This is a genomic window from Rhizobium sp. CCGE 510, from assembly GCF_000292525.1.
Classification (GTDB): domain Bacteria; phylum Pseudomonadota; class Alphaproteobacteria; order Rhizobiales; family Rhizobiaceae; genus Rhizobium.
The window spans coordinates 1-53,893 of sequence record NZ_AEYF01000015.1; the positions used below are offsets into that span (position 1 = coordinate 1).

The window sequence follows — 53,893 nt, forward strand, 5'->3', positions numbered from 1 at the left end:
ATTGCCGGCCTCCACACCAGCAATGACCTTGAATCACAAAATCAAAGGCAAGGGAATCTCCGCACGATTCCGATTAGCGCTGACAGACTCTAGCCCCGGTCGATATGGACCCGCATGCGTCCGGCCAGATCCTGGATATACTGCCAGGCGACACGGCCGGAGCGGGCGCCCCGCGTCGTAGCCCATTCCAGCGCTTCGGCATGCATCTTGTCGCGTTCGAGCCGGAGCTTGAAGTGATCGGCATAGCCGTCGATCATGCCGAGATAGTCTTCCTGGCTGCATTTGTGGAAGCCGAGCCACAGGCCGAAGCGGTCGGACAGCGAAACCTTTTCCTCGACCGCCTCCGACGGATTGATCGCCGTCGACTGCTCGTTTTCCATCATGTGGCGCGGCAGCAGATGGCGCCGGTTCGATGTGGCATAGAAGAGCACATTGTCCGGCCGTCCTTCGACGCCGCCGTCGAGTGCTGCCTTCAGCGATTTGTAGGCGGTGTCGTCATGATCGAAGGACAGATCGTCGCAGAAGACGATCACGCGGTACGGCGTGTCCTTCAACAGGTCGAGCAGATTGGGAAGGCTTGCGATATCCTCGCGATGGACTTCGACCAGTTTCAGCGAAACACCGCTTTCGCGGCTGACATCCTCGTGCACGGCTTTGACCAGCGAGGATTTTCCCATGCCGCGTGCGCCCCATAGCAGCACATTGTTGGCGGCATAACCTTCGGCGAAACGCACCGTATTCTCATGCAGAATGTCGCGCACGTGATCGACGCCACGGATCAGCTTCAACGCCACCCGGTTCGGCCTCTTTACAGGCTGCAGATGCTGGCGCGAAGGCGCCCAGACGAAACAGTCGGCAGCATCCCAGTCATTGACGGCAGGTGGCGGCCCGGCAAGACGCTGGAGGGCATCGGCGAGCCGTTTCACTTCGGCAAGCAGGGCATTGTTGATTTCCTCGGTCATCGCAGGCCTCCTGTTTTTCGCTGCGGCAATCCGCTTTGATCTTTCGCTGCGGGGTAGCATGGCGTTTTGACGCCGGAAAGGTTATGAGGCAGCGGAATCGGTACTGTTTCCGGCTGTTTCTGTTGCATTCACCGAAGCCGTAACTATAGTCCGGCAACCTGAAAAAAGAGGCGGTGTTCCGCCGTGAAGCCTGAGGAGTTTAGCATGTTCATCACCCCGGCATTCGCCCAGAGTGCGACCGATACCGCAACCGGTTTCGGTGGCTCCGGTTTCGAAATGATCATCCTGTTCGTGCCGCTGATGGTGGTCTGGTACTTCCTGCTGATCCGGCCGCAGCGCGCGCAGGCAAAAAAGCGTGACGAAACCCTGAAGGCGATCCGTCGCGGCGACCAGGTCGTCACCGGTGGCGGTCTCGTCGGCAAGGTCACCAAAGTCGTCGACGACAAGGAAGTCGAAGTCGAGATTGCCGACGGTGTTCGCGTACGCATCGTCCGCAGCGGCATCTCCGAAGTGCGGGTCAAGGGTGAACCCGTCAAGGCCGACGCAGCGTAACGAGCGATAACTCAGCCGCCGGATCGGAAGATCGTCGAGAGAATGTTGCATTTTTCCCGCTGGAAAACACTTCTGATTTGGCTGGCCGCGTTCGCGGCCATCGTCATCGCTGCGCCCAATTTGCTGAGCGAGGCGCAGCGTTCCTCTCTGCCGGGCTGGTTGCGGCATGACCGCGTGACGCTCGGTCTCGATCTGCAGGGCGGCTCGCATATCGTTCTGAAGGTCGAGCGTTCGGATGTCGTCAAGGACCGCCTGGAAGAGGTGGTGGCCAATGTGCGCAATGCGCTGCGTGGCGCCGGCATCCGCTATACCGGGCTGACCGGCAATGACCAGACCGTCACTGTCCGCATCACCGATCCGGCTGAGGCGCAGAAGGCGGTTGATCTCCTGAAGCCTTTGACGGCCGCCGCCGGCCGTTTAGGACCTGAAGTCGCGCTGCAGCAGGGCGAGGAGGGGCAGCTCTCGCTGCAGATTCCCGACGCCGGCATCACCGCTGACGTCGCCTCCGCCCGGACTCGGTCGCTCGATATCGTAGCCCGTCGTATCGCGGGATTCGGCCATGCAAATTTCCTCGTTCACCCCGATGGCGCGGACCGGATCGTCGTGCAGGTGCTGGGATCCGTCGATGCGGAACGGCTGAAAAACCTGCTTAACCAGCCGGCCAAGCTTTCCTTTCATCTGATCGATGCAAGCATGTCGGGGCAGGAGGCGCTGAACGGCCGTTGGCCGGCGACATCGCAAGTGCTCTATTCGCTTGATGACCCGCCGATCCCATATCTCGTCGACCGCACGGCTTTCGTCTCCGGCAGCGATATGGTCGATATTGAGCCGGTCGTCGATCCGCAGACGCAGGATACCTCGATTACCTACCGCCTCGATGCAGAAGGCACGCAGCGGCTGGCTGAGGTAACGGGGCAGAATATCGGCAAACACCTTGCCATCGTTTTCGACGACCAGGTGATGTCGTCACCGGTCATCGATGCGGCGATCACCGGCGGTGAAGGCGCGATTTCGGCGAACTTCTCCGAGGATGGCGTCCGCGACCTTGCGATCATGCTGCGCGCCGGCGCCCTGCCGGCGACGCTGACGAGCGTCGAGGAACGCAGCGTCAGCCCGAGATTCGGCGCTGATTCGATCTTCAGCGGCCTTGTTGCCGGCCTCGTCGCCGTCGTGCTGGTCGCAGCACTGATGATCGCGCTTTACCGCATTCTCGGGGTCATCGCCGTTGTCTCGCTCTTTTTCAACCTGATTCTTATCGTCGCGGTGCTCAGCCTTGCCGGCGCGACGCTCACCTTGCCCGGGATTGCCGGCATCGTGCTCATCGTCGGCATGGCGGTCGACTCGAACGTTCTGATCTACGAGCGCATCCGCGAAGAGGAGAAAACCACCCATTCGTTTGCAGAGGCAGTGGGTCGCGGTTTCGCCCGCGCATTCGCAACGATCGTCGACGCAAATGTCACGATCTTCATCGCCGCCATCATCCTCTTTTTCCTCGGCAGCGAATCCATTCGCGGTTTCGCGGTGACGCTGGCGGTCGGCATCCTGACGACCGTCTTCACAGCCTTCACGCTGACGCGCTCGATCGTCGCCGGCTGGCTGAAAGGCCGCCATCTCCGGCATCTGCCGAAGAGCGTTCTGACCGATCTTTTCGAACACGCCAATATCCGTTTCATGGGCATCCGCCGCTATGTCTTTACGGCGTCAGCGGTCATCTCGCTGATTGCCATGGCCGCCTTTGCCACCGCCGGCCTGCGTCTCGGCATCGATTTTAGCGGTGGCTCGCTCATCGAAGTGACGGCGAAGCAGGGCAATGCCGACCTCGCCGATCTTCAATCACGCCTCAACGATCTCAATCTAGGCGAGGTGCGTGTGGAGCGTACCGGCGGGCCGTCGAATGCGCGGATCAGCATCGCATCCCAAGGCGGCGGCGAAAATGCCGAACAATCTGCAGCGACGCTGGTGCGCGGCGAGCTCCAGGAAGATTATGACTTTCGCCGCGTCGAGGTTGTCGGCCCCGCCATTTCCGGCGAATTGACGATGATGGCGACGCTCGGCGTGCTGGCAGCGCTTGCGGCGATCCTCATCTATATCTGGATCCGCTTCGAATGGCAGTTCGCGGTCGGCGCCATCGTCGCAACGCTGCACGACGTCATCATCATGCTCGGGCTCTTCGTCCTTACCGGCATAGAATTCAACCTGACCAGTATCGCAGCGGTGCTGACCATCGTCGGTTACTCCCTGAACGACACGGTCGTGGTCTATGACCGAATGCGCGAGAATCTGAAGCGGTACAGGAAGATGCCGCTGCCGATCCTGATCGATGCCTCGATCAATCAAACGCTGTCGCGCACCATTCTGACCGCCGCGACGACGCTGCTCGCCTTGCTCGCGCTCTATCTTTTCGGGGGCGATGTCATCCGCTCCTTCACCTTTATGATGCTCTTCGGGGTCGCTCTCGGCACCTTCTCTTCGATCTATATCGCGGCTCCCGTGTTGATCGTCTTTCGGCTCCGGCCGGAGGCTCCTGACGGGGAAGAGAGCAACAAGACGGATGTTGGTGTAAAATCCGGCACGGTGGTTTGAAAACATGGCAAAAGGCATAGAAATCCGCGCCGCGCATTTCCCTGGACGCGCGGCGATCGATGCATACGGCAATGGCGGCTTCCGCTTTGCCGATATGTCGCATCGCGGCTCGATCCTTTGCCTTCCCTCCGGCATTCACGGCTGGGACATGGACATGTCGAAATCGCTGTCACCTGAAAATTTCCGGCGTGTGCTTGATGAGGCGGATGATATCGAGGTTCTGCTTGTTGGCACCGGAACCGAGCTTCGCCGTCTGCCCGAGGAATTAAAACTGGCGCTGAAAGCGCGTGGCATCTCCTCCGATCCGATGAGCACGGGTGCAGCGGTACGCACCTTCAATATCATGCTCGCCGAGCAGCGCGCCGTCGCTGCGGCATTGATCGCGGTCTGACGATGGCTGAAGCCAACAATGCGACGAACCAGGAGATCTGCCTGGCGATGTTGCGTGACAGCGACCGCGACCGTTATCTTGCCTGTCTGCTGTCGCCGGAGGAAAAACGCGGCGCGCTTGCAGCGCTTTATGCCTTCAATGCCGAGCTTGCCCGCATCCGTGATCTCGTGCACGAGCCTTTGCCCGGCGAGGTGCGGCTGCAATATTGGCGGGATCTGCTGGAAGGCAGCGCACACGGGTCGACCGCAGCCAATCCCGTCGCTTCAGCACTAATGACGACGATCGAAACCCATCGTCTGCCGCGCAAGACGCTGATCGACATGATCGAGGCCCGCACCTTCGATCTCTATGACGATCCGATGGAAACGCGTCTCTCGCTCGAAGGTTATGCCGGCGAGACGGCATCAGCGCTAATTCAGCTTGCGAGCCTGGTGCTTTCGCCTGAGGAGGCCGCACCATCGGCGAATGCCGCCGGCCACGCCGGCGTCGCCCAGGCCGTCGCTGGCCTGTTGCTGCTGATGCCGCTGCATCGCCGCCGTGGCCAGGTCTATATTCCGCTGCAGATCCTATCGGCCACCGGGCTCGACCGCGATGCTTTCCTTGCCGGCGAAGACAAGCCGCGCATTTCGGCCGCCATCGAGGCCTTTGCCGGCCTCGGCCGCGAACATCTGGAGAAGGCGAGGGCCGCAGGGCCGATTGCGCCGGCGGTTTTTCCGGCCTTTCTGCCGGCGACGCTTGCCGAACCGGTCCTCGTCAATGTGCAGAAACGCGGCGCTTTGATATTTGACCGGCCGCTGCAGTCGCCGCAATGGCGACGTCAGTTGCGGATGGGGCTGGCCGCGGTGCGGCGCAAAATCTGACATCGGTCAAATTCGCGCAAGTCTCGCACGTTATAAGGCCTGAACCGCTACCCATTGAACGGAGACTCGGCGTGGGCATTATCGTCTGGTGCGTTCTTTTCGCCATCGTCATCTTCTTTGCTTTTGTCGCAACGCGGATGGCTGCGCAGAACAAGGAAGATGGCCTGCACGATACAGGCCTTGCCATTATCGAATTCGGCCGCGCTTTTCCGACCGAGGCGATCCGCCAGTTGCAGGCAACGGAAAACGGCCAGGCCATCTTCGTGCGCCTGCACGACAACAAAGCGGGCTTCATGCGCAACATGTCACGCCACTTCGCCTGCCACCTGATCCAGCCCGGCCGCGTGCGCGTCATCAGCTCACAAACGGGCAGGGGCCTGGTGATCGATTTCCTCGATGCACCCCATCACAACGGCGACTTCGAATTCGCGTCCGCTAAGGAGTCCGCGGAGGTGGCGCTCTGGCTGCTCGGCAATTATATCGCCGAGCCGGATAAGGGCCTGCCGTCAGGCGTTATTTCGGTGGCGAACAAGCAATAGAACTGCTGCTACAGCGCCGCGCGTCTGAAAAGACGCGCAAAGGACGCTGTAACACTCTGCTGCATAACTTTGCCCGTCAATCGAATCCGATTTAAGGGATTATGCAGGGGCGCTTTCGGCAAATGGCGAAGTCTGGCCGAGCCAGTCGGCGCAGTCTGCAAGGGCGCGCCGTGCGATCAGCTGCCGTTTCATGATCGTCTTGTCCTTGCCGCGGAAACGCTTGACGCCCTCGGGTTTGACGATCGAACCCGGCTGGAGTTCCGGAAACAGCCCGAAATTGATGTTCATCGGCTGGAACGAGCGTTTGCCCGGTTCCTCGTCGGTGACGATATGCCCACCGGTGATATGACCGAGCAGCGAGCCGAGCGCCGTCGTTGCCGGCGGCAGTGAGATCGCCTCACCCTTGCGTTCGGCGGCGGCGAAACGGCCGGCCATCAGCCCGACGCTGGCGCTTTCCACATAACCTTCGCAGCCGGTGATCTGGCCGGCGAAACGCAGGCCGGGCCGTGATTTCAGCGTCAGTGACGGGTCGAGCAGGGTGGGGGAATTGATATAGGTATTCCGGTGAAGACCGCCGAGACGGGCAAATTCCGCATTTTCCAGGCCGGGAATCATTCGGAAAATTTCCGCCTGCGCGCCATATTTCAGCTTCGTCTGGAAGCCGACCATGTTGTAAAGCGTGCCGAGCGCATTGTCTTGCCGTAGCTGAACGACGGCATAGGCCTTGACCGTCGGGTTATGCGCGTTCGTCAGCCCCATCGGCTTCATCGGCCCGTGGCGCAGCGTCTCGCGGCCGCGTTCGGCCATCACTTCGATCGGCAGGCAGCCGTCGAAATAAGGCGTGCCTTCCCATTCTTTGAAACCGACCGTGTCGCCTGATATCAGCGCGTCGACGAAGGCATGGTACTGCGCCTCGTCCATCGGGCAGTTGATGTAATCCTTGCCGGTGCCGCCGGGGCCGACCTTATCGTAGCGCGACTGATACCAGCAGATATCCATGTCGATGCTCTCGCGGTACATGATCGGCGCGATGGCGTCGAAGAAGGCGAGCGAATCCTTACCGGTTTCCGCCTGGATGGCGCTTCCGAGCGACGGTGCCGTCAGCGGTCCGGTGGCGACGATGGCAAGATCCCAATCTCGTGGCGGCAGGCCGGTGACCTCTTCCCGCACGACCGTGATGAGCGGGTGGTCATGGATCGCCCTGGTCACCGCCTCGGAGAAGCCATCGCGATCGACGGCGAGCGCGCCACCGGCCGGAACCTGGTGCCGATCGGCAGTGGCCATGATCAGTGAGCCCGCCATGCGCATCTCCGCATGGATGACGCCGACGGCATTGCTGGTCGCATCGTCGGAGCGGAAGGAATTGGAGCAGACGAGTTCGGCAAGGCCGTCGGTTTTATGAGCATCGGTGCCGCGCACGCCGCGCATTTCATGCAGGATGACGGGAACGCCGGAGCTGGCGATCTGCCAGGCGGCTTCCGAACCGGCAAGCCCGCCGCCGACGACGTGGATGGGGGAATAGGAGGAGATCGTGTTCATTCCGGGCTGATATCATGTCGGCAGGTGCGATCCAACACCCCGGAATCAAAAACGGCGCCCTGCGGCGCCGTCTTGGGAGCATCACGCTCGCTATGAGCCGCCGTTATAAACGGCCGGCTATTAGCGGAACGAGCGGGACGCGATATTGCGGATGTCGTAGCGGCTGACGCCGATGTCGGACAGGGTCTGGTTCGAAAGGCCGCCGAGTTCGTTGAGCGTACGACGATAGCTGAGCCAGCTTCTTGCAATGCGGATCGGGTTCATTGTCTTTATCCTCAAACATATGTCCGCTGGACGGCGGGATCGCCTGTCTCTCTGCGGTTGATATTTATATAGGCGAGAACCGTCCTATTGTGCAGTGCAAATAAAAGGCGTCTGCCATGCAATTGTGCAATGTAATGCTCGTCAATTAGGCGGTGAATATTTTTTGAGCGGGCTTACGACAGCGGTGAAACATGCAACCGGGGGGCAGCCGCATGCAGACAAACGAAAACGCCCGCTGTGGGTACAGCGGGCGTTTCAATCGGGACGATCCTGCTTGGGAGGAGCAGCGGATCGCCTGGATTAGCGGGAAGAAGCCTCACGGGCAACGCGATTGATGTCTGAACGGTCGATGCCGAGATCATGCAATTCGCGGTTGGTCATGCGGCCAAGTTCCGTGATCGTCTGACGATACTTGCGCCAGTTATTGAAAGAGCGAGAGAAGTTCATGTTAAGCCCCTTTCTGAGGGTTTCATCTGCCAGCAGCCACCGATCGGCGCTGACCTCTATTTGATGACCGGAATATATGTTGCGGCGCGAAAGACTTAAACAGCCAAGTTTTCAGATCACCTATGCGATCTATGCAATGCTCCCCGGGTGTTTGACGCACGCTTGCCGCTTTTTGGTCAACGAATAGGCAGAATGGCCGTCGGGAAAGCGATCCGGTTTGGAGGATCGAACGGGTGCTATCGCTCAAAAACGCTGTTGCTTCCGGCGGTTCCGTCCATTTATCCGCTACAAAAAGGCGTTCCGCTCCGGATCGAAAGCTGCCCATCTGTCCGCGGCGTTGGCGGTTCGGTGTGACGACAGTGCGGCAGGACGGTGCTAAACGACGGAAATCGTCGGACCGCCAATGCCTTGATCCAGTTTTTGCTGAACAAAAACGCCCGCCGGGGGAGGATCCGGCGGGCGCGTTATGGTGACCGGCAACTGGGAGGAGGAGTGTTGCCAGCCTATCGCAGCGCGCTGGGAGGAGGAGTGCGCGGCTACGAATATCGTCACGGACAAAACAATCCGCGGGCGTCCGGCTAAGACCGGGCCGGGGTGCCATCCCCGTACTTGTATGGTTCGATAAATAGTATGACTAATGATTATTTTGCAGTGCAATAAACTCATGAGTGATGTGCGATTATCGCATACCTCTCCGTCCATATACCTATATTAGCGCTTCTGAGGTTAGCGGCCGGTTAATGCTCCGTACAAGTTAGACCAGTGAGGAAGTTGTATATTTGCGCAAGAGCGTTTGCGAACACCCGTGCTGCGTCTATAACGGCGTGAGCCGTAGCGCCGTAGCCGGCGTTGCGGAAATGAGGGGTGGAGCATGTATCGCGGCAGATTGGAGCGGGATCTCTCGCTCTGGGTAGGTAAGGGCCTGCTCGGGCAGGAGACGGCGGGCGCGCTTCTCGCCGAATATGACAGCCGCCCGGCAAGCTTCAGCCTCGGGCGGGTGCTGATGGCGCTGGCGGCGGTGCTGCTTGCATCAGCCATCCTGCTGGTGGTCGCGTCCAACTGGGAGGCCATTCCGCGCCTCGTTCGCGTCGGCGTCATCCTTGCCCTGATCTGGGTGGTGCACATCGCCGCCGCTCGGATGCTTGCCCGCGGTGCGACAGCGGCGGCAAGCGGTTTGCTGATCATCGGCGCGATGAGTTTCGGCGGCGCCATCTCGCTGGTCGGACAGATGTATCATCTCTCCGGCGACGAGCAGACGGTGATGTATATCTGGTTCGCGATTGCGACGATCTCGGCAATCTTGTTCCGTTCGGGCGCAGTGGTCGTCGTCGCCGGCTTCCTTTCCTGGGCGTCTTTCGCCGTCTATCTCGAGAATCACGACACACATTGGATAGGGCTCGATCCCTGGATGGCGCCCGTCATGGCGGTGATCGTCATCGGGCTGGTGCGGTATACCGGCGCCGAGCGGGCCCGCCATCTCGCCTATCTGCTTTTGATCGGTTGGCTCGCCTGGCTCTATACGCTCTATGAGGAGATCGCCGTGGCGCTCGCCTTCGCGATCGGCGGCATGGCGGCGTTCGTCCTGACGGCATTGCCGCTCCCGCGGATTACCTCCCTGGTCAGGAGCGCCGGTGCGGCCCCGGCCTTCTACAGCTTCCTTGTCGCCGTGATCGGCTTGCTGCTGCTGCACTTCGAAATCGAGGACGGCTGGCGGCTGGTGGTGCTCGGCGTGGCGACGCTTGCCGCTTCGGTGCTGGCGATTGCCCTGCATGGCAGGGACAACGGCGCGGTGCGTTATCTCGCCTACTCCACGTTTGCTGCCGAAATGCTTTATCTCGCTTCCGTCACGGTCGGCTCGATCCTCGGCACGTCGAGCCTCTTCCTGTTCTCCGGTCTCGTGGTCGCGCTGGTTGCCTGGATCGTCATCCGCCTCGAGCGGCGTTTTTCGGCGAATGCACAGGGGGAGCGCGCATGAGCTCGTTCATGGCAAGGCTGCAATCCGGCAAGGGCTATCTGCTTTCGGCGATCATCGTCGCCGGCCTGCAGACCCTTATCCTTGGCACGATCATCCAGAGCCGGGCGTCGATCCTCGCCGATGGCGCCGAGGTGCTGCTGAAAACGGCGCCGGTCGATCCGCGCGATTTCCTGCGCGGCGACTATGTCGTCTTGAACTACGATATTTCCTCGGTGTCGGTGCAGACGGTTTCCGGTGGTATTCCGGCCGAGCCCGGCGAGCGGACTTTATGGGTCCGGTTGAAGAAGCAGGAGGATGGTTTCTGGACGGTGACCGAATCGTCCTTTCACGAACTGCCACCGGCACCGGAGACGGTGATCCTGCGCAGCCAGCCATTCTACAGTGGCGGACTGGCTGCAGGCGACAACATCCGCGTCGAATATGGCATCGAGCGTTACTACGTTCCCGAAGGCGAGGGCAAGCCGATCGAGGAGGCTCGCAACGACGGCAATGTCGCGATCGCGGTGCGCGTCTCGCCAGCGGGGGATGCACAAATCCGCAGTCTTCGCGTTGACGGCAAGCCGGTTTACGACGAGCCGCTCTATTGATCCGGGCGCAGTTCGGAAGAGGGCGGCTTCCGGGCCGCAAATCCCTGTCATTTGCCGTTCATTTTTCCTTTGCCTCGACCAAATCGGGTGATATAGAGACGCCGCGCTCCGGAAGGCCTCATGCGCAGGCATAGGCATGCGGTTTTGTGAACGCGGGTATGGTGAAATTGGTAGACACGCCAGATTTAGGTTCTGGTGCCGCAAGGCGTGGGAGTTCAAGTCTCTCTACCCGCACCAAGCTGTTTGCAGGCGGGAGACTGACATCGGTTGCCTCAGGGCAGCCGAGAGTTGTCCCGAATACCCCGCGAGTGCCGTTCCCCTTTGGGCGGAATGATACAGGAATTGGGAAAAGTCACGCGCGGCACGCTGCCGGCGTCGTGCTCATTGAAACGAACGGCGTCTGGGCACGGCCGCCACGAAATGAAGGTAGGAAGACATGCAGGTTATCGAAACGCTCGCTGAAGGGCTGAAGCGCGAAATCAAGGTCGTTATCCCGGCCAAGGACATGCAAGACAAGATGAATGAGCGTCTTGCCGATGTGAAGGACAAGGTTCGCATTAACGGCTTCCGTCCGGGCAAGGTACCCGCTGCTCACCTGAAGAAGGTCTACGGCAAGTCGATCATGGCCGACCTCGTCAACGAGATCGTCCGCGAGCAGCCGTCCGCCATCCTGTCCAGCCGCGGCGAAAAATCGGCCACGCAGCCGGAAATCGCCATGACTGAGGACAAGGACGAAGCCGACAAGATTCTCGCCGCCGAGCAGGATTTCGAATTCACGCTCTCCTATGAAGTGCTGCCGCCGATCGAGCTGAAGTCGGTCAAGGGCATCAAGGTCACGCGCGAAGTCATCGACATCTCGGACGACGAAGTCAACGAGCAGGTCCTGAAGGTTGCCGAAAGCGCTCGCGCCTACGAGACCAAGACCGGCAAGGCCGCAAACGGCGACCGCATCACCATGGATTACGTCGGCAAGGTTGATGGCGAAGCCTTCGAAGGCGGCACCGACCAGGGCGCCGAACTGGTGCTCGGCTCCGGCCGCTTCATTCCTGGCTTTGAAGACCAGCTCGCCGGCACCAAGGCTGGCGACGAGAAGACCATCATCGTGACCTTCCCGGCCGACTACCCGGCCAAGAACCTCGCCGGCAAGGAAGCGACCTTCGACGTATCGGTCAAGGATGTCGCAGCACCTGCCGCTGTCGAGATCAACGACGAACTCGCCTCCAAGCTCGGCATCGAATCCGCCGATCGCCTGAAGGAAATCGTCCGCGGCCAGATCGAATCGCAGTACGGCTCGCTGACCCGCCAGAAGCTGAAGCGCCAGATCCTCGATCAGCTCGACGAGATGTACAAGTTCGAGACCCCGAACTCGCTCGTCGACGCTGAATACAACGGCATCTGGAGCCAGGTGAACAACGACCTCGCCCAGTCCGGCAAGACCTTCGAGGACGAAGACACCACCGAAGAGAAGGCACGTGAGGAATACAAGACGCTCGCCGAGCGTCGTGTCCGCCTCGGCCTCGTTCTCTCCGAAATCGGCGAAAAGGCCGGCGTCGAAGTCAGCGAAGACGAAATGCAGCGTGCGATCTACGAACAGCTGCGCCAGTATCCGGGCCAGGAAAAGCAGATCCTCGAATTCTTCCGCAGCCAGCCGGGTGCCGCCGCGTCGATCCGCGCGCCGATCTTCGAAGAGAAGGTCATCGATCACCTGCTGACCGAAATCGACGTCACCGACAAGAAGGTGACCAAGGAAGAGCTGCTCGCCGAGGAAGAGGGCGAGGCTAAGGCCGAAACCAAGAAGGCCGCCCCGAAGAAGAAGGCTGCCGCCAAGACCGAAGCTGCCGACGCCGGCGAAGGCGAGGAAGCTGCTCCGAAGAAGAAGGCTGCTCCGAAGAAGAAGGCCGCTGACGAAAGCGCCGAATAATCGCTTTTCAGTTCTGAAGTTCGAAAGGCCTCGCCATCGTGCGGGGCCTTTTTCTATTATCCCGGGCCGTTCACCGCCTCGTCGATTATTGAGTTTTATTCACTGCAACAACAAATAGTTGCAATGAAGTATAATTGGATGCAGATTTCGCTGATGGTGGGAGGACCGGAAAATGACCGCAAAACATGACATGAAGCAACGCGTGGAAGAAATCTACGCTGTGCGTGACCGCGGCGATATCGAGGCCACGCTGGCGCTGATCGGCGAGGATTGCACCTTCCGGATGGCCGGCAATACACGGTTGGCGCCTTTTTCAATTGAATCCGGCGGGCATGCTTTTCGCCAAGTGATAGAGCAACTCATCACTGTGTGGGATCTATCCAATGTAAAGACAGCCGGCATCTATGTGGACGAGGACGAGCAGATGGTCTTCGCTCATCGCGAAGGTGAGGTCAGGCACATCCCGTCGGGTGTGAGCTTCTATACGGAATTCGTCGACAAGATCCATTTCAGGGATGGGAAACCGGTCAAGATCGTCGAATTCGTCGATACGCTGCAAGTTGCTGAGACAAGCCAGATGATCCAAGTCGCATAGAGTCACTCCCACGCAAAGCGCGGAGCGGTTTTGTCTGCAATTGCGTAAAAACAAAAGGATAGAGCGGTTCGGCGCTTCTGTTAAAGCTGAGCCGCTATAAAGCGCGGCGCGTCCAAAAAGACGCGCCCGGAGCCGCCAAGCGTCGGCCGTCAGCCGCCGTTGCAAGAATTGCCGTTCAATGCGCCGTCAGTTGCGCGACTTTCCTGACATGGCTGACGGCTGCAGCGCCGCCGGCGGTCTGTGTGAAGAGGTGGAGCGTTTCCTCTTCGTCGTCGGCGACAGGCGTCAGGGCCTGATCCATATAGGTCTTGGACTTGGCATCCCTTGCAATCAGGAACGCCGAAATCGTCAGGCCGATGATCGTGCCGGCGAGCGAAGCGTGTTTTCTGAAGGTTTCCCAGGCAAAGCGCGGCCAGAAGACCAGCGGATTTTCGCGTGGCAGTTCCGGGCGCCGCTCGGCCGGCGTCTTCAGCCGCAGCAGGCCGCTCTGCAACGGATGCACATTTTCCAGCGGCACGGTGGTTGCGAAGGAGACGAGAACCTTGACGAGTCTTGCGAGCGGCACCCCGGTCGCCACCGCGCGGCGCAGCAGGGTCTTCATGTGCTTCGGCGAATAATAGAGCGCCCAGGCCTCATGATAGATGTCTTCCCACTCCTGCTTGCTCATCTTCGGATGCGCGGTGCAGACGTGCTCGACATCGTAGATGTTAAGGTCGCCATCCATCTCGATGCCCTTCTTCCACAGGACCTGATGGTCCTCGGAGCCGGGCAGCGGCGTCAGGATGAAGAATTCGATGACGTCGAGCGGCAGTTCGTCCTGGATGATCGCGATGTCGCGGCGGATCGATTCCGGCGTGTCGGCGGGGAAGCCGAGGATATAACCGGCCAGCGTCATGATGCCCTGCGCCTTCCAGGCGAGCAGCATTTTGCGATATTCGGTGATCTTGTTCTGGTTCTTCTTGGCGGCGGTCAGATTGTCCGGATTGACATTTTCGAGGCCGATGAAAACGCGGGTGACGCCGGCGCGCCGGGATTTTTCGATGAAATTGGGGATCTTGTGGCAGAGCGTGTCGACCTGGATCATCAGGCCCAGCGGAATGCCGTCCCGCTCCTTGAGCTCGATCAACCGGTCAAAGATCGCTTCCCAATCCTTGTTGCGGGCGAAATTGTCATCGGTGATGAAGAATTTGTGGATGCCCTGCGCCCAGTTCATCCGCACCAGCTTTTCGACATCGTCGGCAGAGCGGAAACGCGACTTGCGTCCCTGCACGTTGATGATGGTGCAGAACGAGCACTGGTAGGGACAACCGCGTCCGGCATCGAAGCTGGTGCTCAGCCCGAGCGTGCGTTGGATATTGTCCTTCGGCAGGAAGGGAACCGGGGTGCCACCGATGCCGGGAAGGTCGTTCATGAAATTGTAGAGCGGCTTCAACTCGCCGTCAGCGGCATCGCGCAGCACCATCTCCAGCCGACCTTCGGCCTCGCCGGCAAACATCGAGATGCCCATTTCACGGCAGGCGTCGAGCCCGACCGCCTTCCCATCCAGCATCGACAGGCAGCCGGAAACATGGAAACCACCGATGGAAACCGGCAGGCCGGCCTCGCGGAACGGCCGGGCGATATCGAGCGCGCGCGGATACTGATTGGTCTGAACGCCGACCAGCGAGATCATGCCGAAATTGTCGTGACGCTTGAACTGGGCGAGCAACTTGGCGACATCGATCCGCGTATTGGTCTCATCGATCACGGTAATGTCGATCGCGGTATCCGGCCCGAGCACCTGGCGCTCGGCGCATTCGGCGGCGATGCCGTAGAGAGCTGCGAGCGAATTAGAGGGGATCATCGCTCGCCACCAGCGGATGACATAACCGTCATCGTCATAATGCGACGGCTTGATCAGGATCAGCTGAAAACGTCGGCGTGCAGCTTCCAAGACATGGGACAAGAGTATCTATCTTTCTTCAGAAGCTTTTGCCGGAGCAAAATAGTGTTGAAGGCATATATCAGGCATGACGTATCAACGCGATTCAGGAGGTCAAACTAAGGCGTAAAAAACGCGCGCTGCACGCAAAATGCCTCGCACAGTGAACTCTTCAATATACTACCCGATATCGAGCAGCAATGCGCGGTGGTCGGAGACCTCGGGCGCCTCGACCACTTCGAATTTGACAATCTTAACCCCCGGTGTAACCAGCATGTAATCGGCAAAGCGGCCCTGCTTCAGATAGTAGGAGGTCCGCGTATCTGCAAGGCCGTTTCCGGTGACGAGATCCGAAAGCCCCAATCTGCCGAGAATGGCAAAGGTCGCGCTGTCCGGTAATACGTTGAAATCGCCGCAGACGACCAGCCCTTCGTCGCCCGGCCAGATGCGCTCGATGAGCGCGGCTAGCGCTGCGGCCTGTTCCTCGCGCGCCGCCGTGTCGCCCTTGCCGGCGGGATCACGCAGGCCATGGATGTGGGCGATGGTCACGGCAGAGGCGTGCTCATGGCTGAAGAGACGGATGCAATGGGCGTTCCGTGGCCGCGGATGTTCGCCCCAGCCATTGGCGGAAAAACTGCCATGCACGAAGTCCAGCCCCTGGGCGATGACCGAATGCGATTTGCGCACGAAGGTCGCCAGCCCGAATCCGGCGGCAATGGCGGTGTCGCCGTCGAACAGTTCACCTCTCGATGTCGGGCAGAAGAAGCCGTCATGGCCGGGCAGGGCGGCGCTGATCTCGGCAAATAGATTGGCGCGCTGCGGCAGCTCCAGCCCCGCATCCCGATAGATCGACCACCGGTCATCCGCACCTGGCGCCCGCAGCACTTCCTGCAGGCAGAGGACATCCGGATCGGCCTGCCTGACATAGCCGATCAGGGCCTCATGCAGCCTGCCGCCCCATGCGTTCAGCGAAATGATGCGCAATGCCGTTCGGCTCCGTTTTGACGGCCGGATCTAGACGAAAGCCCACCGTCTATGAGACGCCCTCAGAGTTCCGACTTGATGTCGCCCATCCGGTTCCAGGCGTCGAGGCCGGCGATCTTGTAGGCTTCGGCAAGGGTCGGATAGTTGAAGGTGTTTTCGACGAAATATTCGACCGTGCCTTTGAGATTGAGCACCGCCTGGCCGATATGCACCAGCTCGGTGGCGCCTTCGCCGACGATGTGCACGCCGAGCAGCCGGCGGGTCTTCAGGGAGAAGATCAGCTTCAAAAGCCCGGTGTCGAGGCCCATGATGTGGCCGCGCGAGGTCTCGCGGAAGCGGGCGATGCCGCATTCATAGGGAATGCCGCGCTCCTTCATCTCTTCTTCGGTCAGGCCGCAGGTGGAAATTTCCGGCACGGCATAGATACCGTAGGGGAAATATTTCGGCGGTTCCTTGGCGACCGCGCCGATCGCGACGCGGGCAGCGATGCGGCCCTGTTCCATCGACGTCGAGGCAAGGCTGGGAAAACCGACGACGTCGCCGGCGGCATAGACGTTGGCAACCGATGTCTGGAAAGTTTCCGGATTGACCTTGAGACGGCCGCGGCTGTCGGCTTCGAGGCCGATGGCCGGCAGGTTCAGCGCGTCGGTCGCCCCCATGCGTCCGGCGGCGAAAAGCACCATGTCGGTGGTCAGGCGCCGGCCACTGTCGAGCGTTAGCTCGACCTTGCCATCTTCCAGCCTCTCCACCTTGTCGGCCTTCTGGCCGAGCAACAGTTTCATGTTGCGGTCACGCAGCTGGTAGGTGAAATCCTCGACGATTTCCTTGTCGATGAAGTCGAGCATCGTCGCCTTCGGGTCGATCACGGTGACGGCGGTGTCGAGCGCGCTGAAGATCGTCGCATATTCGATGCCGATGACGCCGGCACCGATGACGACCATTGAGCGCGGCAGCTCCTGGATATCGAGCAGTTCGTCGCTGTCGAGAACAGTCCTGCCGTCGAAGGGTATGTAATCGGGGCGGAACGGCTTCGTGCCGACGGCAAGCAGCACGCTGGCGCCGGTGACCTGGGTAATCTCGCCGTCATCCTTAATCACCTGCAGCGTCGACGGATTGATGAAGCTCGCCTTGCCGCGAATATGCTGCACGCGGTTGCGGGCGAACTGGTGTTCCAGCACCTCGACCTCGTGGTTGAGCGTAATCAGCAGGCGGCGGCGCAGATCATCTGCACTGATCTCTTCCTTGACGCGGTAAGATCGGCCGTAGAAGCCGCGTTCGCGCCAGCCGGAAAGGTTGAGCGCCGTCTCGCGCAGCGTTTTGGAGGGGATGGTGCCGGTATGCACGGACACGCCGCCGACCCGTTTCCCCTGCTCGATGACAAGCACTTTCTTGCCGAGTTTTGCAGCCTGGATCGCGCCGCGGCGCCCTGCGGGACCGCTGCCCACCACAACAAGATCGTACTGAAGCATCGTCTGGCCCCGGATTGGAAATGGAATCATTTGCGACACAAAGATGTCGCCCGTCTATCGGTAGCCGGTCAATGTTACAGATTGTTTTACGGCCACCGATTCAGCCGGCCCTGTGCTTTTCAGATCAGCTTCAGCCCCTTCAGGCTGACATGGCCGTCCTTGCCGATGATGATGTGGTCGTGGACGGTGATATCGAGCGCCTTGGCCGCCTCGATGATCACCTTCGTCATGTCGATGTCGGCGCGCGATGGCGTCGGGTCGCCGGAGGGGTGGTTGTGGACGAGGATCATCGCCGTTGCCGACAGCTCGAGCGCGCGTTTCACCACCTCGCGCGGATAGACCGGCGTGTGGTCGACAGTGCCGCGGCCCTGGACCTCATCGGCAATCAGCACGTTGCGCTTGTCGAGGAAGAGGATGCGGATGTGTTTCTCTGTTTCAAAATCCGCAACCTTTTCAATCGATTGCTGGAGACGTCCCCTAAACGTCCCTTGCGCGTCCCTTATTCCGTGTTCTCGCTACGTTTCGCCAACCGCATCTTAGCAACGCGATTGGTCTGCTCGATGACGCCGCGGTTATACCGGGCGCTGGTCTGGCGGTTTTTATGTCCCGCCGATTTCATGACGTCGGTCTCGGATGCGCCCACGCTGTAGGCCTCGGTGATGGCGCCGGCGCGAGCGTCCATATTCCAGACGGTCTTGGGTATGCCGCCTTTATTTGCGACCTTCCGCCACCGCTCCGTGAATTTCCGGTTCTTATAGGGCACGCCTGTCGCCTCAGACATAATCATCGGCCCGACGCGTTTTTCCATCGGCACGCGCTCGATTTCCTCAAGAACGGCCGGATGCAGCTTGAGATCGTGCTCGACTTCAAAGCCAGTCTTCGTGTGCTTCTTACGCAGTATCATGTTTTCGTCGATATCCGACCAGACGAGGCCGTTAACCCAACGCGTGCTTTTATAGGTAATGCCGCCTTGGTCGACGTCGTCCGCAGGCTCCCATTCGCCCACCACGTCTTTCTGACGCAAAGCAAGCTCGAACTGTAGCACGGTGGCTAGCGCGATCGACGGAAAGGCTTCGGCATGCGCCGCGATCCGCACTGCGTTGACATGGTCGATCGTCATGACAGACGTGCGGGCAGGCGGTGTTTTGAACCGGATCTTGCCGAGGATGGTGTCGGCGCGGAAGCAGTCTTCGAAACCGAGCGTGACGCCGTAGCTGATTAGCTGGCGCACGGCATCCATGGCATGTTTGGCGCGCCACGGGCGAGGGAGCTTGCCTTGTGCCTTCGGCTCGCCCCAGGAGGAGTGCCAACGCTTGAAGTCCGGACCCAGCAGCTTGCCGACTTGGCGGGCGCCAACCGTGGCCTCAATGATGATCAGCGACTTGAGGATGTTTTCCCGGCTGTTCCACTTAATGGACTGAAACGGGGAATCGGCGTTCGTCTGGTAAAGTCTAGAGAGGCTCCTGATCGTGCCATCGTACCCTGGCGCGGCGTGTTCGCCGTTCGCAGCCCATGCCAGCATTTCCGCCTGCAGGATACGACAGCGAGCCGCAAGTTGCGTTCGGCCTTCCGATGTCACCGGATAGTGAAGTCGCACGCTCGACGGCCTATAACCACGCTTCGCCAGGTCGGCCCGGGCTTCCCAATATTCGCGGAACGTCCCGTCCTTGTTCTTTTTCCGCTTGAGGCCGGGCGCGTCGGTCATGACCAATTCTCGGCGCCGTCGACGGTGGAGGGCAGGGCAGTCTGGTGCAGCCCGTGGCGGCGGTCGAGGAACGCGCGAACGGCGGGCCAGTAACGGCAGCCCGTCATTGGATCGATGCGCGGCAAGCCGTCGCGCTCCCAGACGATAGCAAGGGCGTCCCAAGCCGTCCTTGATTTGGCGCCGAGGACGCGATGAGCGATCGACGCTTCCGAAAGGTACAGCGGGTTATTGTCGTTGGCGGCAGCGGGCATCGGTCCTCCTTTTCGATCGGAAGTTTAGGGTGGTGTAAACAGGGCATGTTGGTCAATGGCCCCCGGCTGGTGAGGCCGGCGGCGCGCTTTGTGGTGGCGTGGTAATTGGAGGCGGCCAGCCGCATCATGCGGCGAAACGGCTGACCGCTGATCGGCCAGGGCGGGCCGATTACAAATCTTTGCATCCGCTGATGAATTCCCAGAACTCACCCATGCGGTAGGTCTTGAAGGTGCACCAGTCCATTGCAGAGCCGCGCATATTGTTGCACTCGCGGCACGCGGCCGCCATGTTGTGTCGCTTCGTCCAGCCCTTGCGGCGTCCGGTAATTAGATGCTCGAGGGTGGCAGCGTCCGGTCGGTTCTGATCCCTGCCGCGGGGCAGGATGACCATGGGGCGGTCGCAGTAGCAGCAACGTCCCCCCTGCTTATCAAATAGCTCAAGAACAAGAGCTCGTTTCACCCCGGTCTTCATATGGATTCCCACAGGCGGTGAGATGGCGTCCTTCGACCGTGCGGAACGGGCGGCCAGCCATGTCACCGGTGATAAGTTGGATGTAATAGATTTCTCTTCCCATCATTGACCGAGAGCGCGTCATCACGATGGCGACGTGGTCGCCGAAAGCAACGCTGTCGCCCGCAGCGAACCGGAACTCGGTGGCGGCGTAAACGCGAATAGGTCGTCTGCCAAGCAAAGAGCGCGGCAGCAGGCTTCTGTCGGTGTGTCGAATCGGTGTGTGGGTGGTCATTGGTCGATCCTCGTTGCTTCTAACCTGATTTCGTAATAATGTACTGATAGCTGCACTTTTTCGGTGCGTCAATACGAAATCGGTACATTATTACGATGAAGATAGTTCAGTGCAAGATGGCGCGAGCCGCGCTCGGTTGGGGCGTGCGTGACCTTGCCAAAGAAGCTTGTGTGTCCCCTGATACTATCTCTCGTCTAGAGCGAGGTGAAGAGATACTGCCTCGAACACTCACAGCCATTCGGACCACGCTCGAGTCGGCCGGTGTCGAGTTCTTCGAAGATGACCGCGGCGACGGGGTAATTAAACTGCGCAATCGGCAGGAATAGCCGCCTTATGCCGAAAATCATTGACGACCTAGTGTACTTCTTAGAGCGTCAGGACGACGGAAAGTATCAGATCGAAGGCGAGCACCTTCTGGCTGATCTCAGCAACACTATTCCGGGGATCGGAGACCGCATCACCCTCACCATCCATGATGTCGGCATCTCAACCGTGGACGTCATCGGCCGGCACTTTGTGCGGCACCTCGACGAAGCTTCAGATTCCGAGTGGATTGCGTGGTTCATCATAGTTAAATCTGTCGACCTGCAGGAAGCAGACGACCTATTCGATGTCATCAATGAGAACTACTGCCGGTTTGTCAAAGCGCCGCCGGAGCATGCCGCGGATGTAGCGGTCGGGAAAGCGAAGAAGCCATGATTGAACCCCGCCCAATGGGAAGTAGGGACGCCGCTGTAAGCTGCCGCATCATGTTCATTCACTCCGACGGCATCGCTTCCGGCGTTCGCCTGCGGGATCGGCAGGACTAGGCGTGGCAAGTCGCAACTTTTCGGTACGATTGTTCGAGATCGACAAGGAAGGCAGCCTTGAGCCGATACTCGCTGTTGACGAGGACTACTTCGCCGGCACAGTGCCAAACGTCGGCGACACCTATTCAACGCACGGGCTTGATGATTACACGTTCTACGCCGTGCAGCGGCGCATATTTGTAGATAGTCATGACGGTGCTGGCGGCTGGTTGATTATTGTCCGGAAGGTTGATGCGACATCGCTCTTAGAAAATGTTGTAAGCGCCTGGCAGGAGGATACTCAATTTTGGAACGAAATCGATCAACAAGAGAGCATGGAGGAGGGTGAGCGCCGCAAACAAGATCGGGAAGACCGCGACGAGTATGCGCCTCGTCATAACCTCCATCCACGCGAGGTGCTGGCCCTTCGTTTTATGATCGAACATCCGGACTGCAATACAGTCGACGTCATCCCACAGGCTGGCGAACACACTATCAATGTCTTAGCCGCAGCCGCCCTAATCCGACCGGGCGGAAAAAATCACAGTGGACAAAAGACGTGGCGGGTAACCGAGGAGGGTAACGCCGAGATTGAGCGCCGCGACAAATTGTCGAGCTGGAAATTCTAGTGATGGCATAGACGCCAAGCTGGACGAAATCAGCAGGCCCTGACCAGTGTCGCCTTCCAACGAATCATGCAATATCGCTTCACAACCGGAGAGAGGTAAATGAAGCGGACGAGTCTATTAGTTGGGGTTGCGGTTCTCTCGGGCTGCGTCAGCGCCGAGCAACTGGACAAGATATACGGTTCGCAGACCCCGCCCACAGCCGCAGAGCGCGCCGCTGCGGTAGCTTATATCAAGACCACGTTCTATGATCCATATTCCATCCGCGATGCGAGCATATCTAACTCACTGACGCTTCTAGACACGGGATACAGGTCAATTTGCGTTCGTTTCAACGCGAAGAACCGAATGGGCGGCTATGTCGGGATGACATCGACGTCGCTTCGCTTCCAAGGCGCAAGCGTCGTCAGCTCCCTACAGGATGCGCCCGGCTGCAACACCGCGCGACTCTCGTACTCGCCGTTCCCAGAACTTGAGAACCTCTGATCAGCAGCGGGCTTGCGCTACGATGTCAAATCGTCCCGTTGCCTTTGGAGAACCACCATGCCAAGCCTCGCACAACTGAACGGTTCGCTACACCTTCACAACTTCTATATCGGCAAGTTGAAGGCTAAGCAGGAACAGCTGTTCGACAGCGATCCTGACCTGGCACTGCTCCTCGACAACGTTGCGGAGGTCCTGTCGGAGCACGCCGTGGTTTTGGCCGACGAGATCGCCGATCGGGAATACGAAGAAAGCTGAGGGTGAGCGGGACGAGAGCCCGCCCACCTTTCGAGCACCTACACCCGCCGGATAGACAGGTTCGTGTACGCTGCCACCGTCGTGATTGGGACAGCCGAGGCGTGCGACTGTGCAACTACAATCTGGACAGAGTCGCTAGTTCCGCCGATGACCGGCGTTAGGTACAGCACCGAAGAAAGATTGAGCGTGGCTGCGCCGTCGGAGCGCCCCAATCCATCAATATTTTTTGCGCCGCCGCTTGGCTTCGCTGCCTGCAACACCACGGCATCCGTGGTGGCAAGCCCGCTCAGGCGAACTTGAGCCTCGATGTGATAGTAGCCAGGGAACAACGGCGTGAATTGGAACGCGGTGTTGTCCCACTCGCCAAGATCGTCACGACCGGCAGCGTCGCTGAACTGGACGATAGTGTTCGCATTCGATGCCGATGCATTCTGCGCCCCGGCGAGCGTGGCGCTGACAAAGGTGTCAGTTTGGGTGTTGAAGTCCAGGCCGCCCCAGCCTTGCGAGCAGTAGCGCTGTTTCGGGTCGGCATGCGTCCCGACGCCAAGAACACGACCACTGACCTTGTTGTTCGGATTCGAGCCGACGTTTGCAGTATTGCGCACGATCGTCTTGGCATTGACCGGAGCATACTCACCATCGACGATGGAGTTGCTATGCGTGGAGCCGGTGCCGCTCGATGAGAACTGGATAAGCCCGTTGTCTGTGTAGGTGGTCGGATCGGCATTGTATAAAATATTGCCAACACAGATGTTGTTTCGGGTTTCATAGGTATTCGGGCTATCGAATACCATGCAGGCTGCGCCGGCGTTCTGCACAGTATTGTCGTTGATGCTGTTGAACGACGCACCGTATGTGAATTTCAAACCGAATATGTTGCAGGACGCCAACTGGTTGTGGTTGATCTCGCCGAACCGTTCGAAAACGTCCATACCTTCGGCCACACTTTCAATGTGGTTATCGTGGACCTGAAACCCGGTGTTCTGCCCCATCTCGGTTAGGTTGATGCCGTCGGACTGATCGCCATGACGCGCCAGCCCAGCCCCGGTAAAGTGCAGGTTGTAGATTGTGTTTCCGTAAATCTTGGCTTTCCAGCCTGGGCTATGCAGCGCCGCGAAGTCATTGGTCGTCGCAATCGCAGTCACGTTGGGGGCGCAGTCTGCCGCATCGCCGGCAGAAACCGCCGGATAGATTCCACTCTCTGCAAAGTCGTGAAAGTTGTTGTCGTGAACCTTCGCTCCACGGTTGCCAGCAAGCAAGACCGCATAACCCATGCCGAAGCCGGTGAATTCGCAACCATTGATCTCGAAATCGCGCGTGTTGCGCGCAAGAACGATGGTCTGCATTTTCCCAGACGGGCTGTTGCCGATGAACCGGATACCTTTCACATGCGAGCGCTCATTTCTGGCGCCGCCGCTGGTCTGCACACCAGTGACATAGAGTACGACAGCGTTGGTCCCGTAACGACCGGTGGCATTCAAGCTCCAGCCGCCGGCGCCAGCATTGACCGCGGCGATGCGCGAGTCGCCGGCAATGTAGGGGTTGTTATTGTTGAAATAGGTCTTGTCGACAAAGACTGTCGCCGTACCGTCGCTCTCCAGGACCGAGTCGCTGACTGACATGGTGAGAGTGGCGCGCGGGTAGTACGTCTTGCCAGGGGTGAGTCTGACATGGCGCCAGGCATCCAGGGCGGCCTGCATGGCCGGCCCGTCATTGCTAGCCCCGTCACACAGCGCACCGAACATCTGAGGCGTGACAACGCTTTCCGCAAGCTCGAACCAAACGGTACCGCCACCAGATAGGGTGATCGAAAACTTGCCCTGATGCGCTGGCGCCGACGCGACCTTTTTATAAAGAGCGCCACCACCATCACCGGCTGCGGTATAGCCGGCCGTGCGGATATAGTCAGGCGCCACGGACGGAGTCCAGGCGGCGGCTATAGCTTTCGTCGCAAAAAGCGGATCGAGCACCGTAGACATGGCGCCAGTCGCAACAGCTGCGGCTGCCGTGGCATCAGCGGCAGCATCTTCAGCATCGACCACGGCTGCCTCGGCTGCCGCCTGAGCGGCTTCTGCTGCTGCAACGATCGCGGCACTTGCCTGATCAGACAGCAGGCGGAACGATGAGCCGTTGTCGACGTAGGCGATAATCATGCCGGCAAGCAGGCCACCAGCGGCGATCTGATTGCCAGAGTTGGTCAACAGCGCCTTGGCGCTGCCGCCGTTCTCTGAAACCGTCACGTTGCCCGCGTTAGCTTCGAAGATGTTGGCAATGCGCAGCACCGATGCGGATGTGGGGATCGTCGACGTGAGCTGGATATCGTTGGCCGTGCCCGCACCAACATCCGACAGTTTCACGAAGCTGTAGGGAAGATCCGCGATGCGCGTCCACGAACCAGTGCCGGACGACCCGTTCTTGCGGTAGACGCCGTTGTTGGCCGTTGTCGCATCGCCGATAACCCAAGCCATGCTGTTCGCGGCATGAACGAGGTCGGCATCAAGCGCGGCCTTGGTGACAAACACAGACCCGCCGCTGGACGTAAAGGCGTTAATGACGGATTCGTAGCCGGACAGAAGAGTGCGAACCTCTGCTTTGGCCGGCTTATGGTTGCCAGAAGAGGGGATACCATCCGTGACGTAATCCCGGTAAACCTGCTTGGCTGTGATGGCCATGATTTCTCCAATAAAAAAGCCCGCTAAAGCGAGCTCGTGATAGTTTTGATTGTTGGGCGGTCCGGCTATTCGTAGCCGGTGCCGTCGTCGAACAATGTGCCGTCGTCGTGCGGAATGCCGGGATCTTTATCTTCGGGCGGGTCTGGATCGATCTTCTGACCAATCACGTCGGGCCAGGTCACCAGCCGGCGTCGTTCGTAGCCGTCGGAACGAACGACGGTGAGGTCGAGATGGCCGCCGATGCTGTAAATTAGCTCTGCATCCCGATAAGCCGGGTTGGGCCTCTTGCGTCCGCGCATGTATTCGAAGATCGCCGGTCCATAGTCGGCAAGTGGCGCTCGATGGCTCCAGCCAGTGGCCGCCATTTCCTCGGGTGGAGGGTATTCACCTTGGCCGAATCCGAAGGGCCTGTCATGCAGCTCAAACGGCGCCGCAGCTTCATCTTCGAATGTGGAGAAGAACAACGAGATCGGCCCGCGCGTTTCGGAGATGGCGCCGATCGCCACACGTGCTGGGCTATCCCCCGCGAAGCCTTTATCGCGGATGACGGATAGCGAGGATGCCAAAACAGCCAACGTGCCGTCCACCGAACATGTTGCCTTGGCAGCCACAAGCACCATGTCAGTGATTACGTCGATAACCGGCACCGATCCGCTACCGACGATCGCCAGAGGGACCGCCGGCGAGGTCATGACCTTCTCGCGAAAGCCGGTGACCGTACCGTCGGGGAGATAGTTCGCGCCATCCGACAGGATTTCGACCCTGTCGAAAAACGGCTTCAAAATGTAACCAGTCACGCGTGCTCCAATTCAAAAATAACGCCGTTTAGGCATTCTTGAGCTGCTGTCTCATTCTGGAGTGCAACCGTGCGCTCCTTGATCTGCTCAATCTCGCGCTGGTATTCGTCGGCGCTTTTGCTTCCGCCGCCGCCACCGCCTGCGCCCTTCTTTTTGCTGCCGCCGGACGACGACGCGGTGACCGGATAATCGGCAAGGGTGATCGGTTTAACCTTTGGCGCTTCCGCGAGCCGGCCGCCTTTTGGCGTCGTCGCTTCACCGCCGCCAAGAACACTGTTCTTCACTGCATCGGCAGTGAGGTCACCGGTCTGACGGATCGCGCTGTCGATCGTTTCCGTGAACGCATCATTGATTCGATCGGTGATGAGGCCGTCTTGTTTGATGACGAGGCCGCCACCGAGGTACGATTTGACGGTATCGCCAGGAAGAGATCCGACGATGGCCTTGCCGACATTTGCCAGACCGACGGCTTCCCCGAAGGCGCGGGCCGTTGCTGCCGCACTGTCGAATTGCGCCCCCACGGCTTGTAGCTGGGTGATAATCTGATCGAAGTTTAGGCCGTTGACGAAGGCCGCCGTCCGATCGATCTCGGCTCCGAAGGTTTCGCCAGCCTTTGCGGAGGAATTGAATTCGCGGGCCGCATTGATGAGTGCGGTTTGCAAGTTGCCGAGCCGCTGGTCGATCGTGAGAACAGAGCCTGCGACTTTCTGCTCAAGGATCGGTGCACCGGCTTGGAACGCGTCGAAAAACGCTTTTGAAGATAGCTTGCCGTCGAGCATGATCTGCCGAAGCTTTGCAACGGATCCGTCAGCCTCTCGGAGGCCGGCCGCTGCTGCCTGGAGGATTGTCGGCGCACCCTCAAGGATCGAATTGAACTCTTCCGCCCGAACAACTCCGCCGCCGAGGGTCTGGCTCAACTGCAGTAGCGCGCCGCTGGCCTCGGTCGCGGACGTACCGCCCACGCGAAGGGCAAGGGCGATGTTGTCGGCAAACGTGACAATCTGCTGCTGAGATACGCCGAGCTCCTTCTGAACGAGAGAAAGACGACTATAGAGCTGCACAAGTGTCTCGATCGGCGCGGCGTTCTTTGTCGCCGATGCAAACAGCGACTGATAAACCCGCTCCAATTCTGCGCCCGAAAGGCCAGCAACCTTCAAAGCGTTGTCGACGCCGGTTGCGGCGTCGCTGAGGGTCTTGAACCCTTGCACCCCGCCAATGAGTGCGAAGGCTCGAGCCGCGCCGGTGGTCAGCGTGTTGAAGCCGCCGCTTATCTTTTTGTTTAGACCGGCGAAGCGAGTCTCGATCGATTTCGCCGCCTTGTTGGTTTGACCCATCGCGCGATTAAGAGAATTTTCGTATTTTCGGATATCTGCCGATAGAGAGACTACGAGGCTCTCGAGGTCAGTTGCCATTCATTTTTCCTTGGATATCGGGCGCAACCGCTAGACGCGGAGCTTGCGGCGAGGCTTCATCGGCGGATGAAGTTCACGTTGAAGAAGCGACACGCGTTTGCGATCGGGATGCCGATCGGCTTGCTTGCCTTTCCAGTTCTGCGGAGGGTCGTGTGGGCCTTTCAGGCGCGACCTGCCGGCCAAGTTATCAGCGAGGCGATAAGTGCCGTGGGTTCGCTCAAATGGTTCGACACGACATTGGTTACAGGCCTGGTAGCGGTAGGAGCGGCCTATTTCAGCGTCAGGGCGATAAAGGAGCAAATCAAGGCTTCCGACGAAGCCGTTCAACGTCAAATCGACAATGCGATTGCACTTGAGCAGGATAGGAAAGATGCAAGGCGAGATGCAAACCGCGCTGTGTTGCCCCTAACTTTAACTGCAATCAGCGAACTGGTTGAACTAAACGCCCCTAAGATAAGATATCTGCTCGCCCAGTGTGAAAGGTCCTGGCTGCCGAAAACGGCTGGAATACCCCCGTTCGATCCGATTTCTGGGGAAATTATCTCGTCACTTAAGGAAATGGTTGAGACGCTCGATAAGGCGGATCGCCCCTTCTTCGCTGCTCTTGTTACGGCGATGCAGGTTGAAGCAGCTAATCAACGTGGGCTGCGGGATAACGGAATCGACGGAAAAATGGTTTCTGCCGACAATCTCAGATCGCATTTAATCCGGCATGCTGAGATATATGCCAGGGCCGGGGCTCTCTTCGAATACGGCCGAGGCGACACCGATGACATCCCCAAGGCGATACGTAAGCTCGACCTAGCGAACGCACTGTTTCTTATGCGTGTTTTTGATATTCGAGATGAGTTGGTTGAACTATATGGCCTCGAAAGTGACGAAGAGTGGGACGTGTCCCAATACAGGAAGAGGAAGAGATCTGCTCACTCAAAATAACGCATAGCCGGATCTTCGTTTTCAGGCTCGGGCACCACCGCGAAACGTGACGCAGCAGGCGTGCCGCCCATCGAGCCAAGGAAGCGAAGGAGCAGCGTCTGCCCCGGCACGGCAAGCACTCCCGCCGCTTGCCGCGACTGAAGGATGGAAGCCAGTTCGGTGATTCCTCGGTGGCTCCTATTCAGCCACGGCATCAGTCTCCGAAATTCTTCCCACGCCTCTGCAGCAGCCGGTTTGAGGAACGCTGGTGGATCGCCGAGCGGGTCATCTACAACCGGCTCGATGCGCGACTCAAATTTCTTTCGGCGTACGACAGACTGACCCGTCAACGCAGCTTTCGCCTTTGGCGTTCTTGGTCTAGCCATGGCTGACCCCCATAATTTCAATCGGAAAAATGCACGCAATTGGGAACGGGCGGTACGGGAGAGCGGCTGATTTTTGAAAGTCGATGCACCCCCCCCGCCAGGCGACGGCTCCATGTGCTCTGATGCGTGAAAGCACGCCCAACGTCGTGACATGCGCGCCGCTACGGCGGACCCAGACCGCAAATGTTTTTTATACAGGGTTAGCCTAGGTTATCCCCGGAGCCGGTACCCAGGACGAGCGAACGCCAAAAGCGACCCACCCTGGCTAGGCTTTCAGCCCTCGCTCTTTGAGGCTCGCCGCCATCCTGTCCCGCGCCTTCTGCGCCGGAAGCCGGCATCGACGTTCTCTGATCATGAGAGAGATCTCGATCGGATCTCTCGGAGCATTGCGGATAAGCTCGTTGCCAATCCACACCTCATGCACCGCTCGGCGGCCAAGTTTATGATCTGCTCGCTCCATTAGACGGCAAGCTCCTTTGGTATTTCCGATTTGGCTATGAAGCCTGCCGCGGCGGCCTCCTTCAGCCAGATGGCAAGCTTCCCGCCATCATGACCAAAGAGACCGTGAGCTTGGAGGGGCGCAAGGTGGCCAGTCCATGCAACGTCATGGGCCGATAGCTCATTCGTAATCGCCAATAGAGCCTCGTGGGCTGCGTATGCAGCCAGGAATGCCGCGGCGAGGGCTTCAACGCGTTCGGCGTATGTCGGCGCCACTTCTCCGCAGATCACCCTGCTTGCGCCAAAGCGAGCCTTTGCGAGGCGATCCTGCGCGATCTCAATGGCAGCCCTGAGATCGACACGCTCGCCGGCTATAGCCTTAAGTCGGGCGCGAACGCCGTCCGGCGCTTCGTCTTCTTCCGGAGTTGCGTCGCCAAGGAGGACAGCCACACGGCCTGTCTTTTCGGCGGTGGCTGGCCGATGCGCCAGTCGGTGCATAAGCTCATTTTCTTCGGCGTCGAGCTTGGCACTCGATGACTTGAGCTTGGCAACAAGATCCTTGGCGGCCGCGAATGCGGGGTCCGCCTCGGCAAGGCTGCGGACCAGAATTGCCGGTCGGGCCGGCGGCGTTTTGGGCGACATTATGAAATCCTTGTAAAACGATCCCGCAGCCGCGGGCGACCGGCGCGCACTTCCGGAGCTGTTGCGATGGCGGCATGAAGACGGATGAGTATTTCCGGCCCGAGCCGGACATCGCGATCGAAGGCCGGCCGTGGCTTGGGTGAGGGCGGATAAAATGCGATGGTCTGCACGCCATGATCCGCTCCACGGAACGTCACGGAAGCACCGGGCGCCAATGTGTCGACGACGACTTCGAGAACATCATTGGGCTTCTCGACAAAGCCGGCGAGAACCTTCCCGAAAGTCGGGCCACCGTTCCCCGACCGCATGTTGATGTAATCGGTAATGACCGGCGAGCCCACCGCGATGGCGATGAGGACGGCTGCAATATGCTCGCTGCTGATTTGGCCGGGATAGCCCTGCGATGTTGGCAGATATCCGGCAGCGCGGAGGCGTTGGGCGTGCCCTCGCGCTGCGGAAGGCGGAAGGCGCAGAATACCATCCAGCGCCTCACACGTTTGCCGAAGCGTCGCCATGTTATGCGGCCGCCCACATAAACTTGTCACCCGGCTCGGGGTAGACATCAACATCAGTATTGGCCGGGATCGGAACGCGGACAGTGCCAGCCGAGTTTGGCGATGCGCCGTACGACAGCCAGGAGTCGGCGGTTGCGCGAGCACGGAAGATGGCGGCGCCTGAGGCATCATTGACAGGCGGCGCTACGTTTGTGGACGCAACGCCAGTCGACGGTGCTTCCTGCCAGGCGATTTTGCCCAGAATTGCCTGCGACGCGTAGCGCGCGGCAGTAGACCCAGCGAATGCGCAGGTCAAAGTGAAAGATGGCAAAGCCATTTGGTTTCCTTATTGTGTGATGTTTTGTGAAAACGAAAGCGCCCGCAGAGTTGGTGACCCTGCGGGCGCTCGATCAAACCGAGCGACAGCGCTGACCATCGGAAGCTCGGGATTGCGAATGAAAAGGCCGGTCACGCTAACTGCGGCGTGATCGGCAAATGAAGTGCGGCTTTGTCACCGCTTCATAGAGATACGTTCCCGCGAGCCCCTTTAGGGACGGTCAGGCGGCAATTTCCTGCAACTTTTGGACAGCGGCATTGATTTTCTCTATCCCCCGCCGCTCTGCAGTCTTGCCCGAATAGCCGAAGGCCTCGCCAATCTCCTGCGCTGTGGCGTCGGTAATGGCTGCGTCGAGCACCGCCGCATCAAGTCCAAGTGCCAGACGGACCGCGGCACGCCTCGCATTGCGGTCCATTTCAAGAGCGGCAAGATGCTCGCCATTGTCTTGCTGCGTCGCGTTGCCCGTCGAGCGCGTCAGGCCGCCGAGCCAGCCGGCGCCATTGGCGATCGGTGTATTATCGTTCGCAGGAAGCAGGAATCGGATGGAGTCAGCGGACCGCTTCGGCGGAGCCTTATAGCCCTTTGGCTGCCTAGTGCGCTCCACCGGCGTCTTGCGCCTGCCGCGCGATGTCTCGCCATGGGAAACAAGCTTTCCGGCTTGAAACAGTAGATCCCCAAGCCGCACCTGAGACCCAGAAAACTTGAAACCCGGCTCTTGTCGCTCTGTCACTTTCCACGTTCCGTTGACCTTAGTGGAGAGGACGCGGCATCGCATGCCCGGCGATGCTGCATCCAGCATCTCGTCGATGCTTGGGCGCATTTCGTGTCGCATGTCCGGGTCGCCTTCAGCCGCGACCATTGGATTATTGTCGTTCGCAGCCACCATGTGAGGCGGCGCCATCAATTCGGCGTATCGGTAAAGTGCGCGGGCCGCTTCAGGGCTGTCGAGTCGCGAAAGACGCTCCGCCGTGGGCCAGGCCAATACAGGTTTGGGATCACCCGCTGGTAAAGTTGCCAGCCAGGCGCGACGGGCGGCGAGATCAGGAGTGAAGTCTTCGAAATGACGCGGCACGTTATCGTTCGCGGCGACGGGCCGCGTTGAAGATGTCATGATTTGCAGTTCCTTGAAGTCAGAGTTGCCTGGCAGCTTGGCGCTGCTCTCGTCAATAGGGCGGAATGTGGCTGCAACCATGTCTTACGATGATGTAAACATACAATTTTGTCAATTGCGCTTCACAGTTTCAAAGAATAGTCAAGTGCATATCTTGTGATGTTCGTGACTCAGAAACTCGGAATATGTAGGGGTCCACCAACGACAGGATGGACCATGACCCTTCTACAGCTCGCCTATCTAATGATCGCCGTGTCTTACGTCGTCGCCGTTATCGCGCTAGCGGGTGGGCATTGAGCGGCTGCCATGGCACCACACTCCAAATTGCGAATTTTGGGGATACGAAAAACTTGCTGCCAGACCGGTACAGACCGGCGCCGCCTTGGAACGCCGGCGCGCCCCCTCCCTCATGATGCCAAAAAGCTCAATGATTTCTCGTGCGCGCGCTACGCGTGATCGCGCGCGTGCAAATTCCTGTATTTGCACTAACGATGAGAGAGGGCGCCGGTACGCTGGCGGGCGGTTCTGGAGATCTGGGGCGCCCCTCCGGTTCGGTTAAGTGATGGCGCCTATTTTCGCGGCATCGGTCTTCTGCCAAACTTCGCGAATCGATTCGAGGAAAACACGGTGTCTCTACTCAATTCAAACTGCCCGCGTTGCGGGGCGAAGCATGTAACGTTTGATGTGGAGGCCCAAAAGTCTCGTGGGATTGTCGAAGCTGGCTGGGTAGAGAGGTTCGAAATCTTCGCAGTTTGTCGGCATTGCCATAGGGCAACTATATTCGTGGTAGACACTATTACCGCCGGATCAGCCGGGGTATGGCGTGACATTATGTCAGGCGTCGTCAAGTACACAGGTTATATCAATGATCACTTCAAGGTTGTAGGGCACATCAGCCTGAAAGATGAAGGCGCTGACGAGCCACCGGAGCACGTACCTGGCGATATCGCCGCAGTCTTCAGTGAGGGGGCTACATGTGTGGCCGTGGAATGCTGGAATGCTGCTGGTGCTATGTTCCGGCTGGCCGTGGACATGGCAACAAAGTCTATCTTGCCTCCTGATGGCGAGCCGCCGGTAGCAAAAATAAGACGATCTCTTGGCTTCCGGCTCGAGTGGCTTTTTCAGAACGGAAAGTTGTCTACCGACCTACAAGAGCTTGCGGAGTGCATTAAGGAGGATGGCAACGACGGCGCTCACGATGGATCTCTGACCAGGAACGAGGCGCTGGATCTTCAAGAGTTCACATTCAACTTGCTTGAGAAGCTTTACACTGCGCCGAAGAAACTCGAACTCGCAGCAGCGCGACGTCGAGAGCGGCGTGGAGAACCCTAGCGGACACAGAGCTTGACGAATCAGTAGATCTGACTATCTTAGTCGCTAGGAACTCTGTCCGATCCGAGCTGAACTCTATGTTATAGAATAATCAGCGCGACAGTCGGAAGAATAATCCTCCAGCCGCCAAGTCGGATGACAGCGGCGATCGGGGTGGATGCCCCTTATTCTTCCTAGATAGTCGCGGCAATAGCCGTATCGCTTGCAGATCTGCTTCAGGTTTAGCTCGCCTGGACGTCCGGGCATGTTCCAAGGACGAGAACATGCGGTTTATATACCTGCGCGGCAAGGGCTTCAAAGTTGAAGTCGAGCCCGCATTGATAACTGCTGCGATCATGCTGATCCAGCTTTTCATGTAAATGCAGGCCGGCGCGAATGCCGGCCTCATTGGCGCGCCTCTATGGAGGCGCTTCTCGCTACCCCCCCCCTTACTCTCCTATCTCTCCTCACTCTCAGAGACAAAGAGTTTAAAGTTAGGAGAGTGAGGGGGGTATATAGGGTCAGTGTCTGCCAGGAATCTTGTACTGGCCGTATCCGACCTTTTCAGCTTCAGCGGTCTTCACCATCACCCGCAGAAGGTATTTGACGTTGGCCTCCTTCATACCGGCCTCCTTCGCGATTTCGGTTGGCGTGAGCGCGGTCGCGGCGTCGGTGAGAACTTCAATGATCTTGCGCCGCTGCTCGGATCTCTTGACATCATCAGCGTTGCCGATAACTTCCCACGTTCCTTTATCGAAACGCAGTGCCTTTTCGATTTCTTCGATGTCACGACCGCGGCCGTACAGTTTCGGGCCATCGGTGGTGCGGTTCAGCACCATGATAGTGTCGGCAGCGCCTGTAAGGCCGTTGGTGCCGGAAACCGCTTCTAGAGGATCCTCTGCCTCGGCTTTTCGCACGTGATGGACGACGATGACAGCGAGCCGATGCTCGCCTGCATACTTTTGTAGCGGCGAGATCGTGTCATAGTCCGCCGCATACGAATCCTGATTGGACTTCTTCGGCGGGCGAACCATCGACAACGTATCGATTACGATCAGCTTGGGATTGCCAGCGGATTTGCGCCATGTCTCCAACTCTTCGATCAGTCCCGCTCCGATCTTCTTGGATTCGGTCTTGAGCGACAGGCGCGACATGTTAGGCCGCACCGTGGCTGGCGATAGCACGACCTCCAATCGGTCCTTCAGTCTCCGTCGGTTGTCTTCAAGTGCGAGATACAAGACGTCGCCTTGCTCGCAATCGGCACCAAGTGTTTGGCCGCCCGTTGCCACCGCGATGCAAAAGCCAAGCGCCATCCAGCTCTTTCCGAGTTTCGGGCGGCCGGCGAGAATGGTGAGGCCTTCTGCGATAAATCCCTCAATCACGTAGTCGACCGGCGCGAAGTCCATCCCGAGAAGGGTTTCAGCGTCGATTGCGTCGCCAATGCCAATATTGTCGTTCGCCGGTTCGAGCTTCTTAAAGGGCTTGGCCGGGTCGTTGCGTACTGCCAGTTTCGGTAATGGTGCCATTACGCGGCCTCCCGATCTGCAAAATCTCGCCCGGCGTCAGCAGGCATTACCAGCGTCACCTCCCGGCCAGCCGCGTGCCACCGTTCGCCGACGGTATTCGCGGCCTGGATGCCTGCGCGGTCGTGATCCGCGAACACCGTCAGGGCTTCGACGTGAGGCAGCACGGGAAGGCTGGCGACGCCGCCAGCAGTCAGTCCCGCCCAGGTCGGACGAAAATCGGTGGCGAGCGCGGTTTCGATACCCTCGGCAATCCCAAGACCAAAGGGGGCCTCAAGGTCGTATAGGCGCACGACGGCGCCCTTGGCGCGGCCACGCATCTTCTTGTCGATCTTCCGGCCTTCAGCGTCCAGAAAAGTTCGGTGGACGCCGCACGGTTCTCCGGTCAGCGCATCGGTCATCAGCGCAACCATGGAACGGCAAGTGGGACGGAAGGCGAGCGCATCACCATCATAGGACAGGCCACGCGATTCGAGGTAGACCTCTGCAAGGGTACCCTTCAGCGGCTCGCAAGACTCCCAGATGCGTCGAGCGTCATCGATACGGCGCTGCACGTCGATCAGTCCGGAGAGGTCAGGAAAGGGAGCGACATGCACGATAGGACGCGCATCGCTATATCCTAGCCTGGCCTTCACATGATCGCGGCAATCTCGGAAGTCGTCTTCGGCAAAGCTGTTCGTTGTGAATGTCCCGTCGGCATTGAAGGTGACGGAAAGGCTGCGGTCATGTTTCGAATGGCCGGGACCGGGGCATAGAACACGGTTGCCGCTATAGTCGTCGCCACCAAGAAGGATGGCGGCTCGTTTAATGTCGATCTGCATTGGCGGTCATTGCCTCATATTGGTCGATTGCGAGTCGGGTGATTTTTGCGGCCAGGCTGCTGGCAAAGGTCGCCACTCGTCGGTGCCCCGATTGCGGTGCGAAGGTCAGCAGCCGGCCGTCACGCATTCGGAGCAGCCGGAGTCCGTACAAGCGGCATTCATCGGTCAGCGCGAGATCGAAAACGGCGATGGCTCTATGCCCGCCGCTTGGCTCGTCGATTAATTTGAAATCGAGGATTTCCATGCTTCTCCTTATGTGCACAACGGCGCGCCCGCCGACCACGTCGGCAGGTGGTTAAATGGTCACGGACTAGGGGACGTCACCTTACGGCAACGGGAACGCGATCTAACAAGATCAATAGCTTAACGCAGGATGCGGAATTGTTCGCGGGTCTCCTGCGCCATGGCGGCGTGGCAGTACTCTATGACCGAAGACCACGAGGACAGGACCTGCTTGCTCCTGAGCTCGCTTTTCAGGGTCCGGTGGGCGATGGTCGAAATCAGCTTCAGGTCCAGCGCCACCGCCTCGCCGACACCCTTCACCTCCGTCAGCAAAGCCGCAGGTGCGCCGAAGACGCCGGAGAGCGAGCCGAACCGTTCGATCAGCGCCTTGGCGATCGGTTTGGTGTCGCGCCGCGGGATCAGACGGAAAAGCAAGAGTTCGAGGATCTCGTAGTCGGCAAGGGCAGTGTCGCCCATCTCGCGGAAGCGATCACGCAGCCGTTCGCGATGGCCATGATAATGCTCTTCCACGGCGAGCGAGGCGGGCAGGGCGGCCTTTGAATTCGGCACGGACGATTTTTGCGCGCGTCCGCCGAAGAACGAGCGTTCGTCGGCGGCAAGAGGTTCCTGCGTTGGGAAAGGCAGCTCGTCGTCGGAAGATGTCGCAACAGGCCCCTTCGCCATCGGATCGTCACCCGGCAAACGACGGCAGGCCGGGGCGGTCGAGCCCACCCGGCGACAGGGTGAAGATCTCGCAGCCGTCGGAGGTGACGCCGACGGTATGTTCGTACTGCGCCGAAAGCGACCGGTCGCGGGTCACCGCCGTCCAGCCGTCGGCAAGAACCTTCACATGCGGCCGGCCGAGATTGATCATCGGCTCAATGGTGAAGATCATGCCCTCGCGCAGCTCCGGCCCCTCATTGGCGCGGCCGTAATGCAGGATATTCGGCGAATCGTGGAACAGCCGGCCGACGCCGTGGCCGCAGAAATCGCGCACCACCGAACAGCGCTCGGCCTCGGCAAAGGTCTGGATCGCCTCGCCGATTGCGCCGGTGCGGGCCCCGGGCCTGACGGCGGAAATGCCGCGCATCAGCGCTTCATAAGTCACTTCGAGCAGTCGCTCGGCGGCGCGCTTGACCGTGCCGACAGGATACATCCGGCTCGAATCGCCGTGCCAGCCATCGAGCACGAAGGTGACGTCGATATTGACGATATCGCCTTCGCGCAGCGGCTTGTCGTTCGGAATGCCGTGGCAGACGACATGGTTGATCGAGGTGCAGGTCGATTTGGTGTAGCCGCGATAGTTCAGCGTTGCCGGCTGGGCGCCGTGATCCATGCCGAAATCGAAGACGAAGCGATCGATGTCATCGGTCACCAGCCCGGGCTTGACGATGTCGGCCAGCGCATCGAGACACCGCGCCGTCAGCTGGCACGCCTTGCGCATGCCTTCAAATGCTTGCGCGTCATAAAGCCGGATGGCGCCCGTATTCTTCGAGGGCGCGGAAGAGGCTTCGATATAGTTCACCATTGCAGGGCCTTAGCGGAGAATATTAGAATTGTTCATAATGCAGCTATGCCGGGTTCGTCCATCGCGATCAACAGTCGGGGCGAGATTTCTGAGCGGATCCGATCGCTCCGGCATGCCGTCTTCTACGTCCTTTTCTCGCCAAATCATCGGCCAGGATGAAATATCCACAATCTTCCCAAGGGGATAGGATTGATTGGATGATGCCAGCCCGCTACTCACCGATTGGTGACAGCGGGGAAGGGTCGGTCGTGCTTGATGAAGCGGTAAAAATTGAAATTTCGTCCGGGGCCGGCGGCGAGCCGGAACGCCGCGTGCGGGATCGCGGCGCCACCGAGCGCGCAATCCTTGCCGCCGCCAAATGCCTGCTGGCCGAGGAAGGCTTCCAGAATTTCGGCATCAATGCGGTCGCCCGCCGCGCCGGTTGCGACAAGCAGTTGATCTATCGCTATTATGGCGGTCTCGACGGATTGGTCGAGGCGATCGGCGCCGATCTCGGCACGTGGGTAAAGGATCGCATTCCGGAAGACACCGGCGGCATGTTCCTGCTCACCTATGGCGACCTGATGGAGCGGCTGTCGGTTCTCCTGCTCGACGCCTTGAGAAACGATCCGCTGATGCGCCGCATCCTCGCTTGGGAAATATCTGAGAACACCGAGCAGGTGAGGCGGCTATCGGAAGCGCGTTCGAAGGCGCTGGCTCTCTGGCTGGAGCGCATGCGCGGCTCGCTGACGCCGCCGAAGGGGGTCGATGCAACAGCCGTCAACGCCGTGGTCATCGCTGCGATCCAGCATCTCGTGCTTGCCGCAGCAAGCGGCGGGCAGTGCGCCGGCCTGTCGCTGAAGACGTCAAAGGATTGGGAGAAGGCGGCGATGGCGCTGAAGCGCATCGTGCGTGGCGTCTACGGCTGATACCTGTTTTATCCACAGGGGCTGCTGCGGCGTTAACCTTAACAAATGGTTTACGTTGCCTGGCCGCGGTTAACCCGACAGTGTGGTGGCGAGCAGAGATGGAATGAGTAAGCCCCCGAGTTGACGCCATGGGAACCAAAATCGCCAAAGCCTTGTTTCTCGTAACGGCGATGATGTTTTTCGCAGTCCTGGCGCTGGATATCGCAATTCCGACGCTGGTGCTTTGCACCATGGCATTGTCGACCTGGTTGGTCTCCCTCGATCTGCCCGTTTCGCGCAAGCATGGAGGAGAGGCCGCATGAGGTGGTTTCTGATCTTCTGGGCCGGCCCCATCGTCTTTTTGGGCGGATGGTACTGGCTCTCCTATTACGACATGAACTTCGGCATCTTCATGCTGACGCGGCAGGTGCATGACCTGACGTTTCAGCTGTATGGCGAGGCATTGGGCATTCCGCCGGAGAGCATCCCGCCGCTTGTTGCCCGCGCCATCGCGGTCGACAGTCTTGTCGTCTTCGCCATCCTCGGCTTCCGTAAACGCCAGTCGATCATTGCCTGGTGGAAGGCGCGTCAGCTGAATTCGTCTTCCGACCTTGCCAGCAAGGAAAGCCTGTCGAGCGCGCCCTGAAGGATGAAACTTGCCGCGGCCGAATCGATTCGTTCGGCCCGCTTGGCACGCGAAACGTCCATTTCAAGCAGCGTCCTTTCGGCTGCGACGGTCGATAAACGCTCGTCCCAATAGAGGAAGGGCAGGGCTGTTTTCTGCTCCATGTTGCGCACGAAGGCGCGCGTCGCCTGCACCCGAGGTCCCGCCGATCCGTCCATATTCATCGGCAGGCCGATGACGAAGCCGCAGACTTTTTCCGATTGTGCGAAATCCAGCAGCGCCTGCGCATCGATGGTGAACTTGATGCGCCGGATCACCGGGCGGGGCGTAGCGAAACGCCGCCCGAGATCCGACATCGAAAGCCCGATCGTCTTGGTACCGAGATCGAGGCCGGCAATCGCCTGCCGCGGGGCAAGCGTCTTGGCCAGTTCCTCGATTGTCAGCACCGTCATCGCCATTTCATCCCGTCAAAAGAAATTGAAGTCGCCGCTGCTTTTCTTTGCTGGCGTATGAGATATGTGCATAGAGCATGATGCCGAAAAGTGTGAGCGGTTTTCTCACGACATCATGCTCCAATTCTTTGATTGGGATACGGATTCAGATTTTAGGCAGATCCGGCCTAAAACCATCCGGACTTCCCCAAACGGGCTTTTTCATCACGTAATAAAGGAGACGTTTCATGAAGATCACCTGGCTCGGCCATTCCGCCTTCCGCATCGAGACTGGAAAGGCGACGATCCTGCTCGACCCATTCCTCAGCTATAACGCCTCGTTTTCCGGCCAGGACATCAAGGATGTTTCGGCAGGCGTCACCCACATCCTGCTGACGCACGGCCATGGCGACCATGTCGGCGATACCGTGGCGCTTGCCAAGGAAACCGGCGCCGTCGTTCTCGCCAATGCCGATCTCGCCGCCTGGCTCGGCTCGAAGGGTGTCGACAAGATCGAGATGGGCAATACCGGCGGCACGATCGCGCTCGGCGGCTTCTCGGCGACCTTCACCAATGCGCTGCACTCCTCGGCCCAGATCACCGAGGACGGCGTCTCGCATGCGCTCGGCAACGCCAACGGCCTGATGCTGCATTTCGACGACGAAGCCTCGATCCTCGCCATGGGTGACACCGACATCTTCTCCGACATGGCGCTGATCAATGAATTGCACCAGCCCGATATCGGTTTCGTGCCGATCGGCGACCGCTTCACCATGGGCGGCGCCGTGGCAGCCCTTGCCTGCCGGCGCTATTTCAACTTCAAGACCGCGATCCCCTGCCATTACGGCACCTTCCCGATCATCGAGCAGACGGCCGAAAAATTCGTTACCGGCATGGAAGGATCGGAGACTGATGTGAAGGCGCTCAAGCCTGCCGAGAGCCTGTCGATCTGACGAAACCCCGTTGCACCGGGCGGACATGGCCTTTATAGCGGGTAGGAAAAATCTCATCCGGAGAATGCCATGTCCGTCGACCTTGCCACCGTAAAGCGCGTTGCCCACCTTGCTCGCATTGCCGTCTCCGAAGACGAGGCAAATCGCATGGTCGGCGAGCTGAACGGCATCCTCGGCTTCGTCGAGCAGCTCTCCGAAGTCGATGTCGACGGCGTCGAGGCGATGACATCTGTCACCCCGATGGCGATGAAGAAGCGGACCGATGTCGTGACCGACGGCAGCAAGGCAGACGATATCGTCGCCAATGCGCCGGTCACCGACCATAATTTTTTCCTGGTGCCGAAAGTCGTCGAATAGGGTTTCGAAGCCTCTTTCCGACCCTGTTGCCATTTCCAGATCTGAAGCGAAAACACGATGAGCGAACTCACCAGCCTGACCATTGCCGAAGCCCGCCAGAAGCTGCGCGCCAAGGAGATTACCGCAACCGAACTGACCGAGGCCTATATCTCGGCGATCGATGCGGCCAATGCTCATCTGAATGCCTATATAAAGGTGACGCCGGATCTCGCCCGCCTCATGGCGAAGAACTCCGACGAGCGCATCGCTGCCGGCAAGGCAGGCGATCTCGAAGGTATTCCGCTTGGCATCAAGGATCTCTTTGCCACCGTTGGTGTGCACACTCAGGCCTGCAGCCACATTCTCGACGGTTTCGAGCCGCGCTATGAATCGACCGTGACGCAGAACCTCTGGGATGACGGCGCCGTCATGCTCGGCAAGCTGAACATGGACGAATTCGCCATGGGCTCGTCCAACGAGACCTCGCACTACGGTGCGGTGATCAATCCCTGGCGTGCTGAAGGTTCCAACCAGCAGCTCGTTCCCGGCGGCTCCTCCGGGGGCTCGGCCGCTGCCGTCGCCGCGCATCTTTGCGCCGGCGCCACCGCAACCGATACCGGCGGTTCGATCCGCCAGCCGGCCGCTTTCACCGGCACCGTCGGCATCAAGCCGACCTATGGCCGTTGCTCACGCTGGGGTACCGTCGCCTTCGCCTCCTCGCTCGACCAGGCAGGCCCGATCGCCCGCGACGTGCGCGACGCTGCAATCCTTTTGAAGTCAATGGCAAGCGTCGACGCCAAGGACACCACGTCAGTCGATCTGCCGGTGCCGGATTACGAGGCAGTCCTCGGCCAGTCCCTGAAGGGCATGAGGATCGGCATTCCGAACGAATATCGTGTCGACGGCATGCCTGAGGAGATCGAGACCCTGTGGCGCCAGGGCATCGCCTGGCTAAAGGATGCCGGCGCCGAAATCGTCGACATCTCGCTGCCGCACACCAAATATGCTCTCCCGGCCTATTACATCGTCGCTCCGGCCGAGGCATCCTCGAACCTGGCGCGTTACGACGGCGTCCGTTACGGCCTGCGTGTCGACGGTAAGGATATCGTCGACATGTACGAGAAGACGCGGGCCGCCGGCTTCGGCAAGGAAGTCAAGCGCCGCATCATGATCGGCACCTATGTGCTGTCGGCCGGTTATTACGATGCCTATTACATCCGTGCCCAGAAGGTCCGGACGCTGATCAAGCGCGATTTCGAACTCGCCTTCGACGCCGGCGTCGATGCCATCCTGACACCGGCAACACCATCGTCTGCCTTCGGCGTCGCCGATGAGAACCTCGCTTCCGATCCGGTGAAGATGTATCTGAACGACATCTTCACGGTCACGGTCAACATGGCGGGCCTGCCGGGCATCGCCGTTCCCGCCGGCCTCGACCAGAAGGGGCTGCCGCTCGGCCTGCAGCTGATCGGCAAGCCCTTCGACGAGGAAACCCTCTTCAAAACAGCCCATGTCATCGAGCAGGCAGCCGGCCGGTTTACGCCGGCCAAGTGGTGGTAACAGATCCTGGGATTCGAAAGCGCAAGGCCGCCGACCACAGGAAGCTCAAAGCCAGGCGGCGTTCAGACATGCAAACCCCCGAAAGTCGATATTCACCTTTCGGGGGCCAGTTTACGAGGGCAAGCCCTCATGCCTTATGGTGCTGACGTTCAGGCGGCTTTCTTGCCCTTTGCATTAGCAGACGCCTGTGCAAGCTGGGTTAGCTTCTTGTCGGTCGCGACTTCTTCCGCGAGGTTTGCCTGAAGCAGCGGAACGGCATCCTTGAGGCCGAGCTGGTTTGCCCAGGCAATGAGAGTGCCGTAACGCGCAATCTCGTAGTGTTCGACGGCCTGGGCCGAAGAGATGAGACCGGCATCCAATGCCGGCGATCCCTTGAACTCTTCCATGATCTCTTCACCTTCGGCGATAATGCCTTGGATTGCTTCACAGGTCTTGCCACGTGCCGGCTTACCGAGAAGCTCGAAAACCTGCTCAAGGCGTTCGATCTGGCTCTGAGTTTCGTCGCGGTGCTTCAGGAATCCTGCCTTGCCTTCTTCTGACTGGGCGGCGCGGGCCATTTTCGGCAGCGCCTTCAGGATCTGCTTTTCTGCAAAATAGATGTCTTTGAGTGTATCAAGGAAAAGATCATCGAGGGTCTTGGTCGTGGGAGTAGCCATGGTTAATCCTCCTGTGGCGTGGGCTTGCACCGGGTAGACGATGCATAGTTTGGTCGTCCCTGTACGAAAATGAACCGGCGCTCCGTTGCCGGAGCGCCGTCTCGTTCCGGCCAAGGAAGAGAGGCCGATCAGCGATACTGCCAGACAGTCCGATGCAAAGGGCGCCGGGCCGATCCGCTGGTAAGTAACCACGCGGGACCATCGTTGTTCCCTTAGACCTTGGCTTTCTCTCCAGCTTCGCGAAGGGAAAGAAATTTAGTCGTCACGGAGACGATGTTTTCATCAAGCCATTCTGCCATCGCCTTCTCTTCAGCAAGGTTTGCCTGGAGCGCGGCGCTGGCCGCTCCGTAGCCGCCGGCTTCGGCAATGGTCAGCAGCGACTTGTAGGCCGCCATTTCAAAATTCTCGAACGCGAAATTCGCAAAGGAGTTCTTCAGGACTTCGTCGCCGGCCATGGTATGGCTCATCACGGCCATCGACCCCGTCAGAGAAAGTGCCATGTCCTTGAGCGACGAGTGGTCTTCGTTCAGGCTGTCCAGCACCTCTTCGATCCGGCTTATCTGGCCCTCAGTTTCATGAATATGCTGGTCGAGCTTTGCCGCTATCTCCGGATAGTTCTCGATACGCGAGAGCTGTGGTTTCATGATCGAAAGCGCCTGGTTTTCCATGGCGTGAGCGTTCTTGAGACCAGTAATAAAGATTGAGCGGGTTTCGTTCTCAGGCATCGAGAATCTCCTTGTTGACCGGGTCAAACTTCGTACGTCCGGCGATGTTCCAGATTATCTGCAGAGCGAGCGACGGCAGTGTTTCCGATCGAGCGGCTGGGTGTCAGACGGGTTTCGTGATGTCACGGCTGTCCGGCGCTGCGGATAGTCGACCCAGCGATGAGGTGAATTTGGCTGGCCTGTTACGTTCAGCTCGGACCGCTGGTTCTTGTGTAATCGGCCTACGCAGGAATCATTGATAATGATATTGCTGTCGATTGCTTTGTCGGGGGGAGTGGCCTCATGTCGAAACAGGATCTTGCACGATTGATTGAGGCCGCTGATCGCCTTGCTGCCGCCGGTTTCACCATGGGCGCGGATTGGCAGGCGGTACACGAAATCTGCCAGCGCCACGAAGGTCAACAGCCGTTCGACTGGGGACATGCGCTTTGCCATCGCATCGAAGGCGAGGACTGGAATGCCGATTACTGGTATCGCCGCGCCGGCAAGACGCGCGGCACGGGCACAATGGCCGACGAATGGTCGGCGATGCGAACGGAACTTTCTGCAAAGGCTTGAGGCGCCCCCCTGACCGCGCCGGTTCGAGACGCGGTCAGGGTGGTTGTCCGTTACCTGTTGTTCAGCTGCGACCTGACCAACATCAGTCCTTTTTCGGTGATCCGGTAGGGCTGGCCGCTGGAGGATTTGATTGCTCTCAGCCGCTTCAGCCTTCGGAAGAGATCGAGGTCGACGCCGGGATAGAGCCAGCCGTCGCGGGTGAAGCAGCTGACCGCCTCGATCTTCCTATCGTCGTCGCGGGAAATTTCGATGCGGCCGCCTTGGGCCATGAGATGCAGGATGCGCTGCTCCGTGCGGGAAATGTCCATGTGTTGAGATCCGGTATCGTGCCCAACAGGGCGCACAAAAACGATCTGGCGCTCTTTCGAACGTCAGGGCTTCGTTTTTTTCGGGCCCATGCGCGCAAGCGGACTTGCGGGCAGGGCCTTTACCGGGTCTGTGACAGGCTCAACATAAAACACCTCGATAAGGTTTTTTATTCAGCGCGGAAAAGGCGGTCAAGACCGTGCTTGCCAATCAAACCCGTCGAAAACCGCAGTTTCCAGCCATCAGCCCTCTGGGGGTACTGGTAAATTCGGCGACTCAATGGTCTAGTTGCGAGGTAACGCGGAGGTGTCGTTGATCCACATTCGCAATGCTCGCGACGGCGAAGCGGAGCTATTGAGCGAGATCGGCCTGAGGGCCTGGCAAAAGGCGATGGCGGCGATCGGCGAATCGCACGCGATGATCGACGCAGCCCGCAACGCCTTTCGCAACTTCGTGGAAAACGACTGGCTGACCATCACCGTCGTCGAGCAGAATGGCCAGGTCGCAGGCTGGGCGGCGCGCGAGGGATTGGACGAAACCATCTCGGATTTCTGGATCGATCCCGCCTTCGCCCGCCAGGGGCTGGGCTCGGCCCTTCTCGAGCGGATCGAAAAGGAGATCGCCGGTCGGGGTTTCGAGAAGGCAGCGATGCAGACCCATTCCGGCAACAACGAGGCGATCGGCTTCTTCCGGAAACACGGTTACAGCATCCACTGGCTCTCGGTCGCCTACAATCCGAAACTCGACCGCGACGTGCCCTCGGTCGGGCTGACGAAAACGCTCGTCTCGGACGACCAGCGTGGATACGGGCAGGAATTCTGACGCCTCAAAAATCCTGAAGAAGGAAAATGCGCCATCCCGGCGCGAAGATCAGCACCGCGGCCAATGCGCCGTGCAGGATCAGGATCGCCGCCAGGATCGACCGGAACGGCTCCTTTCTCGTCTTGTGCCGCAGCAATTGCTGTGCCGCCACCGCGCCGAGGCTGCCACCGATTAGCGCAAGCGTCAGAAGCGTGCGCTCGCTGATCCGCCACCTGCCATCGCGTGCCGCCTGCTTATCGAGGAAATAGATCGAGAAGACGAAGAGGTTCAGCGCCAGAAACGGTGCGGCCCATTTGGTGATATTGATTATCGTCATGCGGCAACTCTATTGTGCCTCGGTTAACCCGCGGCAAATGTCGCCGCGGCCGTCAAACCGCGCCGCACGCCATGGCGAAAGCCTTGCACCGGCACGCCATTTCCTTTACCTCACCAATGGAAAAGAACAGCCTGCAAAGAGTATCAGATGACCCTTGTCGATGTCCGCACGCCTGATCCGAAACGCTTCATCCCCGGCGCCACCGGCGACTGGGAAGTCATCGTCGGCATGGAAGTCCATGCCCAGGTGCTCTCCAATTCGAAGCTCTTCTCCGGCGCTTCGACGGAGTTCGGCAAGCCGCAGAATTCGAACGTCTCGCTGGTCGATGCCGCCATGCCCGGCATGCTGCCTGTTATCAACGAGGCATGCGTCAGGCAGGCCGTGCGCACCGGTCTCGGCCTCAAAGCCCAGATCAACAAGCGCTCGCTCTTCGACCGCAAGAACTATTTCTATCCCGACCTGCCGCAGGGCTATCAAATCTCGCAGTTCAAGGATCCAATCGTCGGCGAGGGCAAGATCGTCATTTCGCTCGGGCCGGACCGTCAGGGCCAGTTCGAGGATATCGAGATCGGCATCGAGCGCCTGCACCTGGAACAGGATGCGGGCAAGTCGATGCACGACCAGCATGCGACCATGTCCTATGTCGACCTGAACCGCTCCGGCGTCGCGCTGATGGAGATCGTCTCCAAGCCCGACATGCGCTCGTCCGACGAAGCCAAAGCCTATATGACGAAGCTGCGTTCGATCGTGCGCTATCTCGGCACCTGCGACGGCAATATGGATGAGGGCTCGATGCGTGCCGACGTCAACGTCTCCGTCCGCCGTCCGGGCGAAGATTTCGGCACGCGCTGCGAAATCAAGAACGTCAACTCCATCCGTTTCATCGGCCAGGCGATCGAATACGAAGCCCGCCGTCAGATCGGTATTCTGGAGGATGGCGGCAAGATCGATCAGGAGACGCGGCTCTTCGACCCGAACAAGGGTGAGACGCGCTCCATGCGCTCCAAGGAGGATGCGCACGACTATCGTTACTTCCCCGATCCGGACCTGCTGCCGCTCGAATTCGACGATGCCTTCGTCGCGGCGCTCGCAGCCGATCTGCCGGAATTGCCTGACGACAAGAAGGAGCGCTTCGTGCGCGAACTCGGTCTGTCGATCTATGACGCTTCGGTGCTCGTCTCCGAAAAGGCAATCGCCGATTATTTCGAGGCCGTCGCTGCAGGCCGTGACGGCAAGATGGCGGCAAACTGGGTGATCAACGACCTGCTCGGCGCGCTGAACCGAACCGGCAAGGACATCGAGCAGACACCGGTTTCGCCGGCCCAGCTCGGCGCCATCATCGATCTCATCAAGGCTGGAACCATTTCCGGCAAGATCGCCAAAGACCTCTTCGAAATCGTGCTGACCGAAGGCGGCGATCCGGCCGAGATCGTCGAAGCGCGCGGCATGAAGCAGGTAACGGATACCGGTGCGATCGAGAAGGCCGTGGACGAGATCATTGCCGCCAATCCCGATCAGGTGGAAAAGGTCAAGGCGAAGCCGACCTTGGCCGCATGGTTCGTCGGTCAGGTGATGAAGGCGACGGGTGGCAAGGCCAATCCGCAGGCCGTCCAGGCGCTCGTCAAGGCGAAGCTCGGCATCGAGGAATAGGCATGTATTTCGTCCGCACGGCCGGCGAGCGTGACCTGGAAAAGGTCCGCGTCCTGCTGGTGGAGAGCTTTCACGCTACCTATGACGGCCTGCATGGCAAGGCCAGGGTGAATGAACTCACCGCCCAGCTCTTTTCTCCCGCCGCACTGAAGACGCGCCTGGTGCGAAAGGACGCCGAATTCCTCGTCGCCGACGATGGCCGCACCATCGGCGGCATGGGCTATGCGGCGGTGTCGCAGGAACTGACGAAGACGGTCACGCTGCATCTTCTCTACGTCAGCCCGGCGCTGCAACGTCAGGGCATCGGCCGCGATCTTTTCGCCGAACTCGAAACCTGCTTCCCGGATGCGGAAATCATGCGTCTCGAAGTCGAGCCGCAGAATGCGGCGGCGATCGCCTTTTACAAAGCGCACGGCTTCACCGAGGTTGGGCGCAACGAGAATGGCGCGCCCGGGCAATCCGGCATTCCGTCGCTGATTTTCGAAAAGCCGCTCGAAGGACCTTAAGTCCATGGCGGCCGTCTTGTCCGAGATCGTCATTCGCCGGGCGCGCGGGCAGGGGATCGGCGCACGGATGATCGAATTCGCCATAGCTGAGGCAAAAGGCCGCGGCGTGCGGCTGGTGCAGTTGACCTCGAATGCGATCCGCAAGGATGCCCATCGTTTCTATGTAAGACTGGGCTTCAAGCCCTCGCATCTCGGCTTCAAGATGGCTTTGAAATGACCCGTGGCTGTCGTGGAATCGCTGGACAATTCGCCTTGGCGACGGCATAAGCGAGAAAACGAATTCTGGTTTGGCCCGCATCTGGCGGGCACAAGGAAAAGACATGTGGAATCTTCTGGTTCAGACCTTTACCTGGTGGAACAGTCAGACGATGGGCACGCGTTTTGCGACCTGGCGTTTCGGCAAGCGCGTCGGCGAGGATGAATTCGGCAACGTCTACTACGAAGGCGGCATGTCTTCTTACGGCCTGCCGAAGCGCTGGGTGATCTATAAGGGTTACGCCGACGCCTCCGCCATTCCGCCGGGCTGGCATGGATGGATGCATCACCGCACCGACGTTCCTCCGTCCAAGGAAAACTACGTCGCCAAGGACTGGCAGAAGGCGCATCGCCCCAACTTCACCGGTTCTCCGCAGGCTTACCGTCCGCCGGGCTCCATTGCCGCTCCGGGCGAGCGTCCGCGGGTCACCGGCGATTACGACGCCTGGACGCCGGGCAACTGAGACGGCTCAACCGAGCTTCCTCTGGCCCGGCTTTTGGCCACAATTGACCTTTACCCGCAGGTTGGCCGCGCTTGACCGCGGCCGTGAACGAAGAATGTCTGGAGACGGGTAAACATGAAGCTCTTCACGCGGAACAGGGTGCTGCGTGCCGCCGGATCGCTGCTGGCGCTCTCGGCGTTGCTTCCGCCAGTTACGGCAAATGCCGCACGCATCGAAAATCCGGTAGCCGTCTTCTCCGGCCTCGACAAGATCACCGGCCGTATCACCACCTTCGACGTCTATGTCAACGAGACGGTTCAGTTCGGTGCGCTGCAGGTGACGCCGAAAGCCTGTTATTCGCGCGACCAGGCCGAAGCGCAGAAGATTGACGGTTTCGTCGAGGTCGACGAGATTACCCTCGACCGCAAGATCCGCCGCATCTTCACCGGCTGGATGTTTGCCGCCAGCCCCGGACTCAACGCCGTCGAGCACCCGATTTACGACGTCTGGCTGAAGGACTGCAAGGCAAACTCGGACGTCCCGGCTCCTGACGGCACCAAAGCGACAGCACGCTAAGCACGTCACCACATCATGGTGCGTGCTGCTTAAAACTTCAGGTGTGGCGATTCCATCGCGGCTGCAAGCAGCACGCCATAATCGGCCTTCGCGACGTCGATCGCTCCGAACGTCTTCAGGTGCTCGGTGGTGAACTGCGTGTCGAGCAGGGTGAAGCCTTTTTCCCGCAGCCGCTCGACCAGATGCACGAGGCAGATCTTCGAGGCATCCGTCCGCCGCGAAAACATGCTTTCGCCGAAGAAGGCCGAGCCAAGCGAAACGCCGTAGAGACCGCCGACCAGTTCATCGCCGTCCCAGGCTTCGACCGTATGAGCATGGCCCATGTCGAACAGCGTCGCGTAAAGGGACCTGATCGTTCTGTTGATCCAGGTGCTCGGCCGCCCGGAGGTCTCCTCCGCGCAAGCCGCGATCACCTGGTCGAAAGCGTGATCGAAACGGATATCGAAGGGTTTCCGGCGCACTGTCTTGGCAAGGCTCTTCGACACGTGGAAATCGTCGAACGGCAGCACGCCGCGCAATTCCGGCTCGACCCAGAAGATTTCCGGGTCGTCTGCAGATTCGGCCATTGGGAAGAGGCCGATGGAATAGGCGCGCAGGAGTATTTCAGGGGTAATGCCTGGTGACTTCCTGCGCGATCCTGCCATTCCTGCCCTATGCCGCCGGTGTGTTGGCCAGGTAGTCTTCCAGCCAGTGGATGTCGTAGTCGCCGTTGGCGATATCCTGGTTGGAGACGAGATCTTGAAACAGCGGCAGCGTTGTATTAATGCCGTCGACGACGAATTCGTCGAGCGCCCGCCGCAGCCGCATCATGCACTCGACGCGAGTACGGCCATGCACGATCAGCTTGCCGATGAGGCTGTCGTAATAAGGTGGGATCTTGTAGCCCTGATAGGCACCGGAATCGATGCGCACGCCGAGGCCGCCAGGCGCGTGAAAATGCGTGATCGTGCCGGGCGAGGGCACGAAGGTGCGCGGGTGCTCGGCATTGATCCGGCATTCGATGGCATGACCGGAAAAATGCACTTCACCCTGCGTCACCGAGAGACCGCCGCCGGAGGCAACGCGGATCTGCTCGTGCACGAGGTCGATGCCGGTGATCGCTTCCGTGATCGGATGCTCCACCTGCAGGCGGGTGTTCATTTCGATGAAATAGAACTCGCCATTCTCGTAGAGGAATTCGATCGTGCCGGCGCCGCGATATTTTAGCTTCTTCATGGCGTCGGCACAAACCTGGCCGATCTTCATCCGCTGCTCGACGTTGAGCGCCGGCGAGTTCGCCTCTTCCCAGACCTTCTGGTGGCGGCGCTGCAGCGAGCAGTCGCGCTCGCCGAGATGAATGGCATTGCCTTCGCCGTCGCCGAACACCTGGATTTCGATGTGGCGCGGCTTGCCGAGATATTTTTCCATGTAGACGGCATCGTTGCCGAAGGCGGCTGCCGCTTCCGTGCGCGCCGTCGACCAGGCCTCGATCACGTCGGCCTCGCTCTTGGCGACCTTCATGCCGCGTCCGCCGCCGCCGGCCGTTGCCTTGATCAGCACGGGATAGCCGATTTCAGCCGCCGTCTTCAGCGCATCCTCTTCGGTCTTCACTTCCCCGTCCGAGCCCGGAACGACGGGAATGCCGAGTTCCAGCGCCGTCGTCTTGGCGGTGATCTTGTCGCCCATGATGCGGATATGGTCCGCTGTCGGCCCGATGAAGGTGATGCCGTGGGCTTCGAGAATATCGGCGAACTTGGCATTCTCCGACAGAAAGCCGTAGCCCGGATGCACGGCGTCGGCGCCGGTGATCTCGCAGGCGGCGACGATCTGGTGGATATTGAGATAGCTTTCGCGCGAGGAGGGCGGGCCGATGCAGACACTTTCGTCGGCAAGGCGCACATGCATGGCATCGGCGTCGGCGGTGGAATGAACCACGACGCAGGCGATGCCGAGCTCCTTGCAGGCCCGAAGCACGCGAAGGGCGATTTCCCCGCGATTGGCGATGAGGATTTTCGAAATCATGGGCATGGGCCTATTCGATGACGACGAGGGCTTGGCCGTATTCGACGGGATGTCCGTCATCGACGAGGATCTCGGTTACCTTGCCCGACTTCGGCGAGGGGATCTGGTTCATCGTCTTCATCGCTTCGATGATGATCAGCGTCTGGCCTTCCTTGACGGTCGCGCCGACTTCGATGAAGGCACGCGCGCCCGGAGCGGGCGCCATGTAGACGGTGCCGACCATTGGCGCGCTGACGACATTGGCCGGGTTGCGGGCGGGAGCGGCGTCCGGCGCGCTTGCTGCTGCCGGGGCAGCGGCTGCGGCATAGGCCGGTGCTGCGATCGGCGCCTGGACATATTGCGGCGTGCCGGCGCGCGAAACGCGAATGCGCAGGTCGTCCTGCTCGACCTCGATCTCCGTCAGATCCGTCTCGTTGAGGATATTGGCGAGATCGCGGATCAGTGCCTGATCGATACCCGATTTCTTTTCAGCCATGGTGTTGCCCTGTCTTATTCTTATGCCGTGATGTTCTTCAGCGCATGAAGCGCCAGGATGTAGCTGTGAGGCCCGAAGCCGCAAATCACGCCCTTGCATGCCGGCGCAATCATCGACTTATGGCGGAATTCTTCCCGCGCATGAACGTTGGATATGTGGAGCTCAATGACGGGAATGGAAATAGCGCGGATCGCATCATGCAGCGCGACCGATGTATGCGTATAGGCGCCTGCGTTGATGGCAACGCCGACGGACTTTTCGTCGGCCTCATGGAACCAGTCCACAAGCGTACCTTCGTGATTGCTCTGACGGAAATCGATGTCGAAGCCGAGTTCGCGGCCGGCAGCCTTGCAGTCCGCCTCGATGTCCTTCAGCGTCTTACCACCATAAATGCCGGGCTCTCGTTTGCCGAGCATGTTCAGGTTGGGGCCGTTCAGGACCAAAATCGTTTGCGTCATCGAATGTTCCGTAAAATGTACGACGGCAACCTATAGACTCCGTGAAGGCCGAATGAAAGCCCCTACGGATTGGCCAGCGGAATCACGCCACATTTGTCCACATGGTTGAAACGCTTCGATTTTGGCGATTTGATGAGCGGCCGCCTGGCGGCTCACTTGCTCAGCAGGCGGTCTTGCCGCAGCTGCGCATATTCTTGACCTTGGCTTCGAGATCGTCGAGCCCGACGGCGCCAGGCACCAGTTCGTTGCCGATCACATAGGACGGTGTGCCGCTGATGCCGAGACTGGAGGCGAGCTGGTAGGTCGCCTGGACGACCCCATCATTCGGGCTCTTTGCCATTTCGGCGCGAATCTTGTCCTCGCTGACGCCGAGCGAGCCGGCAACCGCGATCGCCGTTTCGTCGGAGGCACGGCCTTCGGTGCCGAGGAGGGCGACATGGAAATCGGCATATTTCTCCGGCGCCAGCTTGCGGAAGGCGTCGGCCACCTTGTGGGCAGCAACCGAATCCGGCCCGAGGATCGGAAACTCCTTGAGCACGAAACGAACGTTCTTGTCCTTCTTCAGCATTGCCTGCATGTCGGGAAGCGCATGACGGCAGTAGCTGCAATTATAGTCGAAGAATTCGACGACGGTGACATCACCCTTGGGATTGCCGAGCGTGACGTCGTTCTTCGAATCGAAGATCGCGGCCGTGTTCTCGTCGATTGCCATATTGGCCTTCACCAGCCGCTGAGCTTCCTGCTTCTTCTGCAGCGCATCCTGGACGTCGAGCATGATCTCGGGGTTTTCGATCAGGTATTGCTTGATGAATTCGCCGAACTCCTTCTTCTGCTGGTCGTCGAGCGCTGCCGCCGGAAACGGAAGGGCGATCGATGCGGCAAGCGCCAGTGCGGTGAAGGTTTTCGGAAGAAAGGCCATGATATCCTCGTCAACGGCGATGTGGTCGTCTCTTTGTCGAAAAGACCGTCGCCGGGTTATGGACTTGAGTGCGTCGCGTCAAGGTACGGTGCGTTCGGTTCTCTTCAAACAGGAATTTTCATCCCCGCGGGACCCTCGCGGGATTGTGATGAGCCGATTAATGCGGCAATTGTCGGGCCGTCAGTGAAGTAGCCGAGCGAGAGGCGATCTTGTTTTCCATATCGAAACGCAGCGAAGTCGAGCCATTTCATGCCATGGACGTCCTGGCGGAGGCGACAAAGCGGCGGGCGGCCGGCCAGCCTGTCATCTCGATGGCGGTCGGTCAGCCCTCGCATCCCGCCCCTCAGGCTGCCCTTGAAGCAGCGCGCGCAGCCCTTGCCGAGGGTCGGATCGGTTATACCGATGCGCTTGGAACGGCACGGCTGAAATCGGCACTTGCCCGACACTACAGGGATCGCCACGGCCTGGAGATCGATTCCATGCGGATCGCCATCACCACCGGTTCCTCGGCCGGCTTCAATCTCGCCTTCCTGTCGCTCTTCGATGCCGGCGATGCGGTGGCGATCGCAAGACCCGGTTATCCCGCCTATCGCAATATCCTCGGTGCACTGGGCCTGAAGGTTGTCGAAGTACCGGTAACGGCCGAGACCCACTTCACGCTGACGCCTGAGAGCCTCGAGGCAGCGCAGAAGGAAAGCGGCATGACGCTGAAAGGCGTGCTGCTCGCAAGCCCCGCCAACCCGACCGGCACGGTGACCGGCCGCGATGGGCTGAAGGCGCTTGCGGATTACTGCACAAGCCATTCCATCGCCTTCATCTCGGATGAAATCTATCACGGGCTGACTTTCGCCGGCGAGGAGGCAAGCGCGCTGGAGCTGACCGACGAGGCGATCGTCATCAATTCCTTCTCCAAATATTATTGCATGACCGGCTGGCGAATAGGCTGGATGGTGCTGCCGGAACGCCTGGTTCGGCCGATCGAGCGGGTGGCGCAAAGCCTCTATATCTCTCCGCCTGAGCTCTCCCAGATCGCCGCCGTGGCGGCTCTTGGCGCCGGCGCCGAGCTCGATCGCTATAAGGCGAGCTATGCCGCCAACCGCGACTTGCTGATGAAGCGCCTGCCGCAGATCGGCCTTTCGATCGCGTCACCGATGGACGGCGCCTTCTATGCCTATCTCGACGTCACCCGCTTCACCAATGACAGCATGGGTTTTGCCAAGCGCATGCTCGCGGAAATCGACGTCGCCGCAACGCCGGGTCTCGATTTCGATCCGCTGGAGGGACATCGAACCCTGCGTTTGTCCTATGCGGGCTCGGAAGCCGAGATCGCCGAGGCGGTGGAGCGAATCGCAGTCTGGTTGAAATAGCGCTCGCCACCGG

The 53,893-nt window shown here is 59.6% G+C and carries 61 protein-coding genes, 1 tRNA gene and 3 pseudogenes; 31 read left to right on the top strand and 34 right to left on the bottom strand.

Annotation, left to right across the window (positions count from 1 at the left end; genetic code table 11):
• Positions 1-89: 89 nt before the first annotated feature.
• Positions 90-962, bottom strand: coding sequence for an ATP-binding protein (locus RCCGE510_RS06970; protein WP_007628490.1), 873 nt, complete (start codon positions 960-962; stop codon positions 90-92).
• A 204-nt stretch (positions 963-1,166) separates the two neighbouring features.
• Between RCCGE510_RS06970 and yajC the strand changes: the two genes are divergently transcribed.
• From yajC to RCCGE510_RS06995, 5 genes are all read left to right on the top strand, one after another.
• Complete coding sequence (gene yajC / locus RCCGE510_RS06975) at positions 1,167-1,514, top strand: preprotein translocase subunit YajC (protein ID WP_007628493.1); 348 nt, start codon at positions 1,167-1,169, stop codon at positions 1,512-1,514.
• Between the two features lie 42 nt (positions 1,515-1,556).
• Complete coding sequence (gene secDF / locus RCCGE510_RS06980) at positions 1,557-4,097, top strand: protein translocase subunit SecDF (RefSeq protein ID WP_007628495.1); 2,541 nt, start codon at positions 1,557-1,559, stop codon at positions 4,095-4,097.
• A 4-nt stretch (positions 4,098-4,101) separates the two neighbouring features.
• The gene (locus tag RCCGE510_RS06985; protein WP_007628497.1) at positions 4,102-4,488 is read left to right on the top strand and encodes an Mth938-like domain-containing protein; all 387 of its coding nucleotides are present in this window, start codon (positions 4,102-4,104) and stop codon (positions 4,486-4,488) included.
• 2 nt (positions 4,489-4,490) lie between these two features.
• Complete coding sequence (locus RCCGE510_RS06990; RefSeq protein WP_007628498.1) at positions 4,491-5,348, top strand: phytoene/squalene synthase family protein; 858 nt, start codon at positions 4,491-4,493, stop codon at positions 5,346-5,348.
• A gap of 71 nt (positions 5,349-5,419) precedes the next feature.
• On the top strand, positions 5,420-5,887 hold the full coding sequence (locus tag RCCGE510_RS06995; protein ID WP_007628501.1) for a hypothetical protein: 468 nt from the start codon (positions 5,420-5,422) through the stop codon (positions 5,885-5,887).
• A 99-nt stretch (positions 5,888-5,986) separates the two neighbouring features.
• On the opposite strand, the gene trmFO is transcribed toward RCCGE510_RS06995, so the two are convergent.
• The 3 genes from trmFO to RCCGE510_RS33200 form a co-directional block, all read right to left on the bottom strand.
• Positions 5,987-7,426, bottom strand: a complete 1,440-nt coding sequence (gene trmFO / locus RCCGE510_RS07000; protein WP_007628502.1) for a methylenetetrahydrofolate--tRNA-(uracil(54)-C(5))-methyltransferase (FADH(2)-oxidizing) TrmFO — start codon at positions 7,424-7,426, stop codon at positions 5,987-5,989.
• 103 nt (positions 7,427-7,529) lie between these two features.
• Positions 7,530-7,709, bottom strand: a complete 180-nt coding sequence (locus tag RCCGE510_RS33195) for a hypothetical protein (protein ID WP_240539634.1) — start codon at positions 7,707-7,709, stop codon at positions 7,530-7,532.
• Positions 7,710-7,990: 281 nt separating this feature from the next.
• The gene (locus RCCGE510_RS33200; protein ID WP_007628510.1) at positions 7,991-8,137 is read right to left on the bottom strand and encodes a DUF1127 domain-containing protein; all 147 of its coding nucleotides are present in this window, start codon (positions 8,135-8,137) and stop codon (positions 7,991-7,993) included.
• A gap of 871 nt (positions 8,138-9,008) precedes the next feature.
• Between RCCGE510_RS33200 and RCCGE510_RS07005 the strand changes: the two genes are divergently transcribed.
• The 5 genes from RCCGE510_RS07005 (at position 9,009) to RCCGE510_RS07025 (ending at position 13,215) form a co-directional block, all read left to right on the top strand.
• Positions 9,009-10,112: a DUF2157 domain-containing protein gene (locus RCCGE510_RS07005; protein ID WP_007628517.1), complete on the top strand. Its 1,104-nt coding sequence runs from the start codon at positions 9,009-9,011 to the stop codon at positions 10,110-10,112.
• Positions 10,109-10,699: a GDYXXLXY domain-containing protein gene (locus tag RCCGE510_RS07010; protein ID WP_007628518.1), complete on the top strand. Its 591-nt coding sequence runs from the start codon at positions 10,109-10,111 to the stop codon at positions 10,697-10,699. The genes RCCGE510_RS07005 and RCCGE510_RS07010 overlap by 4 nt, the downstream gene beginning before the upstream one ends.
• Positions 10,700-10,851: 152 nt before the next feature.
• Positions 10,852-10,936, top strand: a tRNA-Leu gene (locus RCCGE510_RS07015).
• A gap of 199 nt (positions 10,937-11,135) precedes the next feature.
• Entirely contained in the window at positions 11,136-12,620 is a 1,485-nt protein-coding gene (tig, locus tag RCCGE510_RS07020; RefSeq protein WP_007628519.1) for a trigger factor, read from the top strand.
• A gap of 172 nt (positions 12,621-12,792) precedes the next feature.
• Complete coding sequence (locus RCCGE510_RS07025; protein ID WP_007628520.1) at positions 12,793-13,215, top strand: nuclear transport factor 2 family protein; 423 nt, start codon at positions 12,793-12,795, stop codon at positions 13,213-13,215.
• 175 nt (positions 13,216-13,390) lie between these two features.
• On the opposite strand, the gene RCCGE510_RS07030 is transcribed toward RCCGE510_RS07025, so the two are convergent.
• The 8 genes and pseudogenes from RCCGE510_RS07030 to RCCGE510_RS33205 all read right to left on the bottom strand — a co-directional run bounded on the left by RCCGE510_RS07030 (position 13,391) and on the right by RCCGE510_RS33205 (position 20,291).
• The gene (locus tag RCCGE510_RS07030) at positions 13,391-15,160 is read right to left on the bottom strand and encodes a radical SAM protein (protein WP_007628521.1); all 1,770 of its coding nucleotides are present in this window, start codon (positions 15,158-15,160) and stop codon (positions 13,391-13,393) included.
• Positions 15,161-15,316: 156 nt separating this feature from the next.
• Positions 15,317-16,120, bottom strand: coding sequence for an endonuclease/exonuclease/phosphatase family protein (locus RCCGE510_RS07035; protein ID WP_007628522.1), 804 nt, complete (start codon positions 16,118-16,120; stop codon positions 15,317-15,319).
• 62 nt (positions 16,121-16,182) lie between these two features.
• On the bottom strand, positions 16,183-17,589 hold the full coding sequence (gene sthA, locus RCCGE510_RS07040; protein ID WP_007628524.1) for a Si-specific NAD(P)(+) transhydrogenase: 1,407 nt from the start codon (positions 17,587-17,589) through the stop codon (positions 16,183-16,185).
• Positions 17,590-17,708: 119 nt separating this feature from the next.
• A pseudogene (radC, locus tag RCCGE510_RS07045) lies at positions 17,709-18,089 on the bottom strand (DNA repair protein RadC); the annotation flags it as partial.
• Positions 18,089-19,294 carry a hypothetical protein gene (locus tag RCCGE510_RS07050; protein WP_007628528.1) on the bottom strand — a complete coding sequence of 402 codons (1,206 nt, stop codon included), beginning with the start codon at positions 19,292-19,294 and terminating at the stop codon, positions 18,089-18,091. The pseudogene radC and the gene RCCGE510_RS07050, both read right to left, overlap by 1 nt.
• A complete protein-coding gene (locus tag RCCGE510_RS07055; protein WP_007628529.1) occupies positions 19,291-19,545 on the bottom strand; it encodes a hypothetical protein in 255 nt (84 codons plus the stop codon). The genes RCCGE510_RS07050 and RCCGE510_RS07055 overlap by 4 nt, the downstream gene beginning before the upstream one ends.
• Positions 19,546-19,714: 169 nt before the next feature.
• The gene (locus RCCGE510_RS07060) at positions 19,715-20,017 is read right to left on the bottom strand and encodes an HNH endonuclease (RefSeq protein WP_007628530.1); all 303 of its coding nucleotides are present in this window, start codon (positions 20,015-20,017) and stop codon (positions 19,715-19,717) included.
• A complete protein-coding gene (locus RCCGE510_RS33205; RefSeq protein WP_081525681.1) occupies positions 19,983-20,291 on the bottom strand; it encodes a hypothetical protein in 309 nt (102 codons plus the stop codon). Before RCCGE510_RS33205 ends, RCCGE510_RS07060 begins: the two co-directional genes overlap by 35 nt.
• A 116-nt stretch (positions 20,292-20,407) precedes the next feature.
• On the opposite strand from RCCGE510_RS33205, the gene RCCGE510_RS07065 reads away from it, so the two are divergent.
• The 5 genes from RCCGE510_RS07065 (at position 20,408) to RCCGE510_RS07085 (ending at position 22,446) form a co-directional block, all read left to right on the top strand.
• Positions 20,408-20,617: a helix-turn-helix transcriptional regulator gene (locus RCCGE510_RS07065; protein ID WP_007628531.1), complete on the top strand. Its 210-nt coding sequence runs from the start codon at positions 20,408-20,410 to the stop codon at positions 20,615-20,617.
• 7 nt (positions 20,618-20,624) lie between these two features.
• Positions 20,625-20,990, top strand: a complete 366-nt coding sequence (locus RCCGE510_RS07070) for a hypothetical protein (RefSeq protein WP_007628532.1) — start codon at positions 20,625-20,627, stop codon at positions 20,988-20,990.
• A gap of 112 nt (positions 20,991-21,102) precedes the next feature.
• Positions 21,103-21,708 (top strand): hypothetical protein, encoded by a 606-nt coding sequence (locus RCCGE510_RS07075; protein WP_007628533.1) that lies wholly within the window; start codon positions 21,103-21,105, stop codon positions 21,706-21,708.
• Between the two features lie 99 nt (positions 21,709-21,807).
• On the top strand, positions 21,808-22,191 hold the full coding sequence (locus RCCGE510_RS07080) for a hypothetical protein (RefSeq protein ID WP_007628534.1): 384 nt from the start codon (positions 21,808-21,810) through the stop codon (positions 22,189-22,191).
• Positions 22,192-22,248: 57 nt separating this feature from the next.
• Positions 22,249-22,446 (top strand): hypothetical protein, encoded by a 198-nt coding sequence (locus RCCGE510_RS07085; protein WP_007628536.1) that lies wholly within the window; start codon positions 22,249-22,251, stop codon positions 22,444-22,446.
• Between the two features lie 38 nt (positions 22,447-22,484).
• Here RCCGE510_RS07085 and RCCGE510_RS07090 read toward each other — a convergent pair whose 3' ends face one another.
• From RCCGE510_RS07090 to RCCGE510_RS07100, 3 genes are all read right to left on the bottom strand, one after another.
• Positions 22,485-25,118, bottom strand: a complete 2,634-nt coding sequence (locus RCCGE510_RS07090; protein ID WP_007628541.1) for a right-handed parallel beta-helix repeat-containing protein — start codon at positions 25,116-25,118, stop codon at positions 22,485-22,487.
• 65 nt (positions 25,119-25,183) lie between these two features.
• On the bottom strand, positions 25,184-25,915 hold the full coding sequence (locus tag RCCGE510_RS07095; protein WP_007628543.1) for a hypothetical protein: 732 nt from the start codon (positions 25,913-25,915) through the stop codon (positions 25,184-25,186).
• A complete protein-coding gene (locus RCCGE510_RS07100; RefSeq protein WP_081525682.1) occupies positions 25,912-27,327 on the bottom strand; it encodes a tape measure protein in 1,416 nt (471 codons plus the stop codon). The genes RCCGE510_RS07095 and RCCGE510_RS07100 overlap by 4 nt, the downstream gene beginning before the upstream one ends.
• A gap of 78 nt (positions 27,328-27,405) precedes the next feature.
• Here RCCGE510_RS07100 and RCCGE510_RS07105 point away from each other — a divergent pair, with 78 nt between their 5' ends.
• The gene (locus RCCGE510_RS07105; protein WP_157179885.1) at positions 27,406-28,263 is read left to right on the top strand and encodes a hypothetical protein; all 858 of its coding nucleotides are present in this window, start codon (positions 27,406-27,408) and stop codon (positions 28,261-28,263) included.
• Here RCCGE510_RS07105 and RCCGE510_RS07110 read toward each other — a convergent pair.
• From RCCGE510_RS07110 to RCCGE510_RS07135, 4 genes are all read right to left on the bottom strand, one after another.
• Positions 28,251-28,628 (bottom strand): hypothetical protein, encoded by a 378-nt coding sequence (locus RCCGE510_RS07110; protein WP_037078040.1) that lies wholly within the window; start codon positions 28,626-28,628, stop codon positions 28,251-28,253. The genes RCCGE510_RS07105 and RCCGE510_RS07110 overlap by 13 nt on opposite strands.
• 459 nt (positions 28,629-29,087) lie before the next feature.
• On the bottom strand, positions 29,088-29,708 hold the full coding sequence (locus RCCGE510_RS07120; protein ID WP_007628552.1) for a hypothetical protein: 621 nt from the start codon (positions 29,706-29,708) through the stop codon (positions 29,088-29,090).
• Positions 29,708-30,223: a hypothetical protein gene (locus RCCGE510_RS07125; RefSeq protein ID WP_007628553.1), complete on the bottom strand. Its 516-nt coding sequence runs from the start codon at positions 30,221-30,223 to the stop codon at positions 29,708-29,710. Before RCCGE510_RS07125 ends, RCCGE510_RS07120 begins: the two co-directional genes overlap by 1 nt.
• 536 nt (positions 30,224-30,759) lie before the next feature.
• Positions 30,760-31,650: a hypothetical protein gene (locus tag RCCGE510_RS07135; RefSeq protein ID WP_157179886.1), complete on the bottom strand. Its 891-nt coding sequence runs from the start codon at positions 31,648-31,650 to the stop codon at positions 30,760-30,762.
• 627 nt (positions 31,651-32,277) lie between these two features.
• Between RCCGE510_RS07135 and RCCGE510_RS33210 the strand changes: the two genes are divergently transcribed.
• A complete protein-coding gene (locus RCCGE510_RS33210) occupies positions 32,278-32,982 on the top strand; it encodes a DUF4145 domain-containing protein (RefSeq protein WP_037078050.1) in 705 nt (234 codons plus the stop codon).
• Between the two features lie 500 nt (positions 32,983-33,482).
• Here RCCGE510_RS33210 and RCCGE510_RS07145 read toward each other — a convergent pair whose 3' ends face one another.
• The 5 genes and pseudogenes from RCCGE510_RS07145 to map form a co-directional block, all read right to left on the bottom strand.
• A complete protein-coding gene (locus RCCGE510_RS07145; protein WP_007628556.1) occupies positions 33,483-34,487 on the bottom strand; it encodes an AAA family ATPase in 1,005 nt (334 codons plus the stop codon).
• Positions 34,487-35,305 (bottom strand): toprim domain-containing protein, encoded by an 819-nt coding sequence (locus tag RCCGE510_RS07150; protein ID WP_007628558.1) that lies wholly within the window; start codon positions 35,303-35,305, stop codon positions 34,487-34,489. Before RCCGE510_RS07150 ends, RCCGE510_RS07145 begins: the two co-directional genes overlap by 1 nt.
• Positions 35,289-35,549, bottom strand: coding sequence for a hypothetical protein (locus RCCGE510_RS07155; RefSeq protein ID WP_007628559.1), 261 nt, complete (start codon positions 35,547-35,549; stop codon positions 35,289-35,291). Before RCCGE510_RS07155 ends, RCCGE510_RS07150 begins: the two co-directional genes overlap by 17 nt.
• Positions 35,550-35,674: 125 nt before the next feature.
• A pseudogene (locus RCCGE510_RS07160) lies at positions 35,675-36,211 on the bottom strand (UPF0758 domain-containing protein); the annotation flags it as partial.
• A gap of 7 nt (positions 36,212-36,218) precedes the next feature.
• A complete protein-coding gene (gene map / locus RCCGE510_RS07165; RefSeq protein ID WP_007628561.1) occupies positions 36,219-37,055 on the bottom strand; it encodes a type I methionyl aminopeptidase in 837 nt (278 codons plus the stop codon).
• Positions 37,056-37,303: 248 nt separating this feature from the next.
• Here map and RCCGE510_RS07170 point away from each other — a divergent pair, with 248 nt between their 5' ends.
• The 3 genes from RCCGE510_RS07170 to RCCGE510_RS07180 all read left to right on the top strand — a co-directional run bounded on the left by RCCGE510_RS07170 (position 37,304) and on the right by RCCGE510_RS07180 (position 38,588).
• A complete protein-coding gene (locus RCCGE510_RS07170; protein WP_007628563.1) occupies positions 37,304-37,963 on the top strand; it encodes a TetR/AcrR family transcriptional regulator in 660 nt (219 codons plus the stop codon).
• 128 nt (positions 37,964-38,091) lie between these two features.
• Entirely contained in the window at positions 38,092-38,265 is a 174-nt protein-coding gene (locus RCCGE510_RS35125; protein ID WP_007628565.1) for a hypothetical protein, read from the top strand.
• Positions 38,262-38,588: a DUF6105 family protein gene (locus RCCGE510_RS07180; RefSeq protein WP_007628574.1), complete on the top strand. Its 327-nt coding sequence runs from the start codon at positions 38,262-38,264 to the stop codon at positions 38,586-38,588. Before RCCGE510_RS35125 ends, RCCGE510_RS07180 begins: the two co-directional genes overlap by 4 nt.
• Here the strand turns inward: RCCGE510_RS07180 and ruvX are convergent.
• The gene (gene ruvX, locus RCCGE510_RS07185; RefSeq protein ID WP_007628576.1) at positions 38,531-39,019 is read right to left on the bottom strand and encodes a Holliday junction resolvase RuvX; all 489 of its coding nucleotides are present in this window, start codon (positions 39,017-39,019) and stop codon (positions 38,531-38,533) included. The two genes, RCCGE510_RS07180 and ruvX, sit on opposite strands and share 58 nt — an antisense overlap.
• Positions 39,020-39,246: 227 nt before the next feature.
• Here ruvX and RCCGE510_RS07190 point away from each other — a divergent pair, with 227 nt between their 5' ends.
• The 3 genes from RCCGE510_RS07190 (at position 39,247) to gatA (ending at position 41,847) form a co-directional block, all read left to right on the top strand.
• On the top strand, positions 39,247-39,951 hold the full coding sequence (locus RCCGE510_RS07190; RefSeq protein WP_007628579.1) for a metal-dependent hydrolase: 705 nt from the start codon (positions 39,247-39,249) through the stop codon (positions 39,949-39,951).
• Between the two features lie 69 nt (positions 39,952-40,020).
• Complete coding sequence (gatC, locus tag RCCGE510_RS07195) at positions 40,021-40,308, top strand: Asp-tRNA(Asn)/Glu-tRNA(Gln) amidotransferase subunit GatC (protein ID WP_007628581.1); 288 nt, start codon at positions 40,021-40,023, stop codon at positions 40,306-40,308.
• Between the two features lie 57 nt (positions 40,309-40,365).
• Entirely contained in the window at positions 40,366-41,847 is a 1,482-nt protein-coding gene (gene gatA, locus RCCGE510_RS07200) for an Asp-tRNA(Asn)/Glu-tRNA(Gln) amidotransferase subunit GatA (RefSeq protein WP_007628583.1), read from the top strand.
• Between the two features lie 149 nt (positions 41,848-41,996).
• Here gatA and RCCGE510_RS07205 read toward each other — a convergent pair whose 3' ends face one another.
• Complete coding sequence (locus RCCGE510_RS07205) at positions 41,997-42,503, bottom strand: ferritin-like domain-containing protein (protein WP_007628587.1); 507 nt, start codon at positions 42,501-42,503, stop codon at positions 41,997-41,999.
• 212 nt (positions 42,504-42,715) lie between these two features.
• Positions 42,716-43,228: a ferritin-like domain-containing protein gene (locus RCCGE510_RS07210; protein WP_007628588.1), complete on the bottom strand. Its 513-nt coding sequence runs from the start codon at positions 43,226-43,228 to the stop codon at positions 42,716-42,718.
• Between the two features lie 282 nt (positions 43,229-43,510).
• Between RCCGE510_RS07210 and RCCGE510_RS07215 the strand changes: the two genes are divergently transcribed.
• Positions 43,511-43,786 carry a hypothetical protein gene (locus RCCGE510_RS07215; RefSeq protein WP_007628589.1) on the top strand — a complete coding sequence of 92 codons (276 nt, stop codon included), beginning with the start codon at positions 43,511-43,513 and terminating at the stop codon, positions 43,784-43,786.
• 50 nt (positions 43,787-43,836) lie between these two features.
• Here RCCGE510_RS07215 and RCCGE510_RS07220 read toward each other — a convergent pair whose 3' ends face one another.
• Positions 43,837-44,094 carry a YjhX family toxin gene (locus RCCGE510_RS07220; protein ID WP_007628591.1) on the bottom strand — a complete coding sequence of 86 codons (258 nt, stop codon included), beginning with the start codon at positions 44,092-44,094 and terminating at the stop codon, positions 43,837-43,839.
• A gap of 310 nt (positions 44,095-44,404) precedes the next feature.
• On the opposite strand from RCCGE510_RS07220, the gene RCCGE510_RS07225 reads away from it, so the two are divergent.
• A complete protein-coding gene (locus RCCGE510_RS07225) occupies positions 44,405-44,914 on the top strand; it encodes a GNAT family N-acetyltransferase (protein ID WP_007628593.1) in 510 nt (169 codons plus the stop codon).
• Between the two features lie 4 nt (positions 44,915-44,918).
• On the opposite strand, the gene RCCGE510_RS07230 is transcribed toward RCCGE510_RS07225, so the two are convergent.
• Positions 44,919-45,230 (bottom strand): DUF1294 domain-containing protein, encoded by a 312-nt coding sequence (locus tag RCCGE510_RS07230; RefSeq protein WP_007628598.1) that lies wholly within the window; start codon positions 45,228-45,230, stop codon positions 44,919-44,921.
• A 147-nt stretch (positions 45,231-45,377) separates the two neighbouring features.
• Here RCCGE510_RS07230 and gatB point away from each other — a divergent pair, with 147 nt between their 5' ends.
• The 5 genes and pseudogenes from gatB (at position 45,378) to RCCGE510_RS07255 (ending at position 48,660) form a co-directional block, all read left to right on the top strand.
• Positions 45,378-46,880: an Asp-tRNA(Asn)/Glu-tRNA(Gln) amidotransferase subunit GatB gene (gene gatB / locus RCCGE510_RS07235; protein ID WP_007628600.1), complete on the top strand. Its 1,503-nt coding sequence runs from the start codon at positions 45,378-45,380 to the stop codon at positions 46,878-46,880.
• Between the two features lie 2 nt (positions 46,881-46,882).
• Entirely contained in the window at positions 46,883-47,386 is a 504-nt protein-coding gene (locus RCCGE510_RS07240; protein WP_007628601.1) for a GNAT family N-acetyltransferase, read from the top strand.
• Between the two features lie 7 nt (positions 47,387-47,393).
• Positions 47,394-47,603: pseudogene (locus tag RCCGE510_RS07245) on the top strand (GNAT family N-acetyltransferase); the annotation flags it as partial.
• A 103-nt stretch (positions 47,604-47,706) separates the two neighbouring features.
• Entirely contained in the window at positions 47,707-48,105 is a 399-nt protein-coding gene (locus RCCGE510_RS07250; RefSeq protein ID WP_007628603.1) for an NADH:ubiquinone oxidoreductase subunit NDUFA12, read from the top strand.
• A gap of 114 nt (positions 48,106-48,219) precedes the next feature.
• Positions 48,220-48,660, top strand: a complete 441-nt coding sequence (locus RCCGE510_RS07255; protein WP_007628604.1) for a DUF2155 domain-containing protein — start codon at positions 48,220-48,222, stop codon at positions 48,658-48,660.
• Between the two features lie 29 nt (positions 48,661-48,689).
• Here RCCGE510_RS07255 and aat read toward each other — a convergent pair whose 3' ends face one another.
• The 5 genes from aat to RCCGE510_RS07280 all read right to left on the bottom strand — a co-directional run bounded on the left by aat (position 48,690) and on the right by RCCGE510_RS07280 (position 52,513).
• Entirely contained in the window at positions 48,690-49,304 is a 615-nt protein-coding gene (aat, locus tag RCCGE510_RS07260; RefSeq protein WP_007628606.1) for a leucyl/phenylalanyl-tRNA--protein transferase, read from the bottom strand.
• 7 nt (positions 49,305-49,311) lie between these two features.
• Positions 49,312-50,667: an acetyl-CoA carboxylase biotin carboxylase subunit gene (gene accC / locus RCCGE510_RS07265; protein ID WP_192815289.1), complete on the bottom strand. Its 1,356-nt coding sequence runs from the start codon at positions 50,665-50,667 to the stop codon at positions 49,312-49,314.
• A gap of 4 nt (positions 50,668-50,671) precedes the next feature.
• Entirely contained in the window at positions 50,672-51,136 is a 465-nt protein-coding gene (accB, locus tag RCCGE510_RS07270; protein WP_007628608.1) for an acetyl-CoA carboxylase biotin carboxyl carrier protein, read from the bottom strand.
• A 20-nt stretch (positions 51,137-51,156) separates the two neighbouring features.
• Positions 51,157-51,594 carry a type II 3-dehydroquinate dehydratase gene (aroQ, locus tag RCCGE510_RS07275; protein ID WP_007628609.1) on the bottom strand — a complete coding sequence of 146 codons (438 nt, stop codon included), beginning with the start codon at positions 51,592-51,594 and terminating at the stop codon, positions 51,157-51,159.
• A 160-nt stretch (positions 51,595-51,754) separates the two neighbouring features.
• On the bottom strand, positions 51,755-52,513 hold the full coding sequence (locus RCCGE510_RS07280; protein WP_007628610.1) for a DsbA family protein: 759 nt from the start codon (positions 52,511-52,513) through the stop codon (positions 51,755-51,757).
• A 209-nt stretch (positions 52,514-52,722) separates the two neighbouring features.
• On the opposite strand from RCCGE510_RS07280, the gene RCCGE510_RS07285 reads away from it, so the two are divergent.
• Positions 52,723-53,880, top strand: a complete 1,158-nt coding sequence (locus RCCGE510_RS07285) for an aminotransferase class I/II-fold pyridoxal phosphate-dependent enzyme (protein WP_007628611.1) — start codon at positions 52,723-52,725, stop codon at positions 53,878-53,880.
• Positions 53,881-53,893: the final 13 nt, after the last annotated feature.

What these genes read in the sequence shown, in the direction of transcription:
- RCCGE510_RS06970 (WP_007628490.1), bottom strand. Translation starts at nt 962, where the DNA reads ATGACCGAGGAAATCAACAATGCCCTGCTTGCCGAAGTGAAACGGCTC.
- yajC (WP_007628493.1), top strand. Translation starts at nt 1,167, where the DNA reads ATGTTCATCACCCCGGCATTCGCCCAGAGTGCGACCGATACCGCAACC.
- secDF (WP_007628495.1), top strand. Translation starts at nt 1,557, where the DNA reads ATGTTGCATTTTTCCCGCTGGAAAACACTTCTGATTTGGCTGGCCGCG.
- RCCGE510_RS06985 (WP_007628497.1), top strand. Translation starts at nt 4,102, where the DNA reads ATGGCAAAAGGCATAGAAATCCGCGCCGCGCATTTCCCTGGACGCGCG.
- RCCGE510_RS06990 (WP_007628498.1), top strand. Translation starts at nt 4,491, where the DNA reads ATGGCTGAAGCCAACAATGCGACGAACCAGGAGATCTGCCTGGCGATG.
- trmFO (WP_007628502.1), bottom strand. Translation starts at nt 7,426, where the DNA reads ATGAACACGATCTCCTCCTATTCCCCCATCCACGTCGTCGGCGGCGGG.
- RCCGE510_RS33195 (WP_240539634.1), bottom strand. Translation starts at nt 7,709, where the DNA reads ATGTTTGAGGATAAAGACAATGAACCCGATCCGCATTGCAAGAAGCTG.
- RCCGE510_RS33200 (WP_007628510.1), bottom strand. Translation starts at nt 8,137, where the DNA reads ATGAACTTCTCTCGCTCTTTCAATAACTGGCGCAAGTATCGTCAGACG.
- RCCGE510_RS07005 (WP_007628517.1), top strand. Translation starts at nt 9,009, where the DNA reads ATGTATCGCGGCAGATTGGAGCGGGATCTCTCGCTCTGGGTAGGTAAG.
- RCCGE510_RS07010 (WP_007628518.1), top strand. Translation starts at nt 10,109, where the DNA reads ATGAGCTCGTTCATGGCAAGGCTGCAATCCGGCAAGGGCTATCTGCTT.
- tig (WP_007628519.1), top strand. Translation starts at nt 11,136, where the DNA reads ATGCAGGTTATCGAAACGCTCGCTGAAGGGCTGAAGCGCGAAATCAAG.
- RCCGE510_RS07025 (WP_007628520.1), top strand. Translation starts at nt 12,793, where the DNA reads ATGACCGCAAAACATGACATGAAGCAACGCGTGGAAGAAATCTACGCT.
- sthA (WP_007628524.1), bottom strand. Translation starts at nt 17,589, where the DNA reads ATGCTTCAGTACGATCTTGTTGTGGTGGGCAGCGGTCCCGCAGGGCGC.
- RCCGE510_RS07050 (WP_007628528.1), bottom strand. Translation starts at nt 19,294, where the DNA reads ATGACCGACGCGCCCGGCCTCAAGCGGAAAAAGAACAAGGACGGGACG.
- RCCGE510_RS07055 (WP_007628529.1), bottom strand. Translation starts at nt 19,545, where the DNA reads ATGCCCGCTGCCGCCAACGACAATAACCCGCTGTACCTTTCGGAAGCG.
- RCCGE510_RS07060 (WP_007628530.1), bottom strand. Translation starts at nt 20,017, where the DNA reads ATGAAGACCGGGGTGAAACGAGCTCTTGTTCTTGAGCTATTTGATAAG.
- RCCGE510_RS33205 (WP_081525681.1), bottom strand. Translation starts at nt 20,291, where the DNA reads ATGACCACCCACACACCGATTCGACACACCGACAGAAGCCTGCTGCCG.
- RCCGE510_RS07065 (WP_007628531.1), top strand. Translation starts at nt 20,408, where the DNA reads ATGGCGCGAGCCGCGCTCGGTTGGGGCGTGCGTGACCTTGCCAAAGAA.
- RCCGE510_RS07070 (WP_007628532.1), top strand. Translation starts at nt 20,625, where the DNA reads ATGCCGAAAATCATTGACGACCTAGTGTACTTCTTAGAGCGTCAGGAC.
- RCCGE510_RS07080 (WP_007628534.1), top strand. Translation starts at nt 21,808, where the DNA reads ATGAAGCGGACGAGTCTATTAGTTGGGGTTGCGGTTCTCTCGGGCTGC.
- RCCGE510_RS07085 (WP_007628536.1), top strand. Translation starts at nt 22,249, where the DNA reads ATGCCAAGCCTCGCACAACTGAACGGTTCGCTACACCTTCACAACTTC.
- RCCGE510_RS07090 (WP_007628541.1), bottom strand. Translation starts at nt 25,118, where the DNA reads ATGGCCATCACAGCCAAGCAGGTTTACCGGGATTACGTCACGGATGGT.
- RCCGE510_RS07100 (WP_081525682.1), bottom strand. Translation starts at nt 27,327, where the DNA reads ATGGCAACTGACCTCGAGAGCCTCGTAGTCTCTCTATCGGCAGATATC.
- RCCGE510_RS07110 (WP_037078040.1), bottom strand. Translation starts at nt 28,628, where the DNA reads ATGGCTAGACCAAGAACGCCAAAGGCGAAAGCTGCGTTGACGGGTCAG.
- RCCGE510_RS07120 (WP_007628552.1), bottom strand. Translation starts at nt 29,708, where the DNA reads ATGTCGCCCAAAACGCCGCCGGCCCGACCGGCAATTCTGGTCCGCAGC.
- RCCGE510_RS07125 (WP_007628553.1), bottom strand. Translation starts at nt 30,223, where the DNA reads ATGGCGACGCTTCGGCAAACGTGTGAGGCGCTGGATGGTATTCTGCGC.
- RCCGE510_RS07135 (WP_157179886.1), bottom strand. Translation starts at nt 31,650, where the DNA reads ATGACATCTTCAACGCGGCCCGTCGCCGCGAACGATAACGTGCCGCGT.
- RCCGE510_RS07145 (WP_007628556.1), bottom strand. Translation starts at nt 34,487, where the DNA reads ATGGCACCATTACCGAAACTGGCAGTACGCAACGACCCGGCCAAGCCC.
- RCCGE510_RS07150 (WP_007628558.1), bottom strand. Translation starts at nt 35,305, where the DNA reads ATGCAGATCGACATTAAACGAGCCGCCATCCTTCTTGGTGGCGACGAC.
- RCCGE510_RS07155 (WP_007628559.1), bottom strand. Translation starts at nt 35,549, where the DNA reads ATGGAAATCCTCGATTTCAAATTAATCGACGAGCCAAGCGGCGGGCAT.
- map (WP_007628561.1), bottom strand. Translation starts at nt 37,055, where the DNA reads ATGGTGAACTATATCGAAGCCTCTTCCGCGCCCTCGAAGAATACGGGC.
- RCCGE510_RS35125 (WP_007628565.1), top strand. Translation starts at nt 38,092, where the DNA reads ATGGGAACCAAAATCGCCAAAGCCTTGTTTCTCGTAACGGCGATGATG.
- RCCGE510_RS07180 (WP_007628574.1), top strand. Translation starts at nt 38,262, where the DNA reads ATGAGGTGGTTTCTGATCTTCTGGGCCGGCCCCATCGTCTTTTTGGGC.
- ruvX (WP_007628576.1), bottom strand. Translation starts at nt 39,019, where the DNA reads ATGACGGTGCTGACAATCGAGGAACTGGCCAAGACGCTTGCCCCGCGG.
- RCCGE510_RS07190 (WP_007628579.1), top strand. Translation starts at nt 39,247, where the DNA reads ATGAAGATCACCTGGCTCGGCCATTCCGCCTTCCGCATCGAGACTGGA.
- gatC (WP_007628581.1), top strand. Translation starts at nt 40,021, where the DNA reads ATGTCCGTCGACCTTGCCACCGTAAAGCGCGTTGCCCACCTTGCTCGC.
- gatA (WP_007628583.1), top strand. Translation starts at nt 40,366, where the DNA reads ATGAGCGAACTCACCAGCCTGACCATTGCCGAAGCCCGCCAGAAGCTG.
- RCCGE510_RS07205 (WP_007628587.1), bottom strand. Translation starts at nt 42,503, where the DNA reads ATGGCTACTCCCACGACCAAGACCCTCGATGATCTTTTCCTTGATACA.
- RCCGE510_RS07210 (WP_007628588.1), bottom strand. Translation starts at nt 43,228, where the DNA reads ATGCCTGAGAACGAAACCCGCTCAATCTTTATTACTGGTCTCAAGAAC.
- RCCGE510_RS07215 (WP_007628589.1), top strand. Translation starts at nt 43,511, where the DNA reads ATGTCGAAACAGGATCTTGCACGATTGATTGAGGCCGCTGATCGCCTT.
- RCCGE510_RS07220 (WP_007628591.1), bottom strand. Translation starts at nt 44,094, where the DNA reads ATGGACATTTCCCGCACGGAGCAGCGCATCCTGCATCTCATGGCCCAA.
- RCCGE510_RS07230 (WP_007628598.1), bottom strand. Translation starts at nt 45,230, where the DNA reads ATGACGATAATCAATATCACCAAATGGGCCGCACCGTTTCTGGCGCTG.
- gatB (WP_007628600.1), top strand. Translation starts at nt 45,378, where the DNA reads ATGACCCTTGTCGATGTCCGCACGCCTGATCCGAAACGCTTCATCCCC.
- RCCGE510_RS07240 (WP_007628601.1), top strand. Translation starts at nt 46,883, where the DNA reads ATGTATTTCGTCCGCACGGCCGGCGAGCGTGACCTGGAAAAGGTCCGC.
- RCCGE510_RS07250 (WP_007628603.1), top strand. Translation starts at nt 47,707, where the DNA reads ATGTGGAATCTTCTGGTTCAGACCTTTACCTGGTGGAACAGTCAGACG.
- RCCGE510_RS07255 (WP_007628604.1), top strand. Translation starts at nt 48,220, where the DNA reads ATGAAGCTCTTCACGCGGAACAGGGTGCTGCGTGCCGCCGGATCGCTG.
- aat (WP_007628606.1), bottom strand. Translation starts at nt 49,304, where the DNA reads ATGGCAGGATCGCGCAGGAAGTCACCAGGCATTACCCCTGAAATACTC.
- accC (WP_192815289.1), bottom strand. Translation starts at nt 50,667, where the DNA reads ATGCCCATGATTTCGAAAATCCTCATCGCCAATCGCGGGGAAATCGCC.
- accB (WP_007628608.1), bottom strand. Translation starts at nt 51,136, where the DNA reads ATGGCTGAAAAGAAATCGGGTATCGATCAGGCACTGATCCGCGATCTC.
- aroQ (WP_007628609.1), bottom strand. Translation starts at nt 51,594, where the DNA reads ATGACGCAAACGATTTTGGTCCTGAACGGCCCCAACCTGAACATGCTC.
- RCCGE510_RS07280 (WP_007628610.1), bottom strand. Translation starts at nt 52,513, where the DNA reads ATGGCCTTTCTTCCGAAAACCTTCACCGCACTGGCGCTTGCCGCATCG.